This window comes from Carboxydocella thermautotrophica, assembly GCA_003054495.1.
Lineage (GTDB): Bacteria > Bacillota.
Window position 1 is genome coordinate 1,448,187 of sequence record CP028514.1, and the last position, 57,671, is coordinate 1,505,857.

The following is a 57,671-nucleotide window of genomic DNA, read 5'->3' on the forward strand; positions in this document are numbered from 1 at the left end:
GTTAAACTATTGCCTGTTTCTGCGGCTATCATCGATGCCGTAGAAGTTTTTGCCTCTTTTTTTGCTACCAATCCCGATCCTTACTTACAGGAACGGGCTTCGGATATTCGTGATGTGGGTAAAAGGTTAGTCCGGATTGTCACCGGCCAGCCTGAAACCCGTCTGGAATTAGTTGAACCCAAAATCGTTTTTGCCCATGATTTAACCCCCTCTGATACAGCCCAGTTGAACAAAGCAAATGTACTGGCTTTTGTCACTGAAGTAGGGGGTAAAACTTCTCATTCCGCCATTATGGCCCGGGCCCTGGAGATACCTGCTGTCGTCGGCGTTGGTAACGACCTTAGAAAAATAGCTAATGGTACCACTGTAATCGTGGATGGTTTCAAAGGATTGATTATTTGTAACCCTTCAGCCCGTATTCAGGAATACTATAAAAAACGGCAACGACTATATGAACAGCAATTAAGGGAGCTGGACAGATTACGGGATTTACCGGCAGAAACTCTGGATGGACATGCTATCCATTTAGTCGCCAATATTGGTACACCCAGAGATACTGAAAGTGCCAAACGTTACGGTGCCAGTGGTATTGGTCTATTTCGTACTGAATTCCTTTATATGGACAGGGATGATATGCCTGGAGAGGAAGAGCAATTTCGGGCCTATGTGGAAGTAGTTAAAGCCTTTAATAATCAACCGGTCACCATCCGTACCCTGGATATCGGTGGGGACAAGTATTTGCCCTACTTGAAACTGCCGGCAGAAGCCAATCCATTTCTGGGCTGGCGGGCCCTTCGCTTGTGTCTGGATACCCCGGAACTGTTTTTACCCCAGCTCAGGGCCATATGGCGCGCCAGCGCTTTTGGTAAAGTCCGGGTGATGTTCCCGATGGTGAGCAGTATTGATGAGCTTAGAGCTGCCAAGCAGTTTTTAGTCCAGGCCCGCGAACAAACCATTGCCGCCGGCCACCCTATTGGTGAGATTGAAGTAGGAATCATGGTAGAGACTCCTGCTGCCGCTATCCTTACGGATATCCTGGCCCCGGAAGTGGATTTTTTCAGTATAGGTACCAATGACTTAACCCAGTACACTATTGCCGTTGACCGCACCAATGCCCAGGTATCCCATTTGTATGAAAGCTTAAACCCAGCAGTGCTGCGCTTGATTAAAACTGTCGTAGACTTGGCTCACCATCACCACAAATGGGTAGCAGTTTGCGGCGAATTAGGTGGTGACCTGTTAGCTGCCCCGATATTGCTTGGGCTTGGTGTGGATGAACTCTCCATGAACCCGGCTAGTCTATTGAAAATAAAAGGCCTATTAAGACAGCTAACCTTTACTCATTGCCAGCGCCTGGCCAACAAGGCATTAGCCTGTTCTACTGCTGATGAAATTACCAATCTGGCCAAAAAAGAACTGCGTGCCATCAAAACCATGTTTCGTTAATTTGTAATCTACACCATAATAGTCTATAATGATTTAGATAGTATTAGTGGAGGAGTGACAGTAATGGATTTGCCCCTGCGCACATATCTTATAGAAACCTATGGCTGTCAAATGAATGAACGCGACACCGAAACCATGGCTGGCATTTTGGAAAGCCTTGGATATGTGCCGGTTGAAAAAGAAGAAGACGCAAGCATTATTTTACTCAATACTTGTTCAGTACGCGAATCAGCGGAAAACAAGATCTGGGCCAAAATGGGGGAGCTAAAAAAAATTAAACAGAAAAATCCCGATGTAATCCTGGGAATTTGCGGCTGCATGCCACAACAGGAAGTTACTATCCAGAAAATTAAACAAAGTTATCCCCACATGGACCTGGTCTTCGGCACCCACAATCTCCATCAATTACCGGAATTGCTGGCCAAAGCGCAAGCAGCCCGGAAAATGGTGGTGGAAGTATTGCATAATAACCCTGGTGTAATCATCGAAAACCTGCCATCCAGACGTGCTGACAATCTTAAAGCTTTTGTTACTATCATGTATGGTTGTAATAATTTTTGCACTTACTGCATCGTACCATATACCAGGGGTCGGGAAAGAAGCCGTATGCCCGAAGATATTATACGCGAAGTGGAAGATCTGGCTGCCAAAGGCTATAAGGAAATCACCTTACTGGGTCAGAACGTCAATAGCTATGGTAAAGACCTGGAGGTTGAAATTGATTTTGCCGGTTTGCTTCAGCAATTAAACAGAGTAAATGGGATTGAGCGCATTCGTTTCACCACCTCTCATCCCAAAGATTTAAGCGATCGACTAATTGAAGCCATTGCATCTCTGGAAAAAGTATGTGAACATATCCATTTACCCGTCCAATCCGGTTCAACTGCCATATTGAAGAAAATGAACCGCCGTTATAGCAAGGAAGACTATTTGCGTTTAGTCGAAAAACTGAAAAATGCTGTACCTGATATAGCAATTACTACCGATATCATAGTTGGCTTTCCCGGTGAAACAGAAGCCGATTTCGCTGAAACCATGGATTTAGTGGAAAAGGTGAGATTCAGTGCAGCCTATACTTTTATCTACAACAAGCGCTCTGGAACTCCGGCAGCAGAATATAATGATCAGGTACCTGAAGATGTAAAAAGTCAGCGTATCCAGCACTTAATTGACCGTCAGAACCAGATTACTCTGGAAGAAAATCTTAAGGATATCGGCAAAACCTTAGAAGTTCTGGTAGAAGGCCCCAGTAAAACCAATCCAGAATTCTTCTCAGGTAGAACCAGAACCAATAAAATCGTGGTATTTCGCGGAAATAGTGATCTCATTGGCAGATTGATTCCCGTTCGCATTGCCAATGCTAAAACCTGGCATCTTGAAGGGGAAATCATCTAAAATAAAGTATTTGGAGGTGGACACTAATGTCCAAAGTAATTGAAAAGGCAAGAGAGCTGGCTTTTGCTCTCAGTGAATGTCCAGAGTTAAAAGAAGTAAGAGAAGCCGAAATCGCCATGAATAAAGACCCTGAGGCTCTGGAAATAATCGCCGAATTCCAGGAAAAACAACAGGAATTTCAGGAAGCCTTTTTTGCCGGCAGAGAGCTCACACCTGAACAAGAACTGGTCAGAGCAGCCATCGAAAGCAAAATGGAAAACAATCCTTCCATTCGCAGGTATTTAGAAGCCCAGCACCAGCTGGAAAAACTCCTGCAAACCGTTAATACAGTCATAGGTCAGGCCCTCAGTGGTGACAGCGCTTGCGGCAGCGGTGGCTGTGCCTCCTGTGGCAGCACCTGTGGTTAATAACCAAATCCCCTTCAAGTTCAACACTTGAAGGGGATTATTCTGCTTTTGGAGCTTAATGACTTTCATTGCCATTGTTTGTGAAATATATTTTTAATGGAGACATCCGGCCTGTCAGGCGTTTTTCGGGGTTAGCCTGATTGGGGGGAAATTTTATGCAACAAAACAACCACTCTAATGATTTAAATGATTTGACTTTTTGTTTTACTTTTATCTTGATTGCTTTTTCAGCTTTTTTTCCTATTCTTTTGTTCTATTTTGTGGTGAACAAATTTCAAGCCATTACCATTACTAATATTTCAACTGAAACTATTTTTTTAATCTCGTATTTAATATTTGTTTTCACTTTATCTATCTTACACTTAGAGGGTATTAAACTAAACCGTAAAGTTTTTAACTGGAAAAATGCCTTATATTTTTCCAGCCTCTATTTCTACACATTTTTATTGATTAAAGCCGTTATAGTCTGTACTACAAAAATAATCATGTTATAATTTATTTAGTATACCGAGATTAAACCAGGGAGCGTGTAATGGCTTGAATAACAACTTAACCCCGATGATGAAACAATACCTGGAGATGAAAGATAAACACAAAGACTGTTTGTTGTTTTTTAGATTAGGAGATTTTTACGAACTCTTTTTTGAAGATGCTGAAATTGCTGCCAGGGAATTAGAAATTACCTTAACCGGTCGGGATGGCGGATTGGAAGAGCGGGTGCCAATGTGCGGTGTGCCCTATCATTCCGCTGATTCCTATATAGCCCGGCTGATTAACAAAGGTTACAAAGTTGCCATCTGTGAGCAAGTAGAAGATCCTAAACAGGCCAAGGGGATAGTAAGAAGAGAAGTAATTAGAATAATCACTCCGGGGACAATTATTGATACAACTGTATTAGATGAGAAAAGCAATAACTTTATCATGGCTTTACATTACGAAGATAATTTAATCGGCCTGGCTGCCAGTGATGTCTCCACCGGCCTCTTCCAGGTAACCCAGTTTAAGTGTGATCCTCACAAACAAAAATTGATAGATGAACTAGCCAGATTGAATCCAGCCGAAATTTTAATCTCAGAGTCTCTGGCTAATTTTATCGGTAACCCCCGCCCAAACTGGTTCGATAATCAGGGTAAGAGGATTGTGACCGAATATCACTCCTGGGCTTTTGCCTGGGACTTTACCAATAGGACTTTAACCAAGCACTTTCATGTCAATGATTTGAAAAGTTTGGGACTTGACCACTGGAATTCAGCCGCCAAAGCTGCTGCTGCATTGCTGGATTATCTTCTGGCAACGCAAAAAAATTGCTTGTCCCATATTAACAAACTTGAATTATATAATATTGACAAAATAATGTATTTAGATGCAATAACCCGGAGGCATCTAGAACTAACACAAAATTTAAGGGATGGTAGCAGGGAACATACCTTGCTTTCAGTTCTGGATAATACCGTTACAGCCCTTGGCGGCAGAACCTTAAAGCAGTGGATTGAAAACCCACTTCTTAATTTGCAGGAAATAAATAATCGACTTACTGCCATTGAACAAATGGTATTTGATAGTCGCTGGAGACTTAAAATTAAACAGCTTTTAGCGAATGTCTATGATCTGGAAAGATTGGCGGGAAAGATAGTATATAAAACTGTAAACCCCAGAGACCTGGTAGCCTTAGGTTCAACCTTAAAAGTGCTGCCAGAAATAAAGAAACTTCTGGAGGAGAAAAAAGCTGGTCAGCTTCGGTACATTTTTGATAATTTGTGCTTGCATGAAAGCATTGCCGCTTTAATCGAGGCAGCTATCATGCCTGAGCCACCCATTTCCAGTAAGGATGGCAATATAATTAAACCTGGCTTTAATGCGGAACTGGACAAGTTACGGACTGCAGCTACTGAAGGCAAGACCTGGCTGGCTCGTTTGGAAGCGGAGGAAAAAGAAAAAACAGGAATAAAGAGTTTAAAGATTGGTTATAACAAGGTTTTCGGTTATTATCTTGAAGTTACCAAAGCCAACTTGCATCTGGTCCCATCCCATTTCATTCGCAAACAAACTCTTTCAACAGGAGAAAGATATGTTACAGAAAGATTGAAAGAGTTAGAGGAAATTATACTGGGAGCGGAAGAGAAGGGGATTGAACTGGAATACCAGATCTTCTGCCAAATCCGCGAGACCATTGCTCAGGAAATCCCCCAGCTGCAAAAAACAGCAAAGCTCCTGGGGGAACTGGATGCTCTACTCAGTTTGGCAGTAGCAGCAGTACAAAATAATTATGTGAAGCCAGTACTCAATTTAAGTAATATAATCGACATCAAGAAAGGCCGACATCCTGTAGTAGAAAAAAGTCTCAACGGCCAATGGTTTATCCCCAATGATACTTATTTAGACAATCAGCAAAATCGCTTGTTAATCATTACCGGGCCCAATATGGGCGGCAAATCCACCTATATGCGCCAGGTAGCACTGATTGTACTCATGGCCCAGATAGGCTCCTTTGTCCCGGCAGAACAGGCTGAAATCGGACTGGTAGATCGGATTTTTACCAGAGTAGGGGCATCTGACGATTTGGCCCGGGGTCAGTCTACATTTATGGTAGAAATGCAAGAAGTGGCTAATATCCTGCATAATGCCACTGCAAAAAGCCTTATTATCATGGACGAAATTGGTCGGGGCACCAGCACTTTTGATGGTTTGTCCATTGCCTGGGCTGTTGCCGAGTACTTGAATGATCCTCAAAAAATTGGCGCCAAAACCCTTTTTGCAACCCACTATCATGAGCTGACCAAACTGGCTGAAAGGCATCCGGAAATAAAGAATTATTGTGTTGCCGTTAAGGAAGAGGGGGAAGACATAGTATTTTTGCGCCAGATTGTCCCAGGCAGCAGTGACCGCAGTTATGGTATTCATGTAGCCAAACTGGCTGGTCTACCGGCCGAAACAATCCTGCGTGCCAAAGAGATTCTGGAGCAGCTGGAAAATGAGCGGAAAGATATTAGCATCAGGCAGGAAATACCCTATTCAACCCCCGTACAGCAGCTGACCTTATTTAATGATTCCAATCCTATTCTGGATGAATTGTTAAATTTAAATCTTATTACTACAACCCCCCTGGATGCATTGAATATCCTGTTTAACTTGCAGAAAAAGGCCCAGGAATATCTCAAACGATGAGGAGGAGGTCTGATTGTCTAACAGGATAAAAATCTTAGACCCGATAACCGCCAACCAAATCGCCGCCGGAGAGGTGGTAGAAAGACCTGCCTCAGTAATCAAAGAACTGGTAGAGAACTCCATTGATGCCAGGGCCAGCAAAATAGAAATTGAAGTAGGCGAATCGGTATTATCCTATCTTCGTGTCTTTGATAATGGAATGGGGATTAGCAAAGAAGACCTTCCTCTGGCTTTTCAAAGACATGCTACAAGTAAAATAACGTCCATCAATGATCTAAATCAGCTTTTAACCCTGGGTTTTCGGGGTGAAGCCTTGCCCAGTATTGCTTCCGTATCAGAACTGGAAATCTCCAGCCGGACTGCTGATTCCATCAATGGCTGGAAATTCAGATTTTCCGGGGGCCATCTGGTAGCTGAAGAGGCGGTAGGCATGCCTGTTGGCACTGATATCATTGTACGCAACCTGTTTTTTAACACCCCCGCACGCAAAAAACATGTCAAATCAGAGTCAACCGAACTGGGTCATATTAAAGATATTCTCTTAAGATTCGCCCTGGCCTATCCGGAAATCGCTTTCAAATTTACTGCTGCCAGTAGCCGTCAGTGGCAAACCGATGGAAAGGGAGATTATTTTTATCCCCTGGTTTTGAATTTTGGTGAGGAAATCGCCAGCAAAATGCTTGAAGTCAAAGGCGAAAGTGCTGATGCCAGTATAAAAATCCATGGTTTTCTGGCTCCGCCAGCTTTTAGCCGGACAACCCGGCTGCAACAAATTATTTTTGTAAATCGCCGCCTGGTTCGCTCTCGCTTAATTTCCAGTATTGTGGAAAAAACTTTAAATACCCTGTTAGCCATAAACCGCTATCCAATATTTTGCCTGTTCATTGAAATTAAGCCTGAAATAATTGATGTAAATGTTCATCCAACTAAAATGGAAATCCGTTTTAGTGAAGAAGATCTAATAACTAAAGTAATCGAAAGTGCTGTCAAAGAGCAGTTTTTCCCACAGCAATCAGCCAAAACTATCATAAATAGTATGACTTTGGCAGATAAGAAAATCAGCAAGGAGCTTCCACAAGCACGTCCCTTGTTTGTAGAGCTATTTAGTCAACCTGCCAAACCAGATATTACACCACAAATTCAGGAAATAAAAGAATCCGCTCCTGATTATCCGCTTTCGCTCCCAGGCTGGCGGGTAATCGGGCAGATTTTTGACTCCTTTATTCTGTTGGAGGATAATCAGTGTTTCTCCCTGGTTGATCAGCATGCTGCCCATGAGCGAATACTCTATGAAAAATTGCTTAATGAAAAGGATTTCCGCACAGCAGTGCAACCCCTGTTATATCCTGAAACCATTACTTTGAACCCATTGCTTTTTCAAACCCTAATCGATAAAATCTTTCTCTTTCAGGACTTTGGTTATTTAGTTGAACATTTTGGGCAAAATACTATATTATTGAGAGCAGTTCCCCTGGGATTGGATAATGCTACTGCTACTGAACTATTCCATGATTTACTTGAACTGATGGTTGACAAACAGTATGAAAACATTCAGCGTTTACAGGAAAAATGGTTAATCTTAAGGGCCTGCAAAACAGCAATCAAAGCAAACCAGAAACTATCTCTACCAGAAATGGAAGCTCTAATAGAACAATTACATCAATGCACTTTACCAGTAACCTGCCCCCACGGGCGACCAACAAAAATTGAATGGCAACTAAAGGAGCTAGAACAGCTTTTTAAACGCACATGAGGTGAATAAATTGCAGTTTGTTGTTACCACTTCAAATAAAGCCTCGGAAGAGAGTATAAAAAAAGCCATATCCTTGGCACAGCGCTTACAGTTACCCTTTGTTCATCGTTCTAAAGTAAGGAATAATCCGGAGCAAGTATTAATTATTGTTAGTTTGGAAGATATCTTCATTAGGTATCAGAACAAAAATTTATCCTGGCATCCCAATATGGCAAAACTGAGAATATTAAATTTGATGAGAAACGGTCAGGACCCCCTGATCACGGCAGTAGACCCTCAACCAGGGGATCACATCCTGGATTGTACCATGGGCCTGGGAGCAGATAGTTTGGTTCTGGCCTATAGTGTAGGACCAACAGGAAAAATCACTGCCCTGGAATCGGAAAAGCTTGTTGCTGTTTTGGCCGAAAATGGTTTTGCGAAATTGAATGACACTATTTTAAAACCATTAACACAGCGAATTGAGATTATCAACAGTTCCTTTCACCATTTTTTAAATAGAACTCCCGGACAATCTTTTGATGTCATTTATTTTGATCCCATGTTTCAAATAACCAAAAGCAAGTCAACGGGTATTAATATACTACGATTAATTGGTAACCCGACTCCCCTTATGGCCGCCGATGTCCAGTTAGCGTTAAGCAAGTGCCGTCGGCAGGTTGTAGTTAAAGAGAACCTGAATAGTGACTTCTTTAAGAACTTCAGGCCAGACCAATTAATTAAAACCAGTTCTAATCTTGGCTTCGGTATCTATTATTCTAGTAAGCAAGAGGGATAGTGATGGATTATCAACCAGTTTTAATTATTGTAGGACCCACCGCCGTAGGTAAATCAGCAGTAGGCATTGAATTAGCCAAACTCATTGACGGGGAAATAATATCCGGAGATTCTATGCAAGTGTATAAAGACATGGATATAGGAACAGCTAAAGTACCTGTTGAACAGCGCCAGGGAATTCCCCATCATCTTCTGGATATTATCAGTCCGGAAGAGGAATTTAGTGTAGCCTTGTTTGAAACCCTGGCAGAAGCAAAGATTAAAGATATCTATGCCAGAAATAAAAAACCTATCATTGTTGGCGGTACAGGTTTATACATAAAAGCTTTAACTCATACCTATGATTTTACACCTTTCGCTGTGGACTGGCAGTGGCGCAAGAGCAAAGAAAAAGAAGCTACCTTGCGAGGGACCGAAGCACTTTGGCAGGAACTGGCAGCTATCGACCCAGTAACAGCTAACAAATTACATCCCAATGATCTCAAAAGAATAATCAGAGCTTTAGAGGTATATCATTTTACAGGAAAGCCTATCAGTTACTATCAGGAAAAATCCCGGCAAAAGGGCTTAAAAAGAAAGTATTTGATGTATGCATTAACTGCCAGCAGGGAAAAATTATATGAGCGGATAAATTTAAGAGTGGAACAAATGCTGGCAAGTGGCTGGATTGAAGAAGCCCAACATTTACTGGACAAATACAATTTAAGCAATACAGCCAGCCAGGCAATAGGCTACAAACAGATTTTCTCATATTTACGCGGAGAAATTACTTATCTGCAAATGGTGGAGGATATCAAGACAGCTACCCGCCGTTATGCCAAAAGGCAATTAACCTGGTTACGCCAGGAAGAAAATATCAACTGGCTGGATGTAACTGAACAATCAATCCATGATATCAGTAAAAAAATTGCTCAAGAGGCAGCAGGACTATGGGCAAAAATGTAGAAATATCTTTCCAGCAAAGCGTTTGCCCTTATTTATAAATTTAGATGGAGGTATAGAGAGATGACAACAACTAAATCCACTATTAATTTACAGGATGCTTTTTTAAATCAGGTCCGGAAGGAAAATATCCCGGTAACTGTTTATCTTGTTAATGGTTTTCAACTTAAGGGACTGGTAAGAGGCTTTGATAATTTTACTGTTATCTTAGAACAAGAAGGTAAACAACAAATGGTTTATAAACACGCAATTTCAACAGTAGCTCCCATTAAGCCTGTTCATTTTTCTTTTTCTGATAACCGCAATGTTAACCAAAACCAGTAAGTTAGCAAGGGGCTGGCCTGAAGGCCAAGCCTCTTTTTTCATAAGACTGGACAATCGGGCATAATTAATAAACAGTAGATGATTGAGATTGGGGGAGTAATCAATGTTAATTCAATTTAAACGTCAACAAAACCGTTTAGAGCCTCTGAATCTTACTCCTCATAAACCTCAATCAATTAATAACATCACTGAACAAACTAATAGTAGCTTCGTTGAAGAAATATTAAAAGAACTTAATGAATTGATCGGATTAGAAAAAGTTAAATATATCTTCCATGAAATCTATGCTTTTGCCAGGATTCAAAAAAAACGCCAAAAAGAAAAGCTATATAATGAACCAATGGTTTTACATATGGTATTTAAAGGTAACCCAGGCACTGGAAAAACAACGGTGGCTCGCATTGCAGGTAAACTTTTTCGCGAGCTTGGCCTTTTACAAAAAGGCCATTTGATTGAAATTGAAAGGGCTGACCTGGTCGGCGAGTATATCGGTCATACGGCTATAAAGACCAGAGAGCAAATCAAGCGCGCTCTCGGAGGTATACTGTTTATCGATGAAGCATATAGTTTGGCCCGGGGAGGAGAAAAGGATTTTGGTAAAGAAGCCATTGACACTATGGTAAAAGCCATGGAAGATCATAAAGATAATCTGGTTATAATTCTTGCTGGCTATCCAAGTGAGATGGAGTGGTTTCTGCGCACCAATCCTGGTTTGAGAAGTCGGTTTCCCATACATATATCTTTTCCGGATTACAGTATAGATGAATTAATGTTAATCGCAGAACAAATGTTAAAACAGCGCCAGTATGATTTTACTCCTCAGGCAAAAGAGCGTTTCAAGGAGCAATTAAAAAACCTCCCCCCTACAACCATTGTTAACGGTAATGCCCGGTTAGTAAGAAACTACATCGAGAAATTGATTCGCTGTCAGGCAGTTCGCCTGGTGAAGAAAGAAATTGTTACCCGGGACGATTTGATCCTGATCACTGAAGATGACATTTATTCCGCCACCGGCAACTACTTGTAAATATTTTTTTTTGCCTTTATACTGACAATGAGAATTTCATTTAGAATAAGGTGATTATTGCATGAAATTTATTTATGGTAATACAGATGGTATTCGCAAACATCTTTTAGACAAACTCTCTCAGATAAGAGGATATCAATTTGATAAACTATTACCATATGAAATGTATCAGCAACTATTATCAATATCTGAACAGCTAAACAGGGAAATTGCTATAGGTATTAATAAAAAAGGCAAAGTGGAGTTTATCAGTATAGGTAATAGCCAGCAAGTACCAGTACCTCGAAACTCTTATTTAATCATCCATACCCATCCACAAGCAACCAGTGAATTAAGTGAGCTGGATCTTTCTTTAATCCATTCCGGTCAAACCCAGGCAATCATGGCTATTGGGTCTTTTTCAGATACAATTCAAATCGCAAAAATCGATGACAGCCATGGGCTTACTGTTGAAAAATATACTTTGCAGGACTTAGCCCAGAAGAGCCTGGATATCATCGGGGTAGAAGGTTCAAGGAAAAACAAAATAGAGGATATTGACTTAACAGAAAAAGCATTATTGATAGCTTTTGATGAAGAGGGTGCCCTTGAACTGGAGGAATTATGCAAAACAGCCGGTATTCAGGTTCTGGATTGTGAAATTATAAAGCTAAGAAAGATTCATACCGGGCTCTTTGTTGGCAAAGGTAAAATCGTTGAAATAAAGAATAAGTCCCAGGTATTACAAGCAAATCTTCTGGTCTTTGATCACGAGCTCTCACCAGTTCAATTACGAAATATCGAGGAAATTACCGGGCAGAAAGTAGTAGACCGTACTACTTTGATTCTTGACATTTTTGCACAAAGGGCCCAGTCACGAGAGGGCAAACTTCAGGTTGAACTGGCACAACTTAAACATCTGTTACCTCGTCTAACCGGTCAGGGTAATAACCTTTCCCGCTTAGGCGGAGGCGTAGGTACCCGGGGCCCTGGTGAAACTAAACTGGAACAAGATAGGCGAAAAATTAAAAAGAAAATAGTATTATTAACACAGGAGCTGGCCGAAATACAAAAACACCGTCAAAATCAACACAAACAGAGGGCAACTAATAATATTCCGCACATATGCTTAACCGGTTATACCAATGCCGGAAAATCGACTTTACTTAATCTGCTAGCCAATGCCAATGTCCTGGCTGAGGACAAATTGTTTGCCACCCTTGATACAACGACGCGCCGTCTCCAACTCCCTTCGGGTAGATGGGCTGTACTAACCGACACAGTAGGTTTTATTCGCAATTTACCTCCAGGCCTGATTGCAGCTTTTCGTGCTACATTGGAAGAGCATTTGCGTTCCGATTTGATTTTACATGTAGTAGATGCCAGTAATCCATTTGCCAGACAACATATCAAGGTCGTTGAAGCTATTATTAAAGATTTAAATTTAGAAACAATTAAACAATTAATAGTTTTTAATAAAATAGACTTACTTAACGACCTGGATAGATTAAACATATTACTTCACGATCTTCCGTCAGATTATGTTTGCATTTCAGCCTTGAAAAAAACCGGTATTGATGAGTTATTAATCAAAATAGATACAATTTTAAACACAGAAAATGTTTACAAAGACACCCTTTGGTTTTTCCCTTATAACCAGGCCTCCCTTATTAGTTTAATTAGAAAGCATGGTCATATCGTTGAGGAGAAATACACAGATTCAGGTATATTAATTAAGGGCAGAGTGGAAAATAGATATAGTGCTCAACTGGAAATTTATGAGAAATAGAAAGGGAATGAGGAATTAACCATGAAGGACATCAACCGTTTACACACTCAAGCACTGGAAATGATCAAACCAATAGTGGCTGAAATAGAAAACAAAACTTTTTACCAAACGGCAAAGGTTTTGGAAGCTTTTCGACACGCTCAGGTTTACCAGCATCACTTAAACGGTACTAATGGGTATGGATATGGGGACATCGGAAGAGAAGCCCTGGAACACGTTTTTGCAACCCTCTTTGGGGCAGAAGCAGCTTTAGTACGACCACAATTTGTTTCCGGTACCCACGCTATCGCTACTGCATTATTTGCCATTTTAAGACCGGGGGATACCATCCTATTTGCTACAGGAAAACCCTACGATACCCTGGAAAAAGTAATAGGTTTTAAAAACGAGCCCGGAAGCCTTAGGGACTGGGGTATTAACTACCGCCAAATCGACCTTACCTCTGATGATAAAATTGACATATTTACCTTACAAAAACTTTTAGAAGAAGATAAGTCCATAAGAGTTGTAGCTTTTCAGCGATCCAGGGGGTATGCCTGGCGCAAATCCTTACTTCAACCAGATTTAACTGAAGCCTTTGCTCTGACAAAAAAAATTAGACCCGATGTGATTATATTTGTAGATAATTGTTACGGGGAACTGGTAGAAGGATTTGAACCAACCCAGTACGGCGCTGACCTGGTAGCTGGTTCTTTAATTAAAAATCTAGGTGGAGGTTTAGCCCCCACCGGTGGTTATATCGTAGGAAACAAGGATTTAGTAAATCTGGCAGCCGAACGTTTAACAGTTCCCGGTACCGAAGGCGAACTGGGTGCCACGGGTGATTTTTTGCGTTCCACCTTTCATGGTCTGTACCTTGCCCCCAGGATGGTTGCTGAGGCCCTGATTGGTGCAATCTATGCCGCTGCTTTATTCTCCCTGGCCGGGTTTGAAGTATCTCCTACAATAGAAGAGCCTCGCAGTGACATTATTCAGGCAATAAAACTTAACTCCGCCGAGAATATGAAAGCATTTTGCCGTGGTATACAACGTTTTTCCCCCATTGATAGTCACCTGACCCCTGAACCATGGGTAATGCCTGGCTATGATGTCCCAGTCATAATGGCGGGCGGGACCTTTATAGCCGGTTCAACTGCTGAACTCAGCGCCGATGGCCCCTTAGTTCCCCCTTACATAATCTATTTCCAGGGTGGTTTAAATCGCCATCATATTTTCCTGGCTGTTCAAAATGCTCTTGCCGAAATTATTGCCAGGAATTGATTGTATTCATATATTGAACTATGCTAAAATATTTATTGACCTTTGTATAATATAGGGGGTCTAAATTAGTGGATAAGTATGTAACCTCTAAGAGTAAAATATTAATAATTGATGATGATAAATTAATAGTAGCCATGGTGCAGGATCGCCTAACAAAAGAAGGCTTTCAGGTGACTGCTGCAATGGATAGTGTTTCTGGTCTGGCAGCGGTATATCAAGAAGCACCGGATCTGATTTTGTTAGATGTAATTCTTCCAGGCGGTAAAACAGGTGTGGAAATGTGCCGTATCCTCAGAAATGATACGCGGACAAGCCACGTTCCTATCATTATGATGACTTCCCGCAAGCAAACACAGGACGTGGTAGCTGGGTTGGAAGCTGGTGCTGATGATTATGTAACCAAACCCTTCGATCTGGATGAACTCGTAGCCAGAATAAAAACCCATTTGCGCCGGGCCAAGCAGGAAAAATCTTTTAATCCCCTAACAGGCCTGCCCGGAAATATTATGATAGAAGAAGAAATTAAACGGCGAATAAATGACAAGAGCCGGAAATTCGCGGTAATGTATTTAGATCTGGATAACTTCAAAGCTTATAATGATGTCTATGGTTTCCTTAAAGGTGATGAAGTAATCAAACTTCTAGCTCATATCTTAACCCAGTGTGTAAGAAACCTGGGTAATGTCGATGATTTTATCGGTCACATCGGGGGCGATGATTTTATCGCCATCACAACCCCTGACAAGGTAGATGAAATATGTCAGCAAATTATCACCCGTTTTGATGCTACCGTGCCTTTATTATACAATGCCGATGACCGAAAAAGAGGTTACATTGTTACAAAAGATAGACAGGGTAAAGAGTGCAAGTTTAGTCTGGTTTCCGTTTCTATTGCCGTAGTAAGCAATGAACATCGCAATATTGAAAACCACTGGCAGGTCTCCGAAATTGCTTCTGAGCTAAAAAAATACGCTAAGTCACAAGAAGGCTCTGTCTATGTAAAAGATCGCCGTACCAGATAGAGGAGGCAAATTATGGTTGATTATTACTGGGCCTATGTTTTGGTTATGATACTTGGTTTACTAGGAACATTTTTACCAGTTATTCCGGGCATACCATTGATCTTCATTGCTATTTTCATTTATGCCTGGAATACTAATTTTACTGTCATTAATATTGCCTGGCTCTTATTGTTTGCAGCTTTAACTGTCCTTAGCTGGCTAATCGAATATTTTGCCGGCATAATTGGCTCGAAACAGGCCGGCGTTTCCCGCTATGGTATGTGGGGATTGCTCATAGGAGGAATCCTGGGTTTTTTCTGGGCTCCAGTTGGTTTTTTAATAGGGCCTGTTCTGGGGTTACTAATAGGTGAGATACTAAGTGGAAAAGAACTTAAACAAATTCTCATTACTCTAAAAGGAGCCGCCCGGGGTTTTATTATTGGATTTCTGCTAAAACTGATAATTGCCTTAAGCATGATTGGAACGTTCCTCTGGCTAACATAAAAAATGTGAGTCTCAACTGGATAGTTGAGACTCACATTTTTCTATATAAACCAATGACTTTACCCAGGATAGAGACTTCATCCAAAATAATAGGCTTATACTTTTCATTCTCAGGTCTTAAAACAATTTTTTCTCCTTCAATAAAGAATCTTTTTATAGTCGCTTCTTCATCGATTAATGCCACTACGATTTCCCCGTTGTGTGCAAAAGGCTGTTGCTTTACAAAGACATAATCGTTAGGATAAATACCTGCATTGATCATGGAATCACCAATTACCCGCAACATAAATATATTTCCGCCTACCGGCAATAATCCCCGGGGAAAACGAAGCCTCTCTTCAATGTTCTCTACAGCCAGAATCGGCAAACCCGCAGTAACCTTACCTAGCAAAGGAACCTCAACCATATCCTTCTCAAAATAATAATCGTTATCCGGTTCGTTAACAACAATCGCTCTAGGCAAGGCTGGATCGCGGCGAATATAACCCAGTTTTTCCAGTTGATTCAAATAATTATGAACCGTGGAGCTGGAACTGAACCCAACTGCTTTACCAATTTCCCGAACAGATGGCGGATAACCTTTTCTTTTTATCTCCTGTTTAATAAAATCCAGGACAGCTTGCTGTTTAGCATTAAGCTTATTATCCATAATGCACCTCCATCTCTCTTTTAAACTATTATACAGCAATTTGAATAGATTGCAAACAATAGTTCGCAAAAAAGAAAAACTTTTTTAAATCTTAGAAAGGATTATGGCAACTATTGTAGAATTAAAAAGGTGGGGTGAGGAGTATGTCAGGAGTAAGAGTGGCAATAGTAGGAATGGGGCAGGGTGGAAGCGCTATTTATCAAGTGTTAAAAACCATTGAAGATTGTGTCATTGTAGGTGTCTGTGACATAAATGAAGATGCTCCGGGTCTGAAATTGGCTCGAGCAGATGGGGTTCCTATTACCAACAATTTCTATGATTTTTTGGATACCATTAATATTGATGTTTTAATCGAAGCTACTGGCAAACCATTGGTCCAGGAAACCATTCGTAAACTTAAACCACCTAGTATGGCGGTTATGGATGCTCAAGCAGCTGATCTAATGATGCTTGTAGTTAAAGCAAAACAAAAACTGCTGGAAGAAAAGAAACAATTGCTGGAAATAAAAAGAATTAAAGGGGAAATGGATGCTATTCTGGCCAGTGTTCAGGAAGCTATTGAGGTAGCAGATATCAATGGATATATCAAATATGTCAACCCTGCTTTTACTAAAATCACAGGTATTACCGCAGAAGAAAGAATCGGCCAGAACATTTTTTCCGCCTCACCCGATGGTGCCCTGGCTGAATGTTTGCGAACCAGGAAAAATATTTATGGCTGGCGTACCAAAGTAGGAGGTACCAATGTCGAGGTTGTATCCAATGCTTCGCCCATTATAATAGATGGACAAATGGTTGGTGCAGTTGTGGTATTTAACCACTTAACAGACTTCATGAAAGTGATGGAAGAATTAAAAAGAAGCACATCAATAATTGAAAACCTGTATGATCGCTTAGGTCAAATTACAGGCTCTAAATATACTTTTGATACAATTATAGGCAATAATGAGGAATTGAGAAAAGTAATAAATATAGCAAAAAAAGCTGCCCTGAGTAATTCTACAATTTTATTGTTAGGAGAAAGCGGAACTGGTAAAGAGTTATTCGCTCACGCTATCCATCAATATAGTCTTCGGAGAGACAAACCCTTTATTAAAGTCAACTGTGCTGCTATACCAGATAGCTTGCTGGAAAGTGAGTTTTTTGGCCACGAAAAAGGAGCTTTTACCGGTGCAGTTAAGACAAAACTGGGTAAATTTGAACTGGCTAATGGAGGAACAATTTTTCTAGATGAAATTGGTGATATGAATTTATATTTGCAAGCGAAACTCTTAAGAGTTATACAGGAAATGGAATTCGAAAGAGTTGGTGGCACTCAAACTATCCAGGTTGATGTTAGAATAATTGCAGCAACCAATCGAGATTTAAAGGAACTGGTTCGCAAAGGTACCTTTCGGGAAGATCTTTATTATCGCCTGAATGTAGTGGAAATAACTATTCCGCCATTACGCCAAAGAAAAGATGATATCATCCTGATTGCAAATTCATTAATAGTCAAGTTTAACCGTAAGCTGGGCAAAAAAATAAAAGGCCTTTCTAAACAGGCAGAGATAATCCTGGAATCCTATGATTGGCCTGGAAATGTACGGGAACTTGAAAACGTGATTGAACGGGCCATGGTAATAGCTGATGAAGATTTAATTACTCCCAAACATCTCGTCCAGTACTTAGAACCTGTTTCTACCACTGCAACTCTGCCAATTGTTGAAGATCTTATACCTTTTGATGAAATGGAGAAAATACTGTTAAAGAAAGCCTTAGAGCGATTTGGTAATTCAGTTGAGGGCAAAAAAATGGCGGCAAAAGCCTTAAATATTTCTTTAGCTACCTTATATAACAAATTGAAAAAATACCAGTTATAACCCGTATATGCGGGTTTTCTTCTTTTTAAAATTTAAAAAAGATCAAACCCGTAATTTTCTTTATTTTAGAACAAAATGTGTGTTGTATACGTCAACAAATTTATTTTGCAATTGGCATCATTTTTGCAATAAACAAAAAGAAAACAAAAGGAGGTAAAATCCTAAATGACAATCAGAGAAATCCATGTGGATGAAATTAGGCTTGCAGTAGCAAACCTGGTAAAAGAGGCAAATTATTTTTTGCCTGAGGATGTAGAGAATGCCATAAAAAAAGCTACAGAAACAGAACAATCTCCAAACGGAAAAGAAATCTTGAATTTATTATTACAAAATGCACAGATTGCACGAGAAGAACAAATGCCTATCTGTCAGGATACCGGATTTGCTGTTATCTTTGTAGAGTTAGGTCAGGATGTTCATATCACAGGTGGTGACCTGATTACTGCCATCAATGAAGGAGTAAGATCGGGATATGTTGAAGGTTATCTACGGAAATCTATAGTCGGTCATCCTCTTGAACGGGTTAATACTAAAGATAACACTCCGGCAGTCATCCATCTTGAGATTGTACCAGGAAGCCAGCTTAAAATAGTGGTCGCTCCTAAGGGTGGCGGTAGTGAAAACATGAGTGCCTTAAAGATGTTAAAACCAGCAGATGGTATAACTGGAGTAAAGAAATTTGTCCTGGAAACTGTAAAAAATGCAGGTCCAAATCCTTGCCCTCCGATTATTGTCGGAGTTGGAATTGGTGGCACCTTTGAAAAATGCGCCTTATTGGCCAAAAAAGCTTTATTGAGACCTGTTGGTAGCAAAAACCCCGATAAAATTGCCGCAGAATTAGAAGAACAATTATTACAGGAAATTAACTCAAGTGGCATTGGTCCACAGGGACTGGGGGGCAAAATTACTGCTCTAGCAGTTCATATCGAACTATATGCTGCCCATATTGCTAGTTTACCGGTAGCAGTTAATATTAACTGTCATGCTGCCCGCCATAAAGAAATTGTTCTATGAGACCTACGGTAATATGTCAAGACCATAAGGTCAATATTTTCTAGTTTAGTTTTTTAAAAAAGGCAACAAAAAACCACCCTGTTTCCTAATATATTTGGAAACAAGTTACAAAAATGTAAAACAGATTTTGGGTTGTCCTTAGTTTGAATCCCTCCTTTGCCCCTGGGGCATGTAAAGTTGGTTGCTGCGCAGCAGAGCATCAACCATACGCACTAACTTGCGTGCTGTGAGAACCAAGGCGCGGCGATGATGATGGGTTTTGCTTTCCCGGTACTTTCGGGCATAGAAATCCCGATATTCAGGCTCATGTTGCCGAACCAGATTGGCCGCTTGTACAAAGTAATAGCGCAAATAAGCATTACCCGTCCTGGTTAGCGGCGTTTCATCTGCTTCAAATTCACCTGATTGATGGCTACGCCAGGTTAAACCGGCGAATTTCGCCAATGCTGAATCGTTATTAAAACGGTGAATATTACCGATTTCAGCAATTAAACCTGCACACATTACAGGACCAAGACCTGGGACAGAATCAAGCGTGTGCTTAAAGTTAGCCAATTCCCTGGCAATGGCTTTATCAATGGTTTTGACCTGCTTTTCCAGGCATCTAATGGTTTCAAGGCTTGTAGCCAGGATCAAGTTAACCGGTTCCAGAAGATCTCCCCTTAACCTGTGAGCATTACGAGCAGCCTTTTTAAGCGCTTCAGCAGTAGCTTTGGGATCTGAAAAGTGCTTGTTACCTTTCTCCATCAGAAAATCAATTAAATCCTCAAGCGGTCGAGCCGCAATTTCTTCAGGAGAAAGGAACTCGGTTAAAATTGCCTCTGAAGTTGCGCCAAACAGGTTACTGAAGACCTCATTTTGTTGCAGGGTATTAAACTTGAGAAAAAGATTAGTGAGAAAATAGTTTTTCTCCCTGCTAATAGTCTGCATCAGATGATAACGGAACCTGGTTAACCGCTGTAAAGGGAGATAACGAAAATCGACCTGGCTATTTTCCGGGAGACGGCCAAAACGAATCCGGTCAGCAATTACCCAGGCATCTGTCCAGTCATTCTTGGGAAGGTCAGGATAAGCCTTTTTAAAATTAGCTACTACTTTAGGATTAAAGGAATATACCTGACAGTTATAAGGAGTTAGCCGGGTGTCAGAGGTTAACCCCATTTGCAGATGCCAGCTATACACTGAAGTTGCTTCCAACCCGACCATAACACAGCCTATATCATTAGCCTGGCAAATTTCGAGGATAAGTTGAACCAGAGATTCCATGCCCGGATTATCATTTGAGAAACGCTGGCGTTTAGTGATTGTTTCTCCCAGGTGGTCCATAAATTGAACCTTAAAATCTTTCATACTGACATCAATGCCGACAAAAAGGTTTCTCACAGTATCACCTCGCTTTCATAAAGAAAGTATAATGAAAATTGCTGCTGGGACCCAGGCATCATGGCCGGTCAGCAACCTCGCCGGGAATGAGCACTAAACCTAAAGAACCTGCTTCCGTCCGTTCTGCTGCACACGGGCGGGGAAACAATAGGTCTGTGCAACCTACGCGTAAAAAGTGCAGACCATGAGCTGGGGGTCACTCTTTTCAAAAGGTCAAGCCTCAAGGAGGACGAATACCTACCCAGAAAGCAATCTCACGATTACATTGTGCCTGGAACAGCAGCAAAATGGAAGTCTAATTTCCAGTTTTTAAAGAACAAATTTGGTACAAAAAATGAACGGTTAATATTACCGTTCAGGTTAAATCTCTAAATATATGATACGAGGAGGTAAATTATGGCTGAGATTATAATTACACCACCACTTACCGACGAAATGGTTGAAAGCCTGAAAGCAGGTCAACAAGTATTAATTACAGGTTATATCTATACCGCGCGGGACGCAGCTCACAAAAAGTTGGTTGAATTAATCGATAAAAACGAACCCCTGCCCATCGAGCTGAAAGGTCAGATTATTTATTATGTCGGTCCTACACCTGCAAAACCCGGACAGGTAATCGGATCTGCTGGGCCTACTACCAGTGGAAGAATGGACGCTTATACACCAAAACTCCTTGAAAAGGGTCTGAAAGGCATGATCGGCAAAGGACTCAGGTCCTCTGCCGTGAAAGAGTCAATTATCAAAAATAAAGCGGTATATTTTGCTGCCATTGGGGGCGCAGGAGCCTTGCTGGCAAAATGCATTAAAAAAGCGGAAGTAATAGCTTATCCTGAACTGGGGGCTGAGGCAATTTATTCTCTTTATGTAGAAAACTTTCCTGTAATCGTCGTTAATGACTGCTATGGTAGTGACCTTTATGAATTAGGAAAAGAAAAATATGCAACAAGCTAAAGGAGGCATAATTCATGAACATCTATGAAAAAGCATTAGAGTTGCACCGTAAACACATAGGAAAGATTGAAGTTATTTCTAAAGTGCCAGTCAATAATGCTGAAGAGCTGAGCCTGGCTTATTCACCCGGTGTAGCAGAACCATGTCGCGAAATCAGTAAAGAACCGGAGAAGATCTATGAATATACTGCTAAAGGCAATCTAGTTGCAGTAGTTTCCGACGGGACCGCAGTGTTAGGTTTGGGAGATATTGGGCCTCTTGGAGCAATGCCTGTAATGGAAGGAAAAGCTGTATTGTTTAAAGAATTTGCCGGCGTAGATGCTTTCCCAATTTGTTTAAATACCAAGGACCCTGATAAAATCGTGGAAACAGTAAAATTACTGGAACCTACTTTCGGTGGAGTAAATCTGGAGGATATCGCAGCTCCAAATTGCTTTATCATAGAAGAACGGCTAAAAAAGGAAACAAACATTCCTATTTTCCACGATGACCAGCATGGTACAGCCATTGTAGCAGCTGCCGCGATTATCAATGCATTAAAAGTTGTAAATAAAAAGATTGAAGAAATAAAACTAGTAGTCAATGGTGCCGGTGCCTCTGCCATCGCTTGTACTAAACTGTTAATGAGTTTAGGTGTGAAGAATATTATTATGTGCGACAGTAAAGGTCCCATTTACAAAGGTAGAAAAGAGGGGATGAATCCCTATAAAGAGGCCATAGCTGAAAAGACCAATCAGGAAATGGTGACAACGTCCCTCCGTGATGCTTTAAAAGGCGCAGATGTCTTTATGGGCCTTTCCAAAGCAAAACAGGTTGATGTAGAGATGGTAAAATCCATGGCCCCCAATCCGATTATCCTGGCAATGGCTAACCCCGAGCCTGAAATCATGCCGGAACTGGCCAAAGCCGCAGGAGCAGCAGTGATAGGAACTGGCCGTTCTGACTATCCTAACCAGGTGAACAATGTTCTGGCATTTCCTGGTATCTTCCGCGGAGCATTAGATGTGCGGGCAACAGATATTAATGAAGAAATGAAGCTAGCTGCTGCTTATGCTATAGCTAATCTGATTGCTGAAGCTGAGCTTTCACCTGAATATATTATACCTAAACCTTTTGATCCCAGAGTTGCACCTGCAGTAGCTGCTGCTGTTGCCCAAGCCGCTATGCAGTCAGGTGTTGCAAGAATAACTGTAGATCCTCAACAAGTAGCAGAAAACTGCAAAATGCTAGTTGAAAAAATAAAGAATCGAAAATAAGTAAAACAGGGGAAATACCCCTGTTCTTATTTTTTCCTGATTTTAAGTTGAGTACCAATACTAACTTTAGCAGGATTTATGATTTGATTGTCCTGCATTATCTGAACAAATTCAAATCCAGAGCCATAAAACTTCTTGCTAATTTCCCATAAGGAATCACCACTTTTTACTGTGTATAAAAAATATTCTGGTTGAATTTCAGATTGAATAGTTTTAGATTCCTGTTCCTGTTTTATTTCTGAACTGTTAGCCTTTTTTTCTATAGGAAAAGGATCCCCAATTTCTTCTTTATTAATTTCTTCTCCTGGCAATGAAACAGGCCTTTCTGTGACCGGTTGTTCTATTTTTCGCATAACTGGGTATAAAAAGGCAAAAATTATAGTAAAGAAAAGAGCAACCATTAATAAATACTTGTAATAAAAGGCAAAATTACTATCTTCAGGTGAATGGCTCAATGGAACAGGGCCTTGCCTGTGCGGTTTACTGTTAACTTGATTGATTTGTTGTGTTAGGGTATAATTTCCATCTTCTTTTAAAGAAAGTACAATCACAGTTGGAACATTTATGTATTTAGTAATATCAACAGCCTCATATTCTGAGCCAGATAATTTTACCCAGCCCAAGACTTCCACCTTATTTTCATGACTGAAGGCTAAAATTTTTTTCCATTCTTCAGCCGGAATCATGGCTTGTCCATGAATTGTCGACTTTAGCTCTGCCCACAAATAATTAGTAACACGTTTAGCATGTAAATCACCAAAAAGAATCGCAATACCTTTATTTTCCCGGTATAAATTTTTTAAATCAATATCAATAGTCCATTCAATTAAAGCCATAAAAATACCTCCAAAGGAAGGGGTTTTGATGACTCGGCAATTCTGGCCAATCAGTAATTGTATAATATCAGTGGAAGATAAACAGTTAAATTATCCCGTTGATGTGTTTCAAGCCTATTACTATAAGGCTGCCCCCAAATACATAGTAGGGATTATCGATAAATGGATTAAAGGCAAGGATCTAACAGAAAAAGACTATTATCTGTTAATAAAAAAACTCTTTAGTTTCAAGCCCAGAAAAAATACATTGTCTGCTAACAGTATAGAGAACCTATGTGGCGTTTATTGGGCTAATGGTTGGATGATAATTGAGGAAAAAAAATACGAAATTGAAAAACTCTTTATCAGATACTGTCTGGGAAAAATACTGGATGAACATACCTGTCCCTTAATAAATAAATATTTTCCCCAGCTAAACTTTAACTGGGAGCTATACCCATTACCAGAAGGCGAAGAGCGAAAACTATTATTACAGATAAAGATCGCTTTCATGTTCTCTCTTTACAATTATATCAACTATTATGAATCTAAACCAGACAGAATAGGGGGATTCCTTAACTATTTTTTACATGAGATGGAAAAAAGGCTGGTTTTTATCAACCAAATTTGGCTTAAACATGGAGAAAGTATCGAATATATACCGATTTTTGAAGATGATTTCAGGCATTTCTCATTAGAACAAGAACAATTTATATCTAATGTTATTTCTAATATCTTCATTAATGAATCAACTTCGAGCCAATTAAATAAGATCATCGAAGAAGCCCTAATACAGCAAGCCAAAATGGCGATTGAAAAGCAAGAGCCTCTAAACCTTCAACCATTAATTATAAAAGTTGTTAGCTTGCAGAAAAGTAAAGAATTTTTGCAAACAGCCTTGCTCTGCTATGAACATGGATATTATAATTCAACTGTGAACAGGTGTTATTACGCTATGTTGCGCTGCGCTAGAGCTTTATTATCAACTATAGGTCACGTCAAGCCCTGGAAAGGGAAAAGCCTGCGTTCCATGGAGTCCCATGAAGAAATAATTGAAATGATCGAGCTTAAATTAATTAAAGAAAGAAATTTACTTCCTGAAAGCAGCTTACAGGATTTTAAAAAAGTTCTTTTTTGGCGTATGCTAGCTGATTATGCTGAAGAAGAAGTGAAAAGTACCCAGGCTTTTAATATGTATAAAAAAGCCAGCAAGTTTTATAAAGATTGCCTAAATGCTATTGCAAAAATCGGAGGTATTAATTAATGTTATTATATTTTCTCATTAATAGACCCTGTGAGTTGAAGCTTGTTTTAGGGGATCATTTTTTCGAAGTCGCCCGAACTAAACCTGAATTTATAGATGAATGGGAAAGCTATTGTCAAGAATGCGGAGCTAATTTTTCCTATTGTACTGCTGGATGCTGTGGATGGATTAAAAATAGTATCGATTGTCGAAGATTAATAAAACTAGTTACGGATATGCGTAAACCTCAGCTGCTATGGGAGATTTTTAACTTTTACGAACAAGAGATTAATCCAGAACTTTTTTGGGATATAGTTTTACCCTATACAACCAGTGATAATGTTTTATCAGTTTTGGCTGATTTCTGGCAGCTAGCCAAGGAAAAAAATTTATTGCCGTTAGAATGGCATGCACTTGCCCAAGCCTTTCAAACGGCAACAGTATTAAACGAAGAGATTATTGTTTTTCGCTAAATTCACTTTCCGGGTTTGTTAATAATGGGTTTAAAGCAGCTGATTGTTTTAGTTTTTCTTTAACAACATGGGTATAAATTTGTGTTGTAGATAGATCAGCATGACCAAGAAGCTCTTGAATATCCCGTAAGGGTACCCCCATGGAATGGAGTAACGTTGCACAGGTGTGGCGCAAGGTATGAGGAGTCACTTCAGAACCAAGTCCTGCTTTTCGTGCCAGAGTTTTAATTAAATTATACATTCCTATACGTGTAAAAGGTTTGTTGTATTTCGTTAAAAAGAGGTAATTGGTGCTCTGGGGACCTCTTTCGCTAATATACTCCTGCACTAACTGCAATGCTGGCCCTATTAATGGTACAATCCGATATTTCCCGCCCTTACCATAAACCGTTATTTCTCCGGCTTCAAGGTTGACATTTTCCAGCTTTAGGTTAATTAATTCCGAAATTCGCAATCCACACGTGAGAAATACATATAAGATAGCTTTATTTCTTTTTATGTATTTAGTTTCTTCAGCACTGGCCAGTATTTTCTGGCTTTTGACTGTGGATAAAAACTTAGGCAATTCCCGGCGTCTGCGTTCCGTGTAGCCCTTGATACGCAAGGTAGGATCCAGGGGAATAAACCCTTTAAATTCTAGGTATCTAAAAAATGCTTTGAGGGAAGCGATCTTACGAGCCAAGGTACTTTCCTTAACGCAAAGATTATCAGTTAAGTAGAGGATATATTCTAGAATAAGTTCAGAATTGATTTCCTCAATTTTAGAGATTTGCTTGGTTTCAAAAACCCAGCGAAAGAACATTTGAATATCACTCATATAAGCATTTACTGTTGCTGGCGATTTTTTGCGGCTAACACCGGTTTGACCTAAACGTAAATGAACAGAAAAAGATTCCAGCAAATTATCTAGATCGGATATTGTAGCCGTTAACAAAGTAAACCCTCCATTTTCTTTATACACCTATACATAAGACACATTATGTATAGGTGTATCTATCTGTTTTTTATTTCCCCTCGATTTGACAATAATATGTATCCAGCAATGTTTCAAGCTCCTGGTTAATTTGTTCTAATTGCTGTATAGCTTGATCTAGCCGAAGTAAAAACTCCAATAAGTTCCCCAGCTCAACCATATCCAGGTTTGTCAAATGATTTTCTGCCTGTTTTATTAACTTATAGACATTAATGCCATCATTATAATCAGAAAGGTCAATTTGTGCCTGACAAAAATCATTAGCCTCAATCTCAGTGATTAATGTTTTGGCTCGAAATAATTCGCTACTCAATTTGCTAACTTTGATAATTAATAAAGATAGATTTTCTTTTTCCTGTAACAAGGAACGCAACTTCTGGTGGTTTCTTTCCAGTACAATTTCGGTAATTTCTTCACTGGATGCAACCCGTACTTCATTGTGAACTCTGATGTAGACCTTATCCCTGACTAAATGCAAGTAACCTTGACCCCGTTCGACTCTTATTACTAGAACCTCTTTATCTTTTACCTTTGCTTTATAGATATCAGGCTTTAATGGAGGTGAAATAATATCCCTGCACAAATTAATAATTCTTTGCTCCAATAGATCATTGCTCTTAAAACCTACTACCTGTCCATCATCATCGACTCCAACCAGTAAGTAACCTCCATCTGAATTGACAAAGGCTGCCAGGTCTTTCGCCAGCTCAAAATGCTGGGTAATTCTGGGCTTGTCTGCCTCTGGCAAAAATAACCCCCGTTTAAAATCCACGTGATTATTTTCACCGGCACTTATCATTGCCATTATTTGTTTAGCAGTCAAAGGTTTCATATTTTACACCTACCACAAGCCAGTTCCTCAAGCTTTTGTAACTGTTGTCTGGTTCCAATGGCAATCAAAATATCTCCTGATTGCAGTAATTCTTCAGGGCCAGGGTTCGGTTTTAGTTTGCCTTCCCGCTGGATTGCAACAACCATGGTCCCCGTTTTTTCTCTGATTCCACTATTTTTTAAATCCTTATTCACCAGAACTGAGCCATCTGCAATTAATAACTGCTCTATTTCCAATTCAACATCTTCTACACAGACCAGAGTATCTACGAAATCCACAGAAGCCGGTTTTATAATGGAAATGGCCATCCGTTGTCCGCCAATTATCGCCGGTGAAACTACCTTATCTGCACCTGCTCTATATAATTTTGCTTCCGACTCCTTTCTCTCTGCTCTGGCAACAATCGTAATGCCAGGATTGATTTCTTTTGCAGTGAGAGTAACAAAAACATTGTTTGCGTCCCCGGGTATGGCACTAACTAGTCCTTTGGCCCGCTCAATCCCTGCTTTTCGCAAAACCTCTTCCATACTGGCATCCCCAAGAATCGCCAGAACCCCTTCCTCCAGCAAACTATTGAACAGATGTTCTTCCTGTTCAATAACGACAAAAGGTGTCCTTTCTTTTTTGAGCCTTTCGATTACTTGTTTCCCTACTCTACCTGCACCGCATACGATGATATGGTCACGTAATTTGGCTATTTCTTGTTTCATTTTTCTTCTCCCCAATAAATCAAATAAATCCCCTTCAACAATAAGCGCCCCGATAAGCCCCAGGGCATAAAGGATTAGTGCCAGCCCAGCATATGAAAGAAAAATGGTAAAGTATGTACCCGGCACTGATAATGGTTTAACCAAACCATATCCCACTGTAGTTAATGTAATTGTAGTCATCCAAAGGGCATCTCGCAGGGAATAATCCTCAATTAACATATATCCGATGGTTCCTAAAAAAATACTGACAAATATCATTATTATTGCTTGTTTAAGCCTTCTTCCCGCTTCCACAGGATAACACCTTACCTCGCTAGTAAAACTGGCCCTTAAAGGGCCAGTTTACTGAAGATATTCTTTACTGCCAATACTGAAGGAGAATCTGCTGGCAATTCAACCAGTGGCTTACCTGCCAGATCATAACGGGCCACTACTTCATCATAAGGAATGGTTCCTACAACCTCTAGTCCGGTAGCCTCAATTTCCGGCTTTAATTCCTCGATTCCAGTTGGTAAAACTTTTGTAATAACCAGATAGATATTTTTTACATTAATACCTACTGTTTTAACAATATCAAATACACGGCCCGCTGAACGGATGCCCCTAGCTGATGCATCACTGACAACAAAAAGATAATCAATATCTGTAACCACTCTTCTGGCTAAATGTTCCATACCTGCTTCATTATCAATTACCACATAGTCATAATTCTGTCTCAGGTTTTCAAGATATTTACGCATTAAGTCATTGGGATAACAGTAGCACCCACTCCCCTGAGGTACCCCCATAACCACCAAATCCACATAATCGGTTTCATTCAATACCTGGCTAAGGCGATACTCTACATAGACATCTTTCGGCATTCCCTCGGGAATAGCTTTACCACCTTTTACTTCATCCAGAATATCTGCGATTGATGCATGCACTTCAATACCGAGTGCTTCATTTAAATTGGAATTAGGGTCGGCATCAACAGCCAGGATTGCACCTTTATTTGCTTCTACCAGTTGTTTAATGAGTAGGGCTGTAAAAGTAGTTTTCCCGACTCCGCCTTTTCCTGCTACAGCAATTTTCATAATTTCTCCCACTCCCTTTGTTTATATATCTCTATTTTATCTTATAGTTGGGATACAAGTCAAAGAGTAAATTTTTTATTAAATCTTTCACCTGCATATTCAATAATTTTACAGCATAAATCCTTATAAGACCACCCTATTGCTCGAGCGGAATCTGGAAATAGACTAGTTTCAGTCATACCCGGAATTGTGTTCACTTCCAGAATATAGGGCTGAAAATTATCATCTATAATGAAATCAACCCGAGAAAGTCCGCTACAACCAATAGCTAAATGAGCCTGACAGGCTAAGTCCTGCACTTTTTCAATCACTGATTTAGGTAATTCTGGCGGAATGACATGTTCACTAAGCCCGGCAGTATATTTGGCCTGGTAATCATAAACAACCCCGGTTTTAGAAATAATTTGGATCAATGGCAAAGAAGTCACCTCATTATTACCCAGCACAGGCGCTGTTACTTCCTTACCCTTAATAAATTTTTCAATTAATATCTCCCTTTCAGGGAACTTAAAAGCTTCCTCTAACGCATTTTCAAGCTCATCTTCCTGCCAGACGAAATATATGCCAATGGTGGAGCCTTGGTTAGGAGCCTTAACTACAAGCGGTAAACTAATTTCATTTTTTATTTTCCCTAAAACTTCCTGTCTATTTTTTTCCCAATGGTAACGGGACACTGAAACAAAAGGAGCTGTAGGTAACCCGGCCTGCATTAATACCTTTTTACTCATTATTTTATCCATAGCAATAGCGCTAGCCAGAACTCCTGATCCGGTATAGGGTATGCCCAGTATTTCCAGCAGCCCCTGGATTGTTCCATCTTCCCCATAAGCGCCATGTAACATAATAAAAGCTAGGTCATACCTTTTTTCAAGAAGTTTTTTGGCAACTTGCTTGTCAACGTCTATCTTATCAACTTCATAACCGGCTTCTAGCAATGCCTTATAAACTGCTTCCCCGCTTTTCAATGATATTTCCCTTTCAGACGACAACCCACCCATTAATAAAGCAATACGAATGGTCATAGACTCTGCCTCCCTTTTCAAGTTCTACATACATTATATTTTTCTGTATAGTCGGTCACAACATCATATTCAGCAGGACAAAAAAATAAAATTACTTAGAAAAAATTACCCTATAAGGAGGGGTATCTTGCGCAAACAGAGTTTACTTGGAGGGACACTAGTCTTATTTTCTTCAAATCTTGTTAATCGAATCCTGGGGTTTATCTACCAGATAATGATTGTAAGTTTAATTGGCTCACAGGGTATTGGGTTGTTTAATATGGTTTACCCAATATATATACTTGTTCTGGTTATTTCTAGTTTTGGATTGCCACTGGCGATAGCAAAATTTGTGGCCGAAAATAATCAAAAAGATCCCGCTTATTCAGTTTATATATTAAGAAAATCAATATTGATTCTGCTTATTTTTTCAACCATAATCACCGGTGCTTTGTATTTATCTCTTGATAGAATTGCACCGCTTTTCTTAACCAACCAAAACGCTTTACCAATTTTAAAAAGCCTTTTATTATCTGTCCCAGTAATTAGTGTGTGTTCTGGTTTTAGAGGTTTTTTTCAAGGTCTTCTCATGATGAATGCACCAGCGATTAGCCAGTTTGTGGAGCAAGTAGTTAGAGTTACTTGCGGTCTTGTTTTTGCATATATTTTGGTCTCCAAAAGCATAGTTTGGGGAGCTATCGGTTCCTCCATTGGAGTTATTGCCGGAGAAACCATCGGTTTTCTTGTTCTACTTTACTTTTTCTTAAAATGGTGGAAGAAAAACAAACGTTTAGCTTTATCATTAAGGAAAAACACCGTGACTACAAAAGAACTTATTCTTTTTTCCTGGCCAGTAGCTTTAAGTAAAATTGTTGCTACTGTACTATTGTCCTTTGAGGCTACTTTAATTCCGCGCCAGCTGGTTAAAGCCGGCATTAATTTAAATGAAGCAACTTCACTTTTCGGTCAATTAAGCGGTATGGCAATTCCAATTCTGGTAATTCCCAGTGTTTTAACATCCGCCTTAGCAACAACATTAGTCCCGGCAATATCTGAAGCAAATTCAGCCGGAAATATACCCTTACTAAGAGACAGGATAAAAACCTCGTTATTTTTTACACTCTTATTCGGACTCCCTGCTGTAGTAATTTTTTACTTGTTTTCTGCCCAGATTTGTTATTTACTGTTTAAACAAATAAATGCCGGTGAGGCGCTACGCATTCTTGCGTTTGGAGGAATTTTTTATTACCTACAACAAACTACAACAGGTATTTTACAAGGGTTAGGACAAACTAAACGACCATTAGAAAATATGCTTTGGGGCAGCTTAGTTGAAATAATATTATTAATAACCCTGGTGCCTATTGCTGTTGATCCTTTTAAAACGGCTTGTTGGGCTATTAATGTTAGTTTTTTTATAACTGCAATCCTTAATATAGTATTTATTACAAAAGATTTAGGTTTCTGGAGTGTTATAGAAACCAAGACTATCTATTTGATTCCGGTAATTTTATTTATGGGATTTGTTGCCATGAAAATTTATCTGCTGATTTTTGTAATAATAAATTCACCTACTTTAAGTTTAATAACTTCAGTAGGCTCAGCAATAATTACATATGCTACTTTATTAATTATTTTTAAGATTTTACCCTATGAATGGTTAAATCGACTTAATAATTATTTCTTTTTCCTTAAAAAATAAAATAATAAAACAATCGAAATTATCAAGAGAATTATTTTATTTAAAATAAGAAATCGCATCTGATCAATGAATGTAACCAACAAGGCCAATATCAAAGGTAACAAAATATTTCTTCTTTTTAATAACAAAAAAAATAGAAAAAAAAGAATAAAATTAAACACTAAATTTACAAAGAACATCCAAACTCACCATCACAATACTATTATATTTTTATTTTATGGTACAGAAAATAAGATCAGAAACTAAAAAAGGAGTGATTCTAATGCCTAAATTTGTAGAACAGTTATTGCCTAAATCCACACTAGATCAGTTCAAGTATGAAATTGCGAAAGAAATAGGTATCTTACCTAAAATTGAAAATGGTTACTGGGGTGATGTTACCGCTGAAGAATGTGGTAAAGTTGGTGGTGAAATTGGAGGAAAGATAGTAAAAGCAATGATTAAAAGAGCCGAGACCATGCTTATAAATAAATATAATATTTAATTTCTGGGCAGTTTTATTTTAAAGGTAGTACCTATTCCTCTTTCGCTGTCTACCCAAATTTCTCCTTGATGTTCTTTTATAATTTGAGCTGATATACTCAGTCCTAATCCTGTTCCAGTTTCTTTAGTCGTATAAAATGGTTTAAAAATATTTTTTATTGTTTCTCTATCTATTCCACAACCATTGTCTTTAACGGACATTAGAAGATAGTTCCCATCTTCCTGTAAAATAATTGTTATCTTGCCATTGCAATTGATTGCTTCAATGGAATTCCTTATTAAGTTAATAAACACCTGCTTAATTTTCTCGGGTTGTCCATACAATAATGAATTCTTTAACTCACTCCTTTTTTCAATTTTAATATTTTTGTCATGGACTAAACTAGACATAATAAATATTATATCATCAATAAGCTGATTAATATCAAAAAATTTTCGTGTATTTTTTTTTGTTGAAAAAGATAAAAATTCATGAATTAACTTGTTCATACGATCCAGTTCGTCTAGGATAATTCGCAAGTGTTCTTTTTCATGAAAGTCTTGTTCCCGGTTCTGTAGTAATTGAATGAAACCTCGTACAGAGGTTAATGGGTTTTTGATTTCATGGGCCAAGCTGGCAGACATCTGCTCCATTAATGCATATCTTTCCGATTTCAACCAATCCTGAGTTACTTTGTATTTATAGTTTTTTTCGCTCACTTCAAGATTTTGTTCAGCTACTTCTAATAATCCTTGTCCCTCGTTATGATCTTTAGGATAAACAGCATAACCAGCTAGAACATACAGGTTATCATGTTGTGAATACCCACTAAATTTCCATTTTCTTGTATTTACATTTTCCTGCAACTTTTTTTCAAATCTTTCTTTTATCTCGTGGGCTTGTTCCAAATCAGAATTGGTTAATAAAACTGCAAAAACATCATCTTTCAAACGCGCAACAGTATCAAAATTTCTGATGGTTTGTCTTAAAATTTCAGCAATCCTAGTTAGATTCCATTCCAGACAACCATTTCTAACACCCGATTCCAGTTTGTTTAAATTAACTATTTTATATACTGCAACAGTAAATTTTTTATTCTCTCTTTTAGCACGCGATATTTCCTCATCCAATTTCATTAAAAAATATTTCCCATTTATTAAATGCGTTAATGGATCAATAATAGCTAATCGTTTTAAACGCTCCTGTAGTTTAATCTGATTCTGTAATACCTGATTATAATTTAAGGCAGCAATACTATTAATTAAAACAACAAGGATATGTATTAATAAAATTAAACAAAGAGAGAATATATCTAAAGACTTATAATAATTAATGATTTCTATTATTATACCCGCTGTTGATAATATTATCAAATAAATAGCCAGGGTACTTTTATTTTCACACAAAAGAAAATAAACAGGTAATGCGAACATTTCCCAAATTAATATATGTAATATTGGATTAATTGTAATATAATGGCTGATAAATAATATTATAACCGGCAATAAATATACGGCAGTTTTTATTAACTTAATAATTTGATTATAGAACAAGCTAATATCACCTCCCCAAAAAACTTGTATTTTATTTTCTACAAACTCTAATTCAATCCTTTGATGAAAAAGATAAAAAAAAGACTATTTTTGTCGAAAACGACAAAAATAGTCTTTACTTATTTTTAAGCCACGGCCTTAGTTTTAAATAATAGTCAACTCCAGACCAAATTGTCATTATCACTGCCAAACCCATAAAAACCGAAGCAAAAGGGAAATTAATCAAATAGGCACTAATCGCAACTATTTGCATGATAGTTTTTAACTTACCTAATATGCTTGCGCTTACAACAACACCTTCTGCAGCAACAATAGACCGTAACCCTGTAATGGCAAACTCACGTCCTATAATAATTATTGCAACCCAGGCTGGAATTTCCCGTAGCTCAACAAGTGAAACAAGAGCCGCTGAAATCAGTAATTTATCAGCTAAAGGATCCAGAAATTTACCTAGTCGTGTAATCTGTTTTCGAGAACGGGCAATATAACCATCAAGTCCATCAGTTGATGCTGCCAGAAGAAAAACTGCAAAGGCAATCCACTTTCCGTAAGGCAATTTGCTTACGAGTATTATCATAAATATTGGTACTAAAAAGATCCGGATCAATGTTAATTTATTAGCTAGATTCATGCACAATCTCCCCTAACAAATCATACTCGTAAGCTTCAGTAATCCTTATATTAACAAAATTACCTGAGGCTAAACTCTGATTTGATGAGAAAAAGATTTTGCCATCCACTTCGGGAGCCTCATACTGGCTCCGACCAAAATATAATCCTTCAGAAGTTGTCCCTTCAACTAAAACTAAAAAGGTTTTCCCTACTCGTTGCTGGTTTTTGGCATAGGATATTTCTTGTTGTACCTGCATAGCTCTTTCCCAACGTTGTTTTTTAAGGTTTTCAGGCACTTGGTTCTCCATATTGTAAGCAACGGTTCCGTCTTCCCGGGAATAAGTAAAAATTCCAACCCGGTCAAATTGCATTTCTTGCATGAACTCCAATAACTCATTAAAGTCATCTTCGGTTTCGCCAGGCAAACCTACTATAAAACTGGTACGCAAAACTATATCTGGTATCTCAGTCCGCAGCTTATAAACTAAATCTTTTATGAACTGTTTATTACCTTTTCGGTTCATAGTGGTTAAAATTTTATCACTACAATGTTGTAAAGGAATATCAAGGTAATGACAGACTTTCGGCAAATTCTTAATGGTTTTGATTAATTCATCGGAAAAAAATATAGGATAGCTGTATAATACTCTAATCCAATTTATATTGTTATTATTATTGATTTCTTGTAATAAATCAACTAACTCTGGCTTACCATACAGGTCAAGACCATAACTGGTAGTATCTTGCGCTATTAATAGGATTTCCTTTACTCCCCGTTCTCCTAATAAATTAATTTCATTTAAAATATCTTCTTTCTTACGACTGCGAAACGCTCCTCTGATTACCGGGATTGTACAATAATGGCAGCGGTTATTACAACCCTCTGCTACTTTTACATACGCATAAAAATTAGGGGTTGTTAAGATACGTGGTTTAGACGAGTCATAAAGGTAATCATCTTTTTTATTAACTTCGGCGATTTTTTTACCAGCCAGTATCTGTTCAACTACATCACCGATTTTATCGATTTCATTAGTACCCAGAAAACCATCTACTTCAGGAAGTTCTTTTTCTAATTCATCATGATATTTCTTACTCAAACACCCAGTAACCACAAGAGCCTGACATTTACCCTTTTCTTTATATTGTGCCATTTCAAGAATAGTTTCTATAGATTCCTCTTTTGCAGACTGAATAAAGCCACAGGTGTTTATAATCAACACATCAGCTTCCTCGGCATTATCGGTTATAGTATATCCTTTATTAAACAAATGTCCCAACATTACTTCTGAATCAACCCGGTTTTTTGCGCATCCCAATGATACAAGTCCTACTCTAACCATTTTTCTACTCCTTCCGTGAGCAAAAAAAGAAATGTCATTACTGACATTTCTTGCAGTAACCATAAAACTTAAGCTGATGATCTGTTATTTTGAACTGAGTTGCCTCAGCTATTGCTTTCTCCAGGGAATCCAGTAAATCATCAGCAAACTCCAATACTTCTCCACAGGATAAACAAATTAAATGATGATGATGATGTTCATCTTGTTCACTAAATTCATATCTACTTCTCCCATCACCAAAATTCATTTTTTGTAAAACACCTAAATCCGCCAGTAAATCTAGTGTACGATATACAGTTGCCATTCCAATTTCAGGATGTTTGGATTTGACCAAACTGTAGATATCCTCGGCCGATAAATGTCTTTCACCATGCTCAAGAAAGGTTTCCATGATAATCCTACGCTGGGGTGTTAATTTATAATCTTTCTCTGCTAAAAGCTGGCAAATCTCTTCAATAGTTTTAGACACAATCCCACCACCATCATGTCTATCTTAATAAATTATATTAACTTCGCTGTTGAATGTCAATCTTCGGAGGCTTAGCGGGAATCAAACAGCCTGGGCCGTTGCCAATCAATTCACTATGCCCTGTCTTAATCAAAGCCTCTTTTACCAGATGATAATTTTGTGGTAACCAGTACTGAATTAAAGCTCTTTGTAAAGCTTTATCATGCATACTTTTCGGAACATACACCTTTTTGCCTGTTAGAGGGTTAATGCCGGAATAATACATAGTCGTAGATAAACTGCCAGGGGTAGGAATAAAATCCTGCACCTGTTCTACCTTCATTTTATTTTTCTTTAAATATACCGCTAATTTTACCGCATCTTCCAGTGTACTACCCGGATGGGAAGACATTAAGTAGGGTACCAGATACTGTTTAAGTCCTAACCTTCTATTAGTTAGCTCATAAAGCTGTTTAAACTCTTCGAATTGTTCTATTGCTGGTTTCCCCATACAGTAAAGGACAACCTTTGAAATGTGCTCAGGTGCCACTTTCAACTGCCCACTAATGTGATGTTTACATAATTCCTCAACTATTTTCTCCTTTTCTCTATCTGCCAGTAAATAATCATATCTAATACCAGATCGAACAAAGACTTTTTTTATCCCTTTTAGGTTACGTACACTTCGTAATATTTCCAGAAATTTATCATGTCTGGGTTTTAAATGTTCACAGGGTTCAGGAAATAAACACTGTCTGTTTTTACACGCTCCGGCCACTGCCTGTTTAGAACAGGCAGGTCCTAAAAAATTAGCAGTTGGTCCACCAATATCATGAATATAGCCTTTAAACTCTGGCTGGTTAACTAATTTTTTTGCTTCCTCTACAATTGATTCTTTGCTTCTGCTTTGAACGATTCGCCCTTGATGCATTGTTAAAGCGCAAAAGTTGCAACCGCCATAGCAACCACGATTAGCAGTTATGGAAAATATCACCTCGGAAAGAGCCGGCACTCCTCCATCCTTGTCATAGATTGGATGCCATTTTCTTTGAAAAGGCAATTCATAAATCTGATCAAATTCAGTTTCCTTAAGGGGAAAAGCTGGCGGATTTTGAACTAGAAATCCCTTGTCTCGATAAGGTTGAATTAAAATTTTACCCCAAAAAGGATCCTGTTCAAGATATTGTTTTCGAAATGCTTCAGCATATACCAGCTTATCCCGACAAATACTCTCATAATCAGGCAAAAATATCACATTCTTTGGATCTAAAGTACCAATTTCTTCTTTTGAAGCAACATAACATAAACCACGAATATTTTTATAATTACCCTTACTACCTTTCTTTAATTCTAATGCTAGCTCTACAATACTTTTTTCCGCCATCCCGTATAACAACAGATCAGCTCCTGAAAGGATTAAAAAAGAAGGTAAAATTTTGTCCTGCCAGAAGTCATAGTGGGCAAAACGCCGCAGACTTGCTTCAATGCCGCCAAGAATCACCTTTTTATCCGGAAAAATTTCTTTAATAACCTGGGTATAAACTAGAGTCGGATAATCAGGTCTTAATCCCATTTTCCCGCCAGGGGAATAGGCATCTCTTTTTCTTCTTTTTTTGGCCGCTGTATAATGATTTACCATGGAGTCCAAATTACCGGCTGTTACCAGGAAGCCAAAACGAGGTGCTCCTAACTTTTTAAAATCATCCTTTTTCTTCCAGTTGGGTTGGGCGATAATCCCTACTTTAAAGCCATTTTCAATTAATACTCTGCTAATAATAGCAGAGCCAAAACTGGGATGGTCAACATAGGCATCACCTGTGATCAGAATAAAGTCAAGATAATGCCAGCCTAAATTCCTCATTTCCTCTTTTGACATCGGTACAAACTCTGGTTGTTGCATCTTTTTCACAAACTCCTCTACAACTGACGATAGTTTTTATCATTAGCTATTATATCACAAACAAGGGACCCTTAATGGGGTCCCTTGCCGAGAATTTTTCGGTTATTTTATCCGGAGTAAATTCTAATACCTGGTCAATATTTCCATTAACAATTACACCGGGCTTAAAGAACAAATTCTTTTTCTCGACATCATCATGGAAACCACCATAAGCCATGAAGTTACCATAACCGCCTCCAATACCAGCCTGTGCCAGCGGCAGTAGAGGCCCTGTACCAAAGATCAGCACATCCTTCAGATAGACATTTTCCAGGAAATCAATTTGTTCCAGTAACAAGCTACGATAATTGTTCAGTGTTTCTACTGATGGGAAATTGGTAAATCCACCTACTACCATGGCAGAGTTGTGAGGAATCTTTCCGCCCAGTAAAGCTGCCATACGCTTGGCCTTAGCCTGCATATCCAGAGCAAATAGATAGTGATAAACAGCAGTTGTTACCAGCTCAGGATCCTTTACAGAAAACTCATCAGGCTGATATCTGGGTACCAGCGGATGAGCATCACCAGCCTGCACCAGGGCAACAATTTTGTCTTTCACAGCGTTAAGCTTGGGATCATTTCCTTTATACTGGGCAACAGCAGTAACATCAATGTAATCCAAAGCACTTAAGTGATAGAAATGCAGCGGATGGTCGTGCAACCAGATTGCCCCCATCATCAGGTTACGCATCAAAACTCCTGCTTCGGGAACAGTGGCGCCAAAGGCCTCATCTAATGCCAATGCAGAAGCCCAACCATGAGAACCAGTACAGACACCGCAAACCCTGTCTGTTACATATACTGCATCCCGTGGGTCTTTACCCTGCAACAGCACTTCAAAGCCACGGAACATTGTACCAGCAGACCAGGCATCTTTAACAACACCATTTTCAACTTCTACTGTTATACTCAAATGACCTTCTATTCTAGTAACGGGATCAATCACAATTTTTTCAGCCATGGATTATTACCCCCTTATTCTTCTTTCTTGGTAAGTTTGCTTCCTGCAAAATGGACAGCTGCAGCAACAGCAGCAGCACCACCGATTACTTTTCCGATGGTATCAACATTAGTTGCTCCAATACCAGGCAGTTCCTTCTGAATAATTTCCTGTTTGTCATATAAGGGAGTAAATTTATGATAAAACTCTGGTTGTGAACAACCAGCGCAGGGAGAACCTGCATTAATACAGAAGTTGGCACCATCATTCCACCAGACCTGAGCACAGTTGGTATAGGTTTTTGGTCCCTTGCACCCCATCAGTAACAAACAATAATCCTTTTGTTTCGGATCATTCCAGTCGGTAACAAACTCGCCATTTTCAAAATGACCACGGCGCGGACAATTGTCATGTAAGAGGTTACTGTAGAATAGTTTTGGGCGTCTGTAGGCATCCAGTTCCGGAGCAGACTTGTAAGTAAGGTAATAAATAATCGTTGCCAGCAGTACTGATGGTTTCACTGGGCAATGTGGCAAGTTGATCACCTTTTGCTTGGTTTGTTCATCAACCACATCTGCCACACCTTTTGCTCCCGTTGGTCCAGCAGCTGGAATACCACCGTAGGCAGAACAAGCTCCAGCAGCCAGAACAACACTAGCATTTTGCGCTGCTTTAATCAGTGTTTCACGCCATGGTTTTCCAGCAACATAACAAAACTTATCATTTTCAGTTGGTACAGAGCCTTCAACAACTAATACATAGCCACCCTCTTTAATGGTTTCTTCCAGAACTTCTTCGGCAATGGTCCCGGAAGATCCCATTACCGTTTCGTGGTAGCGCAAAGAAATCATATCCAGTACAACTTCAGCTGCACTGGGTTTAATGGTAGCCAAAAAAGATTCACTGCATCCAGCACAATCCTGCCCTTCCAGCCAGATTACTGCTGGTTTTTTGGCAGCGCTCTCAACTGCAGCTGCCACCTGTGGTGCAGCCCCCTCCCCCAGGCCGATGGCCGCCGCAGTGGTAGCGCATAGTTTTACAAAGTCTCTTCGAGAGATCCCTCGGGAAATCAATCTTTCCATCAAATCCATATACTTGCACCTCCTGGTTGATTTTATTGAGCTAGTAATGACTGGGCCTCAGAACTTAGCAACACCTTGCTGTCAATAACCTCAACTGGGATATTACCGATCTCCTGCCAGGCCGTATTTTCCCAGGACCAGCTTTTCTGGCATAAAGGACAAAAAAATTCCTGGTACTCCCGCCGCAGCATTAGTGGAAACCGGTCATGTGGACAAATTGAGTAAGTCAGAGCAAAACTATGGTTCCAAGCCCATAAAAAATAAGTATTATTTCGATAAAAGATTTTTTTAGGTGTTGATGATACATCTTCTAGACCGCAGAGAACTACCCCCTCGTTAACCTCTAGCCCTAACGTAGAAGCTTTTTTTATCAACTCGTCACCAACTTCCACAGCTTTTTCCATTGATTTTTTGATGAACCAGTTGAAGAATTCTGCTCTGGTTAACTTTTTCTCTGCCGTCATAGAAACATCACCCCAGTCATTTGCCCATAATTTCGACAATAATAAGAAAATTCCTTCTAAACCTTAATAATCCCCATAAGTACTTATGTAAAAAAAATAGACACAACTATGAGTTGTGCCTAATTTTCTTTCAGTTTTTTTTACTGTGGATATAATGTTTTTTTAATAACTTCACCTTTCTTGCCCATTGTACCAAGATCCTGGCCGTTAACTTTTAATTTAACTGCTGCAGCATTACCCACCCATAATTTAATCATTTTATCACTTTCAAATGATAATTTCTGCCCTTTACCTGCTATTCCCTGCCAGACAATCCCTTTTTCCGTTTCAATCTGCAACCAGGATGTCTCTTGAACAATCTCTACTGTTATCGCAATTTTTTTCTTTTCAACGGTCGGTGGAGGCTGCGTTGTTTCTGACGGTTTTTCTTGCGGTTGCTGGGGTTGTTGTACTGGTAATTGCTGTTTAGGGCTTTCTGACTTTTTTTCAGCTATTTGAGGATGTTTTTGACTAATATTTATGTTTTGCGGTTTGTTAAAAATATAAAAGACTAAAATTACCGCCAGGACTCCTACAGCTACTACAAATAACTTGCTAAAAATTTTTTTCTCTTTTTTCCTCTCCGCTTTGATATTGGCTCTGTGAACTTTTATTACCTCTTCTTCCCCTATTTTAACATTCTGAAAACGCTGGGTTTTGTAACGCAAAAGAATCTCATCGGGGTCTAAACCAAGATAAGTTGCATAATTACGTAAAAATCCTTTAACATAAGCCTCACCAGGAATCTTGTCCCATTCTTCTTTTTCAAGAGCCTCTAAATAACGCCAGCGCATATTAGTTTCTTCTTCTACTTTTTGTAAGGTTAAATTCATACGCTCCCGAGCTTGTCTGAGTTCTTCACCAATTCCGCCCAACACTTATCCCTCCGTTAACTTAAATCAAAGGCATTAATACTAAGTGCGATATCTTCATAATTTATTTCTTCCGTAGGAGTTGCTCTTAGTTCTACTAAATAAGCAAAATCTGACCATGTTAAAAGTCCATGATTGACTAAAAAATCAGGATGTTCAACTACACAAGTGTAATTTCTCACTAATTCTAAAACTAATTCTTTATGCTTATAGCCACCTCTTGTATAGGTGATAATACCATCAATTAAGTAAATATGCTCATTATCAATATTTCCCAGCGATTCCCGGATAGTTTGCCGTAACAGTGAAGACGATACCAGCGTCCAGCGTTTATTGGCATAAACACAAGCAGCAATAGCCGATTCTGTTTTCCCGACTCTGGGTTTTCCCCGTAAACCAATTAATATTGGTGATTGTTTTTCGATTATCTCGCCAAGAAAATCTATCATTACTCCAATATCATTACGAGTAAATTGATAAGTGGCCGGTTCAGATTTTACAGGCTGGATTTTTTGACCATGCTTCACAGCAAGATAATCCAAAAACAGTGGCTTTCTCCAGGCCAGCACTTGAATTGAAGGAATGCGTGCAGCCGCTTGAAAAAAAGCTTCCAGAGCCTGGTCCTCTCCTTCCAGGAGAAAACATCTCCAGTTACCACTGACACCACTAACTTGTAATATATTTATTTTATATAAACCTATTAAAGTAGCAATATCTCCTAACAGTCCTGGGCGATTATCTAAATTCAAATACTCAAAATACTTTTTAGACATGAGCTATTCTCCTAAAGTATTTCTCTAATTCCTCTACACACTCATTGATATTGTCACTGGATATACATACATCAAATTCAGGATCAGGATGATTGGGGAATCCATAGACCTGATCATAATATTCTTCAATTAATATTCTTGCGAATTCATCTAAGTTACCTTCAAATAACATTTCCAAAAGAGTTTTTACTTTTTCATTGCCAAGGCGTTGTCTTAATCTATTTACAGCTGCAGATAATTCCATTCTCTGTTCAGGGTCATTCCAGTAATTTTTTAAGTATGTTTCTACAATTCTTTTGGTTCTGGTTTCTATGCTAGCGTAAATTAACACTTTGTGTCCAGTCTGCATAGTGGTGAAAAATTTTTCCGGTAATAATAAACGGCCAATCCGTTTGCTCTCCCCTTCTACAATAAAGAAGTTATGGGATTGTTCCACTTTCATTAAGTGTTGAAACAATAGGCCTTCAAAGTTTTTCTGGGTTGGTTGTTCTCCTAGACCAATGGCACCAAATACCGAGCCCCGGTTATTGGCTAGTTTTTCCAAATCAATAGCCGGCAGATTTCTTTCTATTAATAATTTATTAATTATTTCAGTTTTGCCTGTGCCCGTATTTCCATAAAGCACAATTGCCCCAGGTAAATCTGCACTGCTAAAATATCTGTGGACTAAGCGACGGAATGCTTTATATCCACCAATCAAACGCAAACAATTTATGTCCATAAAATTCAAGATATAAGCAAAGAACTTTGACCTATGACCTCCACGCCAGCAAAAAATTACAGGAATTTTATCGCCTGCTTTTTCCTTTACCTCTTTTACCAGCGAATAAATTTTGGGTCCAGCGATTTCCAAACCCCGCAATTTAGCTTGTTCAGGGGAAATTTGTTTGTAAATAGTACCAATTTCAGCTCTTTCTTCATCATTAAAAAGTGGTATATTGATAGCACCAGGTATGGTTGCTTCTTGAAACTCTTTCGGTGCCCTTATATCTACAAAAATAGCATTAGTTAGTTTAAGTGCCTCTGCTATTTCTATTTCCTTAACCATTTACAGTTCTCCTTCTATATACTTTTCCAAATTAAGTGTATCATGCAAATACGCTATCTGCAAGTAAAAAGGGAGCAGGATTAAAATTCTCCCCTCCCATCAGCAAAATAGTCATCCGTAACATAATAATTTTCATCAATTTCCCTTCTGACGAAGTTTTGCTTTCTTACGGCACGTATTCTAATCCGTTTAATGTTTTTATGCATCGCGATCCCTCCCGGAATATTGTCTCCTGATTTTTTTCACTCTATAACGGGAGGGATAATTATGAAAACCCATAAAACTGTATATTTGCTGGGCTCAGGATTTTCTAAAGCAGCCGGAGCCCCACTGGGTCGTGAGTTAATGGAGAAGATCTTTGACCAACACGATAAACCTAACATTAATAAAATGAAACACTGGATCTATAAACACATTTTCCCCACGAAAAAAGATTGGATTAGCAATTGTGAAATAGATGAATTAATTAGCCGACTTACTCTCCACTGTTATTATAACAATCAATGCCAACATACTTCGGAATTATTAAATGTAATCATCAAGGAACTGGCCAACTCCGTGAATTGTCAACTGGATAAAGCTGATTTTGCAATCTACCGGAATTTCATTGAGCGTCTCAAACCGCGAGACACAGTGATCACATTAAATTATGATACCATTTTGGAACGAAGCGGAATCAAAGGCAAGACAAGAAATTTGCTAAAGTTACATGGGAGTATCAGCTGGTCGTGGTGTAGCAGATGTAAGTATTATACTTTTCATAGCTCTTGGCAAACAGGAATGATTTGCCCTAAATGCCACTATCCCTTATTGCCTTTGATAGTCCCTCCACAAATTACAATCGCTGAACATTATAGCCCCTTAATTCCCTTTTATAATTATGCCATAAATGCTATTAAAAAATCAGACCGCATTGTTATCATAGGCTATTCCCTTCCTGCAACCGACTATGATATAAAAATGTTGTTGTTGCTTGGGATAAAGCAAAATCCCCGCAAAATTCCCATTTATATTATTAACGGACCTCACTGTGATATAAAAAATTATGAAATCCTCCGCAGGCACCTCATAAAAATAAAAATGACTGCAGAGGATTGGTTAAAATTACAATGAGGACAATAATAATGCTATAATTGTCTTGCCATCGATAATTTCTTTTCGCTTAATCATGTTTAAAGCTTCTTCAGGCGTAAAATAAAGTACATCTATTTCCTCACCTTCATCTAACTCCTGATCTGCTTGATCTTTCAGCTTACATGAAAAAACATACATTTTCTCATCAGTAATTCCGGGACTGGGGAAATAAGAGGTTAATAACATCCAGTCACTACCAGTCCAGCCCGTTTCCTCCTTCAATTCTCGCTGAGCAGCCAGGAGAGGGTCTTCGCCTTTTTCGATTCCACCAGCAGGCAGTTCTAACAAAATTTTATCAATAGCCGGCCTTCTTTGCTGAACAAATGCGATTTTATTATCCGCTCGTTTAGCCAGTATCACTACGGCATCTTTACTGTGCAACCAGGAGAAGATTATCTTCTTCCCTCTTACAACCTCTTCCCTGGACCAAATTTCTTTAGCCACAAACAACACTCCTAAGCACTTTTTTCGATCTTTTTCAGGCTTCCATCCTGCTCAATCCCAAATGCTACAATTTTACCGCTTTTTTCTACTAACTCACAAAAACACGCACGGCAAAACCACAGATTCTGTCGAAGTATACCAATATCTCTGCTCTGGCAGATAGGACAGATAATTAATGTTTCCTTTTTATTTTTATTCATCTCGATTTATCCCTCCAAAAATCAAAATCAAACGCAATAGCTCCAGAACAGCCGTTACAGCTGCAGCCACATAAGTTAGGGCAGCAGCTCGCAAAACAGCACTTACTGCCGGCGATTCACTGCGAGTTATTAGACCAGTACTGCTTAGCAGATTTACAGCTCTTGAACTAGCATTAAACTCTACTGGTAAAGTAATGACCTGGAAAAGCACAGTAAAGGAAAACACAAGTATACCCAACTCAATCAGGTTGGCAGCGTGGAAGAAGAAGCCCAGGAGCAACAGGGGCCAGGACAGAAATGACCCGATATTTACGAGGGGAAAAATCCTGTGTCTGGCAACTAAGGCCCAGTATCCCTCACTATGCTGCACGGCATGCCCTACTTCATGAGCTGCAACAGCCAGACTTGCTATCGAGTTACCGTAATATATGTCAGGTGACAATCTTACAACTTTATGGATTGGATCGTAATGGTCCCCTAGAAAACCTTCCGTGATCTGAACAGGTATATGGGATAAACCCATTTTGTCCAGTAAAATACGAGCCACCACAGCTCCTGTTAAACCTTGCGAGTTTAGTTTGTTCTTATACTGTGAAAAAGTCGTTGTAACTTTCAATTGTGCATACAATGCCAGCAGAATTGCAGGTAATAACAGCCAATCATAGGGTGTCCAAAAAAACATATAACAAATCACTCCTTTTAAATTTATTTATTATGAATAATAACAGAAAAAGACCAACATTATCCAGTAATCACCGGATTAATGCAGGTCTTGCTTGACATACGTCTTACAAGGCCGGGCTCGCGCCGTATTGACGACCTTGTAAAGCTAACGCTTTGCGTTAGCCAGCTACTCCCCTGTTAATATTATGGTTTTTTACCTAATATATTTATAGCAAAGTATCGAATTTTTGTCAATATCAGATTTTGGTTTTTTCTATTGGAATAACTTTATAACCTTTAATAGCTATTTGATTTAACAGTTCGTCCAGCCCTTGATCTACATCCGCCGAGACCCCATGCAAAAGAATGATAGCACCTGGATGTATCTGCGCCATAACCTGTTTGATTACGGCCTGACTACCACCTGGCATTGGTTTCCAATCAGGAATGGCGACACTCCACAATACCGTCGTATAGCCCATTTTTTGTAATTGATCCAGCACTTGTTCACTATATTCTCCCTTTGGAGGTCGTAAATAGCGATAAATGGCTTTCTGTCCTGTGACCCGTTCAATTTCCAGTTGTAAAGGTTCAACTTCTTCTTTTAACTTTTTTCGATTCAGTTGGGGTAAACTTGGGTGGTTAATGGTATGGTTGCCAACAATGTGGCCATTGGCCACCATCTTTTGGGCCAAATCATGATTGTTCTTTAACCAATGCCCTGTAACAAAAAATGTAGCTTTAACTCCATGACGATTTAGAACCTCGATGATGTGGTCGGTATAACCATTCTCATAACCCAAATCAAAGGTTAATACTACTTCTTTTTTTCCCGTGGGAATCCGATATAATACACCATATTTTCTTAAAGTTTCCTCTTGTTCCAGCGTAATCCCTGGCCCTTGCTCATTCTGTGATTTTTTAAAACCCCAGGCTAAAGGTTTGTTAGAAAGATTTACTGCCGGCAGAGACATCTTCTCAGCTGAATTCGATTTAGTTATGGGTTTAGTTTTTGCAATAGGAGTTGCTTTCTGGCTTAGAAACCAAATTATCCCGGTAAAGCCTATAACAAATGCAATTATATACGCTATCTTTTTCATTTATATCACCTCATAACTAATTATTCCCCCTTTTGCAGCTACCATACATAAAAAAGGCCGCCAGGCGGCCTTAAAATCATTTTTTCCTCATATCCTCAATTAATTCTTTATATACGCGATCGATATTTTCGAGAAACTTCTCCTTACAATCGGCACAAACACACCAGCAAGCCCTGTCCTCTTTGTTTTCCTCAGTCAGCGTCAAGGTACACATTAACTCCGCATCTACCTCTCTCCCACAAAGTTCGCAGGACGAACACTTAAACATATTCTTCCCCCCATAATTGTATTTTTTTATATTCTACCAGAGTTTGCCGTCTAAAAACAAGTGATAATTTTCGAAAAACCTATTGACATTTACATTGTCATGTAGTATCTTATCAAGTGTCCTCGCCACGCGGTGAACTCAAATGGCGTCTTGACAACATAAAAGATTGATGCTAAGATATTTTCCAGTGAAATGGAGCCGTGGTCTAGTCTGGTCTAGGATGCCTGCCTGTCACGCAGGAGGTCGCGGGTTCGAATCCCGTCGGCTCCGCCAGGTTCAAATCATGCCACGGTAGCTCAGTTGGTAGAGCAGAGGACTGAAAATCCTCGTGTCGGCGGTTCGATTCCGTCCCGTGGCACCAGCATGCGGAAGTGGCTCAGTGGTAGAGCATCGCCTTGCCAAGGCGAGGGTCGCGGGTTCGAATCCCGTCTTCCGCTCCAGTCTTTGCGGAGAGATGGCCGAGTAGGTCGAAGGCGGTCGCCTGCTAAGCGACTATACGGGCTAAAACCCGTATCGAGGGTTCGAATCCCTCTCTCTCCGCCACTAGCGCCCGTAGCTCAGTGGATAGAGCGCAGGTCTCCGGAACCTGGCGCGTAGGTTCGATTCCTACCGGGCGCACCATAGTATGGGTGTAAAACATGCCACTATAGCTCAGTAGGTAGAGCGCATCCTTGGTAAGGATGAGGTCACCGGTTCAATCCCGGTTAGTGGCTCCACTCTATCACCTGCCGAAGTGGCGGAATTGGCAGACGCACCAGACTCAAAATCTGGCGTGGTTACCCCACGTGCGAGTTCGAGTCTCGCCTTCGGCACCAGTTTTAATATGGCAGTGTAGCTCAGGGGCTAGAGCAATCGGTTCATACCCGATGTGTCGTAGGTTCGAATCCTACCACTGCTACCAGCATGCGGAAGTGGCGGAACCGGCAGACGCGCACGTTTGAGGGGCGTGTGGGGAAACCCGTGAGGGTTCAAGTCCCTCCTTCCGCACCAACATGGTGACCGTCGCCAAGTGGTTAAGGCACAGGGTTGTGGCCCCTGCATGCGTGGGTTCGACTCCCATCGGTCACCCCATCTTATGCCGGAGTGGCGGAACAGGCAGACGCACGGGACTTAAAATCCCGCGGGCCAAAAGCCCGTACCGGTTCAAGTCCGGTCTCCGGCACCACCCCTTCCCTCTTACCTAAACTGCGAAACCCCTGCCGGATAAGCAGGGGCTTTTAATATATTGCTTAATGAAAGAAAGCGGCTACAAGGCCGCTTTTTCTAATTAAGGGCAACAGTCACAGGGCTGGCTAAAGCCCGCACAGCCACCGGGCTGAGTGGGCTCTGGTAGTTCAATGCACTGTTCAGTACATACTGGCAGGCAAACGATAGCATTTGCATCGGCTTCAGCAAAGATCTTCTTTTGAACTTCGACATGAATAGCATTGACAGGAGCATTATTAATTTGAATTACTGTAAATACAGCTTTACAACAACGTATATCTTCGATTATGCCACATACATTAAATTCTGGTGGGGTACAAACAATACAGCCGCCTGGCACAACATTGGCTGGTATGCAGACAGTAACGTTAAATGTACCAGTTGCCATTCCAATTCCACCAGAATAAGTAAACACGACTGTAACCGTATACTGTACTTTTAAACAAAACTCTAACCCATCATAAGTCGCTTCAGTAACGCTGACATTGGCAACTCCACAGTGAATTGGACAGGCATCATCAGGAATTGGCTGTCCTTCATTAAATGTTGTCAAATCATGTTCATTACACTCACATCCCCGGGCCCAGGCACATACTTTCCGCATAATGACCGGGATACACTGAGTAGCTGGAACCTGACGTTCGCTCATTATATATACCTCCTTTTGCCTAATCACTCGTTCCTATACCAAAATATGCTGGAAAAAAAGAAAAGTGCCGCCTAACAGCAGCACTGTTAAAAATGCACCCCGTTCCCATTTATTCCTGGGCAAAATGCTCGGTAAACATCATGCCATAGGGACCGCCTTTAATGATCCCTACACCATAGTGAGTATATTTAGGATTGAGAATATTGGCCCTGTGGCCAGCACTATTCATAAAATTATTATGGGCTCTCTCCGTAGCCCAGGTACCTGCTATGTTCTCCCCTGCTGCCAGATATTTCACGCCAACGGCCCCCATCATGGCCCATGGAGCGCCATATACAGGTGAGATATGGCCAAAATAGTTGTTTTTAATTAAATCGAGACTTTTTAGCCGGGCGGTAATCGTCAGACGATAATCGAATTTTAGCGGGGCAATCCCTACTTTCACCCGTTCTTGATTAATTAACTCCAGGAGTTTTTGTTCATCCTGGGTTAGGGGATAAAGTACCCTGGATACATCCAGCTTACTCCCTGCTGGTGCAAGAAAACCGTTATTTGCTTGTGTTACTGCTGGACTAGGAACAGTATTTTGCACAATCGAAGGTGCAGGAACAGCAGCGTTATTCTGATTAATTAAGTACGAAATAACCCTGCTATCAGCAACCCCATTAGGATAAACTCCCATTTGTTTTTGAACTGCTTTTACAGCAAGATAGGTAGTAAAGTCAAAATATTCATCAGGGGTTTTGGTGAAAAAGCCTTTGTCCACTAATAATTGTTCCAGAACTTTTATTTCCGGTGCATTTTGATAGATGCGATAAGGTGCATTGGCCGTTAAAATTTCCAAATCATTAGCCCAGGCTACTGAGGAAAACATAAGCAGGCTTATCAAGATTGCTACGATTAATTTACTAATTTTTTTCATAAAATACCCCTCCTTAATGTATGTTTTATATATTCTTCATCAAGGAGGGGATTCCTTTCAGTAATTTTTAGCAGCAAAGGTATTGAATTGCCAGTTGAATCTCGGGCTGCTCAGAAAGGGATTGAATTTTTTCCCACTGGTCTTCACCCTCCACCCAGGGCACAAGGAAAACGGGTATATTGCTTAAATGTTCTTTAATATATTGTTTGTTCATTTCAGCTAGTTCTTGATTGCTAGGCGTGGCTCCTGAAAGTATGATCGCTGCTACTTCTAGCTGTCTATTTTGTATCGCCTCCACTGTTAAGAGAGTATGGTTAATCGTCCCAAGGGCTGCTCTTCCGACAACAATCACTGGAGCTTTCAACTCACTGGCCCAATCAGCGACCAGTTGCCCGGGAAAATAAGGTACCAGCCATCCCCCTGCCCCTTCCACAAATAATATATCAAACTTACCTCGTAATTTGTCGATTTCGTTGATTATTTCCATTTTATCTATGAATGCTTCATGCTTATTGATAGCAAAAGCAGGAGCAATTGCTTCCAAAAAACTGTAAGTTAGGACTTCTTGCCCTTCCAAACCGGAAATTCTAGTGAGTATGCCGGCATCACTTGCTGACCACTCATCAACCCCGGATTGCAATGGTTTATATCCTCCTGCTTCCATCCCCCTTTTTCGCATTGCCCTAATCAGGCTAGCGGTAATTAAAGTTTTGCCGACTTCGGTATCTGTCCCGGTTACAAAAAACATTTTCCCCATTATATCACCCCTATCTGTTTCCCCGACTCATAAAGGGCTTGCAACAGCATCTCTATATCGCTGTCACTATGAGTCGCCATCAAAGTCACGCGCAACCGACTGCTGCCATCTGGTACAGTTGGTGGTCTCACTCCTGGAGCAATAATACCTCTCTTAAACAGTTCCCGGGCCAACTGCATGGTCTTGGCTGAGGAACCGATAATAATAGGTATAATCGGTGTAATGCCATCTGGGACATCGTAACCCAGCTTCCTTATCTGGGCTCTGACTTCTATCGCCAGATACCGTAATCGATTGCGGCGCCAGGCCTCGACTTTAATTAGTTTCACAGCCTGCAAAGCCGCCCCTACAACGGCTGGAGGTAAGGCAGTGGAAAAAATGAAAGAGCGACATTTATTGATTAGATATTCCTTTACAATGTTTCTTGTAGCCACAAATCCTCCCTCAGCAGCCAGGGCCTTGCTTAAAGTACCCATATGTAACAAAACCTCTTCCGGTGAAAGGGAATATTCTGCCACCGTTCCAGAACCATCAGGCCCCAAGACCCCGGTACCGTGGGCGTCATCTACCATTAACATGGCTCCATATCGCTGACAGCTCTTGACAATCTCAGGCAAAGGGGCTAAATCACCGTCCATACTAAAAACTCCATCAGTAACAACCAGTATCCGTCTGTACAGCTTATAGTTCTCTTTTAGCAGCTGCTCCAGGTGTTTATAGTCATTGTGTTTATAAATAACTACCTTAGCCTTACTCAACCGGCAGCCATCAATTATACTGGCATGATTGAGTTCATCACTTATAATCAAGTCTTCTTTTCCTACCATGGTAGAAATAATCCCTATATTGGCCATATAACCTGTACCAAAAAGCAAAGCATTCTCCTGCTTTTTTAACTCAGCCAGAGCCTGTTCTAGTTGTCCCTGCAAAGCATTGGCTCCATAAAGCAGCCGGGATCCACCTGTACCAGTACCATACTGGCGTACAGCCTCCTGACAGGCATTGACTACTTTCTCCTCTGTTGTCAAACCCAGATAGTTATTAGAACAAAAGAGCAGTTTTTCGCCATCAGCAGTCTGCACATGCGGTTGGGCAGCACTATAAAGGGGTTTAATCTCTCTGTATAATTCCCTCTCTCTAAGTAAGGCTAGTTCTTGCTCTATCCATTCCATTCACATCATCTCCTAGCCTTCAGTAACCTGAATGATACTGGCCTTTATTATTTCTAACATCTCCTGCAGCTGTTCATCATTGGAGACCAGTGGCGGCATAAAAACGATATTGTTGCCTAAAGGTCTAGTAATCAGACCCTTTTTTCGTGCTGCCAAACAGGTTTTAATTCCCATCTTCTCCTGCCAATCATAGGGTTCTTTCGTCAGTTTATCCCGAACCAGTTCAATCCCAACCATCAGACCCGCCTGTCGGATATCCCCGACATGGGGCAGTTCATTGAATTCGGCCAAGACCTTTTTAACTACTCCAGCTTTTCTTGCTGCTTCAGTTACCAAATTATGCTTTTTCAGTAATTCCAGGCTGGCCAGGGCCACAGCACACCCCAACTGATTTCCTGTATAGGAATGGCCATGGAAGAAGGTTTTCATTTCAGCATAGTCACCATAAAAAGCGTCATAGACTTTTTGGGTAGCCAGGGTTACAGCTAAAGGCATATACCCACCTGTCAGGCCTTTGGAAATGGCCATCAAGTCAGGGGACACACCATCATGATTAACTGCCCACAGTGCCCCGGTACGCCCAAATCCGGTGGCAACTTCATCGCAAATCATTAAAACATCATATCGATCACATAATTCCCTTACTTTTTTCACATAACCGGGCGGCTGAGTGATCATACCAGCAGCTCCCTGAATTACGGGTTCAATTACACAACCTGCCAGTTCATGGGCATGTTCGGCAAAAGCTTTTTCCAGAGCCTGTTCACATTCCTTCTCGCATTGACCAGCCTTTGCTCCAAAGGGGCAACGGTAACAATAAGGAGCAGCCACCTTTATCGTAGGAAATAACAGGTCCCTGTACGTGCCATGGTATAGATCAATTCCCCCCACACTAACAGCTCCAATGGTATCACCATGATAAGCATTCATCAGGGTTAGAAATTTGTTTTTCTCCGGTCTTGGATTTGGACACTGCCGCCAGTAATGAAAGGCCATTTTCACCGCAACTTCGACAGCAGTAGAACCATTATCGGAGTAAAAAACCTTGACTAAACCTGGAGGAGCAATTTCCACCAGTTCGCGAGCCAGCAGGGTTGCTGGAATATTACCATAACCCAGGTAACTACTATGGGCGATCTTCCCTAATTGATCAATAATAGCATCATTCAGCTCTTTTACATTATGTCCATGAATATTAACCCAGATAGAGGAAAAAGCATCATAATACTCCCGACCTTCGGTATCGTACAGCTTTACTCCTTCCCCTCTGGCAACTATTATAATCTCTTCTTCCAGCCAGTCCTTCATTTGGGTAAAAGGATGCCAGACATACTGTTTATCCCACTGAGCCAGTTGATCATAGGAATAGGTCATTGCACTACTCCTCCTTTTGCAAAATCGGTACGCCTCCAATCAAGCAGGGTACTTCTCGAAGCCAGTGTAGCACTGACTCTATCTGCTCCTCTTTCTCGATCCAGAATACCCTGCCTCCTCCTTTTCCTATGGGCTTAAAGTTAGGCAAACGACAATATCCCAATCTGGATGAAGCTACATAGCCGGTGGTATATTCAGGGTTATCAGACCAGCACAGTTCCGCCACTATCCCCGGACAGGCATTTACTTTACTGGCCAGAGCCAGGGCCTCGCTTAACCGCGTGTTAATCAGGCCAGCGCAGGTGAGCATTTCCCGTAACTGCTGATAAGTTGTCTGGTTCCAGCCAAATTTGGTCGCCCTGACATTTTCCCTTACAACCCGGTTAGAGTCCAGTGCTACCACCCAGGCTCCCCGTATATCCTGAGGAGGATTTTCCAGCAGCTGAAAGGCGGAGTTAATCTGTCGCTGTGTAATTCCGTTTCGGCCCAGCAATTCAGTTGCGAGTTTTCGAGCATCAACCGTAGTTGCAGGGTAAAATAACTTAACTGGCAGTAGCGAAACTTCTTGTACTCTTTCATCAATTTTTTCAACAGTGATCTGAAGAAAGTCCCATTTCCCTTTTTCATGGTTACTGGCTTTTTGCCAGAAGTAAAAAAGGCGGTCTTCAATTTCTGTTTCTGGCACCAGATCTTCAGCTCCGGATATGTGCCTTCCGCCCTTTTCATGAGGCCCTCCAGCAGCTGCCCGCATACGAATTGAATACCAGTTCATCAGAGGTTCACCTCAGATTTTCAGGCCTAAATCCTTGATCATCTGCAAATCTGTTTCTACTTCTCTGCCCTGGGTTGTCAGATAGTGACCAATCAGCATGCCGTTCAAGCCCGCCATCAGCCCCAATGCTTGCATGTCCCGCAAATTCACTTCCCTGCCACCGGCATATCTAATGTTTTTGGTCGGTAAGATAAAGCGGAAAATGGCAAAAGTTTTAATTACCTCTAAGGGTGACATAAGGGGTCGTCCTTCCAGTTTGGTGCCTTTAATAGGATTGAGAACATTAATGGGTATAGCGTCTACATCCAGTTCTTTTAATGTAAAAGCAAATTCAATTCTCTGGGCCATCGATTCCCCCATACCGATAATGCCTCCACAACAAACTTCCATCCCCGCCTTTTTTACATTTTTAATGGTAGCGATTCTCTCTTCATAAGTATGAGTAGTGACAATTTGGGGGAAGAAACTGCGAGCTGTTTCCAGATTATGATTATAACGGGTAACCCCAGCTTCCCTGAGCATCTGGGCCGCCTTTTCGCTTAATGTACCCAGGCAGGCACAAAGTTGTAAACTGATTTCTTGACGCAACCGTCTATAAATATCCAGTATCTTTAAGAAAAGCGGATCATTTTCATCCATTCCCAATCCAGCTGTAACCAAGTCGAAGTGGTGAGCACCAGCTGCTTCCATTGCTTTAGCTTTGGCAATTATCTCTTCTTCATTGAGCATCTCTACCGGAGTAATGTTGGTATGATGATGGGCAGACTGAGCACAAAAAGCACAGTCCTCTGAACATCTTCCGGTTTTTACGCTGATGATAGAACAGAGATCCACCTTATCCCCGGCGAACTTTTCCCTGATTTTGGCTGCCATGGCAGCCAGTACTTGAATGTCTGCCCCTTCTGCCCGGGCAAGTTCCATCGCTTCCTCAAAAGAAATTTCCTGACCATCTAATACCTTTTTGGCTAATTCAATAATCCGGTTAAACATCCAAGAACCCTCCCTTTCTCTTTACTGTTATATTAAAGGGTGAAACCGGATATGTCAACCTGTTTTCAAAATATAGTTAACAAAAAAACCACCCGCCGAACTGCGGGTGGTAAAAGCTTATCTTCCTTTTCTTTCGAAAGGCTCCCCTAGAGCTGCAGGCGGGGTGGCCCGGCCGATAACTCCAGCTAGAGCAATCATAGTGATGATATAAGGTGTAATCTGGACCAATTCGGTCGGGATAGAATAACCTTGCAAGCGTTGCTGCAAAGTATCAGTAAAGCCAAACAATAAACTGGCCCCAAAAGCACCAAAGGGTGTCCATTTACCGAAGATCAGGGCTGCCAGAGCTATAAAGCCACGACCAGCAGTCATGTTCTTAACAAAAACATTCAGCTCCCCGATGGAAAGGCTGGCTCCTGCCAATCCAGCCAGAGCACCACTGATAATAACAGCGATATAGCGAATTTTAGGAACACTAATACCCAGTGTATCAGCAGCTTTGGGATATTCCCCTACCGAACGCAATCTTAAACCGAAAGGAGTATAGTACAGCAAATAATGAGTAACTACAAGTACAATTAAACCGAAGTAAACGACAGGGTTAAAAGGTCCCCAACTGGGCAGCTTATTAACCTGCGGAGTTGTCCCTGCTACATTGAAAATTACCTGGAGCAGAAATAGAGTCGCCCCAACCGCAAGCAAATTTATAGCTGTACCGCTAACAACCTGGTTTGCCCTATATTTAATAGAAACAACAGCATGAATCAGGCCCATGATGGCCCCTACCAGAACAGCGCCGAACAGACCAATCCAGGCACTACCGGTAAAATAAGAGAACACTACTGCTGCAAAGGCACCTGAGAGCATCATACCTTCCAGGGCGATATTTACAACCCCGGAGCGCTCAGAGTAAAGGCCTCCTAAAGCTGCAATCAACAAAGGGGTCGCCGCTATTAATGTCGCTCTAATGATATCCCAAATGGTAGTCAAGTCCATTAGGCTTCGCCTCCCTTCAGCTTCGGCAGGAAGCTTCTTACAATCTGATCAGCAGCAACAAAGAAGATTATAATGGCTTGAATTACAACGATCAGGTCAGCAGGTACTCGTGTTGCCATATTCATGTATTGGCCACCATTCGCCAGAGCTCCGAAAAGCAGGGCAGAAAACAATACTCCTACCGGGTGATTCTTGCCCAGCAATGCTACTGCAATCCCCTCGAAACCATAGCCAGGCGAGAAATTGGAAATATAGGCCCGGTGGAAACCGAGTACCCGTTCAGCTCCGGCTAAACCAGCCAGCACGCCAGAAATAGTCATGGCAAGGATAATCATTTTCTTAACATTGATACCACCATATTCAGCAGCCAGGGGGTTCAAGCCTACCGCTCTAATTTCATAACCGGTTACAGTCTTCCAGAGCAAATACCATACCACCACCAGAGCCACCAGAGCTAAAAAGAAACCCACATTCATCTTAGAACGAGTCCAGTTGTTGGTCAGCTCCTGGATTGTAGCTAACGCTGCCGAAGGGGCAACATCAGGAGTACGGGGGACCTGTCCGGGGGCCTGAAAGATTTTTACATAATAGGCAGCAATACCGTAAGCAATATAGTTCATCATAATGGTATTAATAACTTCATGCACACCCAGTTTCGCTTTCAAATAACCGGGAATCGCCGCCCAGATACCGGCAGCAGCCATCGCTGCTAGAATTGCAACAATGGCATGAATAGGGCCCGGAAGAGAAATGGCAAAACCAGCATAGGCCGCCGCTGCAGCAGCTATATACATCTGTCCTTCTACACCTATATTAAACAAACCGGTACGAAACGCAAATGCTACAGCTAAACCGGTAAAAATCAGCGGAGTAGAACGGGCCAGAGTGTTAAAGAAACGGTGTTTATCCCCAAACGCTCCCTGAATCAAAGCTCCATAGGCCTCCAGCGGGTCTACTCCAATTGCCAGCATAATTACTGCGCCCACCAGTCCAGCTAGCAGGATTGCCCCAACTGGTACCAGCCACTCTAGAAACCGCTTCATTGTAGCCCCTCCTTTACGCCTGCCATCAAGAGACCAAGTTTTTCTTCGCTGGCATCTTTGGCATCAAGTATATCCATGATTTCACCCTCAAACATTACTGCAATTCGGTCACTCAAGGCCAGAATCTCCTGCAGTTCAGCAGAAACCAGCAAAACGGCAGCACCATTATCCCTTGCTTCGATAATCCTCTTATGAATGAATTCAATCGCACCGATATCCACACCACGGGTAGGTTGGGCAGCAATCAACAATTCGGGATTTTGATAAAACTCCCGCGCAATAATTACTTTTTGCTGGTTTCCTCCGGAAAGAGACCTGGCCATAGCCTGTGGCAGACGGGGCCGCACATCAAAGGCTGGAATAAGGTTTTCGGCATGGGCCTGAACAGCTTTTTCATTTATACCATACCAGGCAGAAAAAGGAGCCCGGTGCTGATAGCCCAGGATCAAGTTATCGGCAATAGTATAGTCCAATTCCAAGCCTCTTTTATGCCTATCTTCAGGTATGTGGGATATACCTGCATCTTTCACTGCCCGGGGAGATTGATTGGTAATCTCCTGCTCCTTAAAGAATACTTTACCATTGGTAGCCTTTCTTAAACCGGTAATAACTTCGATAAGTTCAGTCTGGCCATTACCGGCAACACCAGCAATACCCAGTACTTCGCCTTTTTTCAGCTCGAAAGAAATTCCTTTT

Annotated in this window: 56 protein-coding genes, 11 tRNA genes and 1 pseudogene (2 of these 68 cut by a window edge); 34 read left to right on the top strand and 34 right to left on the bottom strand. The window is 40.4% G+C overall.

All coding sequences use genetic code 11. The features are described from left to right. The 14 genes from ptsP to CTH_RS07365 form a co-directional block, all read left to right on the top strand. A protein-coding gene (gene ptsP, locus CTH_RS07300) for a phosphoenolpyruvate--protein phosphotransferase (RefSeq protein WP_078664476.1) crosses the window boundary here: on the top strand, positions 1–1,446 show its 3' portion. Its footprint begins 282 nt before the window's first position; 1,446 of the gene's 1,728 nt are visible here — the last part of the coding sequence; the start codon falls outside the window, past its left edge; the stop codon is at positions 1,444–1,446. 63 nt (positions 1,447–1,509) lie between these two features. After that, positions 1,510–2,841, top strand: a complete 1,332-nt coding sequence (miaB, locus tag CTH_RS07305) for a tRNA (N6-isopentenyl adenosine(37)-C2)-methylthiotransferase MiaB (protein WP_078664477.1) — start codon at positions 1,510–1,512, stop codon at positions 2,839–2,841. A 26-nt stretch (positions 2,842–2,867) separates the two neighbouring features. Continuing rightward, complete coding sequence (locus CTH_RS07310; RefSeq protein WP_078664478.1) at positions 2,868–3,248, top strand: YlbF/YmcA family competence regulator; 381 nt, start codon at positions 2,868–2,870, stop codon at positions 3,246–3,248. A 155-nt stretch (positions 3,249–3,403) separates the two neighbouring features. Further along, positions 3,404–3,742, top strand: coding sequence for a hypothetical protein (locus tag CTH_RS07315; RefSeq protein WP_079906910.1), 339 nt, complete (start codon positions 3,404–3,406; stop codon positions 3,740–3,742). A 64-nt stretch (positions 3,743–3,806) separates the two neighbouring features. After that, positions 3,807–6,413 carry a DNA mismatch repair protein MutS gene (mutS, locus tag CTH_RS07320; protein ID WP_107753432.1) on the top strand — a complete coding sequence of 869 codons (2,607 nt, stop codon included), beginning with the start codon at positions 3,807–3,809 and terminating at the stop codon, positions 6,411–6,413. A gap of 13 nt (positions 6,414–6,426) precedes the next feature. Beyond that, positions 6,427–8,166: a DNA mismatch repair endonuclease MutL gene (gene mutL / locus CTH_RS07325; protein ID WP_078664481.1), complete on the top strand. Its 1,740-nt coding sequence runs from the start codon at positions 6,427–6,429 to the stop codon at positions 8,164–8,166. 10 nt (positions 8,167–8,176) lie between these two features. Next, the gene (locus CTH_RS07330; RefSeq protein ID WP_079906915.1) at positions 8,177–8,944 is read left to right on the top strand and encodes a class I SAM-dependent methyltransferase; all 768 of its coding nucleotides are present in this window, start codon (positions 8,177–8,179) and stop codon (positions 8,942–8,944) included. A gap of 2 nt (positions 8,945–8,946) precedes the next feature. Then, entirely contained in the window at positions 8,947–9,888 is a 942-nt protein-coding gene (miaA, locus tag CTH_RS07335; RefSeq protein WP_078664483.1) for a tRNA (adenosine(37)-N6)-dimethylallyltransferase MiaA, read from the top strand. A 60-nt stretch (positions 9,889–9,948) separates the two neighbouring features. Next, complete coding sequence (gene hfq, locus CTH_RS07340; protein WP_078664484.1) at positions 9,949–10,209, top strand: RNA chaperone Hfq; 261 nt, start codon at positions 9,949–9,951, stop codon at positions 10,207–10,209. Between the two features lie 103 nt (positions 10,210–10,312). Then, a complete protein-coding gene (locus CTH_RS07345; RefSeq protein WP_078664485.1) occupies positions 10,313–11,236 on the top strand; it encodes an AAA family ATPase in 924 nt (307 codons plus the stop codon). Positions 11,237–11,297: 61 nt separating this feature from the next. Continuing rightward, positions 11,298–13,004 carry a GTPase HflX gene (gene hflX, locus CTH_RS07350; RefSeq protein ID WP_078664486.1) on the top strand — a complete coding sequence of 569 codons (1,707 nt, stop codon included), beginning with the start codon at positions 11,298–11,300 and terminating at the stop codon, positions 13,002–13,004. Positions 13,005–13,025: 21 nt separating this feature from the next. Further along, the gene (locus tag CTH_RS07355; protein WP_078664487.1) at positions 13,026–14,264 is read left to right on the top strand and encodes a methionine gamma-lyase family protein; all 1,239 of its coding nucleotides are present in this window, start codon (positions 13,026–13,028) and stop codon (positions 14,262–14,264) included. 68 nt (positions 14,265–14,332) lie between these two features. Next, positions 14,333–15,286 carry a GGDEF domain-containing response regulator gene (locus tag CTH_RS07360; protein WP_242946671.1) on the top strand — a complete coding sequence of 318 codons (954 nt, stop codon included), beginning with the start codon at positions 14,333–14,335 and terminating at the stop codon, positions 15,284–15,286. 12 nt (positions 15,287–15,298) lie between these two features. Continuing rightward, positions 15,299–15,769: a DUF456 domain-containing protein gene (locus CTH_RS07365; protein WP_078664488.1), complete on the top strand. Its 471-nt coding sequence runs from the start codon at positions 15,299–15,301 to the stop codon at positions 15,767–15,769. Positions 15,770–15,800: 31 nt separating this feature from the next. On the opposite strand, the gene lexA is transcribed toward CTH_RS07365, so the two are convergent. Then, positions 15,801–16,418: a transcriptional repressor LexA gene (gene lexA / locus CTH_RS07370; protein ID WP_159073836.1), complete on the bottom strand. Its 618-nt coding sequence runs from the start codon at positions 16,416–16,418 to the stop codon at positions 15,801–15,803. Positions 16,419–16,561: 143 nt separating this feature from the next. On the opposite strand from lexA, the gene CTH_RS07375 reads away from it, so the two are divergent. Next, positions 16,562–18,280 (top strand): sigma 54-interacting transcriptional regulator, encoded by a 1,719-nt coding sequence (locus tag CTH_RS07375; RefSeq protein WP_078664490.1) that lies wholly within the window; start codon positions 16,562–16,564, stop codon positions 18,278–18,280. 165 nt (positions 18,281–18,445) lie between these two features. Then, a complete protein-coding gene (locus tag CTH_RS07380; protein WP_078664491.1) occupies positions 18,446–19,294 on the top strand; it encodes a fumarate hydratase in 849 nt (282 codons plus the stop codon). A 138-nt stretch (positions 19,295–19,432) separates the two neighbouring features. On the opposite strand, the gene CTH_RS07385 is transcribed toward CTH_RS07380, so the two are convergent. Next, the gene (locus CTH_RS07385) at positions 19,433–20,677 is read right to left on the bottom strand and encodes an IS110 family RNA-guided transposase (protein WP_107753296.1); all 1,245 of its coding nucleotides are present in this window, start codon (positions 20,675–20,677) and stop codon (positions 19,433–19,435) included. Between the two features lie 396 nt (positions 20,678–21,073). Between CTH_RS07385 and CTH_RS07390 the strand changes: the two genes are divergently transcribed. Then, on the top strand, positions 21,074–21,628 hold the full coding sequence (locus CTH_RS07390; protein WP_078664492.1) for a Fe-S-containing hydro-lyase: 555 nt from the start codon (positions 21,074–21,076) through the stop codon (positions 21,626–21,628). A gap of 14 nt (positions 21,629–21,642) precedes the next feature. After that, a complete protein-coding gene (locus CTH_RS07395) occupies positions 21,643–22,884 on the top strand; it encodes an NAD(P)-dependent malic enzyme (RefSeq protein WP_078664493.1) in 1,242 nt (413 codons plus the stop codon). Positions 22,885–22,910: 26 nt separating this feature from the next. Here the strand turns inward: CTH_RS07395 and CTH_RS07400 are convergent, their stop codons facing one another. Further along, positions 22,911–23,720: a LysM peptidoglycan-binding domain-containing protein gene (locus CTH_RS07400; RefSeq protein WP_078664494.1), complete on the bottom strand. Its 810-nt coding sequence runs from the start codon at positions 23,718–23,720 to the stop codon at positions 22,911–22,913. Positions 23,721–23,748: 28 nt separating this feature from the next. On the opposite strand from CTH_RS07400, the gene CTH_RS07405 reads away from it, so the two are divergent. Continuing rightward, positions 23,749–24,963: a HEPN domain-containing protein gene (locus tag CTH_RS07405; RefSeq protein WP_078664495.1), complete on the top strand. Its 1,215-nt coding sequence runs from the start codon at positions 23,749–23,751 to the stop codon at positions 24,961–24,963. Then, complete coding sequence (locus tag CTH_RS07410; protein ID WP_078664496.1) at positions 24,963–25,415, top strand: hypothetical protein; 453 nt, start codon at positions 24,963–24,965, stop codon at positions 25,413–25,415. The genes CTH_RS07405 and CTH_RS07410 overlap by 1 nt, the downstream gene beginning before the upstream one ends. Here CTH_RS07410 and CTH_RS07415 read toward each other — a convergent pair. From CTH_RS07415 to CTH_RS07435, 5 genes are all read right to left on the bottom strand, one after another. Then, the gene (locus CTH_RS07415; protein ID WP_159071875.1) at positions 25,399–26,349 is read right to left on the bottom strand and encodes a tyrosine-type recombinase/integrase; all 951 of its coding nucleotides are present in this window, start codon (positions 26,347–26,349) and stop codon (positions 25,399–25,401) included. The genes CTH_RS07410 and CTH_RS07415 overlap by 17 nt on opposite strands. Before the next feature lie 70 nt (positions 26,350–26,419). After that, entirely contained in the window at positions 26,420–27,220 is an 801-nt protein-coding gene (locus CTH_RS07420; protein WP_107753436.1) for an AlbA family DNA-binding domain-containing protein, read from the bottom strand. After that, positions 27,217–28,188 (bottom strand): potassium channel protein, encoded by a 972-nt coding sequence (locus tag CTH_RS07425; protein WP_107753439.1) that lies wholly within the window; start codon positions 28,186–28,188, stop codon positions 27,217–27,219. The genes CTH_RS07420 and CTH_RS07425 overlap by 4 nt, the downstream gene beginning before the upstream one ends. A gap of 71 nt (positions 28,189–28,259) precedes the next feature. Beyond that, positions 28,260–29,006, bottom strand: coding sequence for an ATP-binding protein (locus CTH_RS07430; protein ID WP_107753442.1), 747 nt, complete (start codon positions 29,004–29,006; stop codon positions 28,260–28,262). A gap of 59 nt (positions 29,007–29,065) precedes the next feature. Further along, complete coding sequence (locus CTH_RS07435) at positions 29,066–30,028, bottom strand: D-alanine--D-alanine ligase (RefSeq protein ID WP_078666403.1); 963 nt, start codon at positions 30,026–30,028, stop codon at positions 29,066–29,068. A gap of 127 nt (positions 30,029–30,155) precedes the next feature. Between CTH_RS07435 and CTH_RS07440 the strand changes: the two genes are divergently transcribed. Both CTH_RS07440 and CTH_RS07450 read left to right on the top strand, forming a co-directional pair. Continuing rightward, positions 30,156–31,709, top strand: coding sequence for a putative polysaccharide biosynthesis protein (locus CTH_RS07440; RefSeq protein ID WP_159071876.1), 1,554 nt, complete (start codon positions 30,156–30,158; stop codon positions 31,707–31,709). Positions 31,710–31,971: 262 nt separating this feature from the next. After that, complete coding sequence (locus tag CTH_RS07450; RefSeq protein WP_107753444.1) at positions 31,972–32,193, top strand: alpha/beta-type small acid-soluble spore protein; 222 nt, start codon at positions 31,972–31,974, stop codon at positions 32,191–32,193. On the opposite strand, the gene CTH_RS07455 is transcribed toward CTH_RS07450, so the two are convergent. The 12 genes and pseudogenes from CTH_RS07455 to CTH_RS14365 all read right to left on the bottom strand — a co-directional run bounded on the left by CTH_RS07455 (position 32,190) and on the right by CTH_RS14365 (position 43,491). Next, on the bottom strand, positions 32,190–33,725 hold the full coding sequence (locus tag CTH_RS07455; RefSeq protein WP_078666399.1) for an ATP-binding protein: 1,536 nt from the start codon (positions 33,723–33,725) through the stop codon (positions 32,190–32,192). The two genes, CTH_RS07450 and CTH_RS07455, sit on opposite strands and share 4 nt — an antisense overlap. 115 nt (positions 33,726–33,840) lie before the next feature. Further along, positions 33,841–34,356: a CDP-diacylglycerol--glycerol-3-phosphate 3-phosphatidyltransferase gene (gene pgsA / locus CTH_RS07460; RefSeq protein ID WP_078666398.1), complete on the bottom strand. Its 516-nt coding sequence runs from the start codon at positions 34,354–34,356 to the stop codon at positions 33,841–33,843. After that, complete coding sequence (rimO, locus tag CTH_RS07465; RefSeq protein ID WP_078666397.1) at positions 34,343–35,680, bottom strand: 30S ribosomal protein S12 methylthiotransferase RimO; 1,338 nt, start codon at positions 35,678–35,680, stop codon at positions 34,343–34,345. Before rimO ends, pgsA begins: the two co-directional genes overlap by 14 nt. A gap of 37 nt (positions 35,681–35,717) precedes the next feature. Beyond that, positions 35,718–36,149: a Fur family transcriptional regulator gene (locus tag CTH_RS07470; RefSeq protein ID WP_078666396.1), complete on the bottom strand. Its 432-nt coding sequence runs from the start codon at positions 36,147–36,149 to the stop codon at positions 35,718–35,720. Between the two features lie 37 nt (positions 36,150–36,186). Beyond that, positions 36,187–38,028 carry a YgiQ family radical SAM protein gene (locus CTH_RS07475; protein WP_107753446.1) on the bottom strand — a complete coding sequence of 614 codons (1,842 nt, stop codon included), beginning with the start codon at positions 38,026–38,028 and terminating at the stop codon, positions 36,187–36,189. 97 nt (positions 38,029–38,125) lie between these two features. Further along, a pseudogene (locus CTH_RS07480) lies at positions 38,126–39,028 on the bottom strand (nickel-dependent hydrogenase large subunit); the annotation flags it as partial. Positions 39,029–39,042: 14 nt separating this feature from the next. Next, the gene (locus CTH_RS07485) at positions 39,043–40,098 is read right to left on the bottom strand and encodes a hydrogenase small subunit (RefSeq protein WP_078666391.1); all 1,056 of its coding nucleotides are present in this window, start codon (positions 40,096–40,098) and stop codon (positions 39,043–39,045) included. A gap of 23 nt (positions 40,099–40,121) precedes the next feature. Continuing rightward, the gene (locus tag CTH_RS07490; protein WP_143311860.1) at positions 40,122–40,592 is read right to left on the bottom strand and encodes a hypothetical protein; all 471 of its coding nucleotides are present in this window, start codon (positions 40,590–40,592) and stop codon (positions 40,122–40,124) included. Positions 40,593–40,693: 101 nt separating this feature from the next. After that, complete coding sequence (locus CTH_RS07495; RefSeq protein WP_078666389.1) at positions 40,694–41,467, bottom strand: helix-turn-helix domain-containing protein; 774 nt, start codon at positions 41,465–41,467, stop codon at positions 40,694–40,696. A gap of 14 nt (positions 41,468–41,481) precedes the next feature. Next, the gene (locus CTH_RS07500) at positions 41,482–42,237 is read right to left on the bottom strand and encodes a DUF3388 domain-containing protein (RefSeq protein WP_078666388.1); all 756 of its coding nucleotides are present in this window, start codon (positions 42,235–42,237) and stop codon (positions 41,482–41,484) included. Then, on the bottom strand, positions 42,230–43,285 hold the full coding sequence (gene mnmH / locus CTH_RS07505; protein WP_078666387.1) for a tRNA 2-selenouridine(34) synthase MnmH: 1,056 nt from the start codon (positions 43,283–43,285) through the stop codon (positions 42,230–42,232). Before mnmH ends, CTH_RS07500 begins: the two co-directional genes overlap by 8 nt. An 80-nt stretch (positions 43,286–43,365) precedes the next feature. Beyond that, positions 43,366–43,491 (bottom strand): hypothetical protein, encoded by a 126-nt coding sequence (locus CTH_RS14365; RefSeq protein ID WP_278308207.1) that lies wholly within the window; start codon positions 43,489–43,491, stop codon positions 43,366–43,368. A gap of 61 nt (positions 43,492–43,552) precedes the next feature. Here CTH_RS14365 and CTH_RS07510 point away from each other — a divergent pair, with 61 nt between their 5' ends. After that, positions 43,553–44,398, top strand: coding sequence for an SIR2 family NAD-dependent protein deacylase (locus CTH_RS07510; protein WP_159073837.1), 846 nt, complete (start codon positions 43,553–43,555; stop codon positions 44,396–44,398). On the opposite strand, the gene CTH_RS07515 is transcribed toward CTH_RS07510, so the two are convergent. The 4 genes from CTH_RS07515 to CTH_RS07530 form a co-directional block, all read right to left on the bottom strand. After that, positions 44,390–44,863: an NUDIX hydrolase gene (locus tag CTH_RS07515; protein WP_159071878.1), complete on the bottom strand. Its 474-nt coding sequence runs from the start codon at positions 44,861–44,863 to the stop codon at positions 44,390–44,392. The two genes, CTH_RS07510 and CTH_RS07515, sit on opposite strands and share 9 nt — an antisense overlap. A gap of 11 nt (positions 44,864–44,874) precedes the next feature. Beyond that, entirely contained in the window at positions 44,875–45,063 is a 189-nt protein-coding gene (locus tag CTH_RS07520) for a hypothetical protein (protein WP_078666384.1), read from the bottom strand. Further along, the gene (locus CTH_RS07525; protein WP_078666383.1) at positions 45,056–45,745 is read right to left on the bottom strand and encodes a zinc metallopeptidase; all 690 of its coding nucleotides are present in this window, start codon (positions 45,743–45,745) and stop codon (positions 45,056–45,058) included. Before CTH_RS07525 ends, CTH_RS07520 begins: the two co-directional genes overlap by 8 nt. A gap of 238 nt (positions 45,746–45,983) precedes the next feature. Further along, on the bottom strand, positions 45,984–46,826 hold the full coding sequence (locus CTH_RS07530) for a polysaccharide deacetylase family protein (RefSeq protein ID WP_078666382.1): 843 nt from the start codon (positions 46,824–46,826) through the stop codon (positions 45,984–45,986). Positions 46,827–47,288: 462 nt separating this feature from the next. On the opposite strand from CTH_RS07530, the gene CTH_RS07540 reads away from it, so the two are divergent. The 11 genes from CTH_RS07540 (at position 47,289) to CTH_RS07590 (ending at position 48,259) form a co-directional block, all read left to right on the top strand. Further along, positions 47,289–47,367, top strand: a tRNA-Asp gene (locus CTH_RS07540). 12 nt (positions 47,368–47,379) lie between these two features. Continuing rightward, positions 47,380–47,455 (top strand) — tRNA-Phe (locus CTH_RS07545). A gap of 4 nt (positions 47,456–47,459) precedes the next feature. Beyond that, positions 47,460–47,534: transfer RNA gene (locus tag CTH_RS07550), tRNA-Gly, on the top strand. A gap of 8 nt (positions 47,535–47,542) precedes the next feature. Continuing rightward, positions 47,543–47,637, top strand: a tRNA-Ser gene (locus CTH_RS07555). 3 nt (positions 47,638–47,640) lie between these two features. Further along, positions 47,641–47,715 (top strand) — tRNA-Arg (locus CTH_RS07560). A gap of 19 nt (positions 47,716–47,734) precedes the next feature. Next, positions 47,735–47,810 (top strand) — tRNA-Thr (locus tag CTH_RS07565). 11 nt (positions 47,811–47,821) lie between these two features. After that, a tRNA-Leu gene (locus CTH_RS07570) sits at positions 47,822–47,909 on the top strand. Between the two features lie 10 nt (positions 47,910–47,919). Continuing rightward, positions 47,920–47,995: transfer RNA gene (locus CTH_RS07575), tRNA-Met, on the top strand. Positions 47,996–47,999: 4 nt separating this feature from the next. Next, positions 48,000–48,084: transfer RNA gene (locus tag CTH_RS07580), tRNA-Leu, on the top strand. A 5-nt stretch (positions 48,085–48,089) separates the two neighbouring features. Beyond that, positions 48,090–48,165 (top strand) — tRNA-His (locus tag CTH_RS07585). A gap of 6 nt (positions 48,166–48,171) precedes the next feature. Further along, positions 48,172–48,259 (top strand) — tRNA-Leu (locus CTH_RS07590). A gap of 102 nt (positions 48,260–48,361) precedes the next feature. On the opposite strand, the gene CTH_RS07595 is transcribed toward CTH_RS07590, so the two are convergent. The 10 genes from CTH_RS07595 to CTH_RS07640 form a co-directional block, all read right to left on the bottom strand. Beyond that, a complete protein-coding gene (locus CTH_RS07595; protein ID WP_078666457.1) occupies positions 48,362–48,949 on the bottom strand; it encodes a hypothetical protein in 588 nt (195 codons plus the stop codon). 109 nt (positions 48,950–49,058) lie between these two features. Next, complete coding sequence (locus CTH_RS07600; protein ID WP_078666458.1) at positions 49,059–49,871, bottom strand: CAP domain-containing protein; 813 nt, start codon at positions 49,869–49,871, stop codon at positions 49,059–49,061. A gap of 67 nt (positions 49,872–49,938) precedes the next feature. Beyond that, positions 49,939–50,628 (bottom strand): dethiobiotin synthase, encoded by a 690-nt coding sequence (bioD, locus tag CTH_RS07605; protein ID WP_078666459.1) that lies wholly within the window; start codon positions 50,626–50,628, stop codon positions 49,939–49,941. Then, positions 50,628–51,800 carry an 8-amino-7-oxononanoate synthase gene (gene bioF, locus CTH_RS07610; RefSeq protein ID WP_078666460.1) on the bottom strand — a complete coding sequence of 391 codons (1,173 nt, stop codon included), beginning with the start codon at positions 51,798–51,800 and terminating at the stop codon, positions 50,628–50,630. Before bioF ends, bioD begins: the two co-directional genes overlap by 1 nt. A 12-nt stretch (positions 51,801–51,812) precedes the next feature. After that, complete coding sequence (gene bioA, locus CTH_RS07615; protein WP_078666461.1) at positions 51,813–53,174, bottom strand: adenosylmethionine--8-amino-7-oxononanoate transaminase; 1,362 nt, start codon at positions 53,172–53,174, stop codon at positions 51,813–51,815. A 4-nt stretch (positions 53,175–53,178) separates the two neighbouring features. Beyond that, positions 53,179–53,946: a 6-carboxyhexanoate--CoA ligase gene (locus CTH_RS07620; protein WP_078666462.1), complete on the bottom strand. Its 768-nt coding sequence runs from the start codon at positions 53,944–53,946 to the stop codon at positions 53,179–53,181. Positions 53,947–53,958: 12 nt separating this feature from the next. Further along, positions 53,959–54,936 carry a biotin synthase BioB gene (gene bioB, locus CTH_RS07625; protein WP_078666463.1) on the bottom strand — a complete coding sequence of 326 codons (978 nt, stop codon included), beginning with the start codon at positions 54,934–54,936 and terminating at the stop codon, positions 53,959–53,961. Positions 54,937–55,053: 117 nt separating this feature from the next. After that, entirely contained in the window at positions 55,054–55,932 is an 879-nt protein-coding gene (locus CTH_RS07630) for an ABC transporter permease (protein WP_078666464.1), read from the bottom strand. Further along, the gene (locus CTH_RS07635) at positions 55,932–56,975 is read right to left on the bottom strand and encodes an ABC transporter permease (protein ID WP_107753452.1); all 1,044 of its coding nucleotides are present in this window, start codon (positions 56,973–56,975) and stop codon (positions 55,932–55,934) included. The genes CTH_RS07630 and CTH_RS07635 overlap by 1 nt, the downstream gene beginning before the upstream one ends. Next, on the bottom strand, positions 56,972–57,671 hold the 3' portion of the coding sequence (locus CTH_RS07640) for an ABC transporter ATP-binding protein (protein ID WP_078666466.1). 818 nt of this gene lie beyond the right edge of the window; 700 of the gene's 1,518 nt are visible here — the last part of the coding sequence; its start codon lies beyond the right edge, outside the window; its stop codon occupies positions 56,972–56,974. The genes CTH_RS07635 and CTH_RS07640 overlap by 4 nt, the downstream gene beginning before the upstream one ends.

What these genes read in the sequence shown, in the direction of transcription:
- CTH_RS07365 (WP_078664488.1), top strand. Translation starts at nt 15,299, where the DNA reads ATGGTTGATTATTACTGGGCCTATGTTTTGGTTATGATACTTGGTTTA.
- CTH_RS07485 (WP_078666391.1), bottom strand. Translation starts at nt 40,098, where the DNA reads ATGGATTTGATGGAAAGATTGATTTCCCGAGGGATCTCTCGAAGAGAC.
- CTH_RS07450 (WP_107753444.1), top strand. Translation starts at nt 31,972, where the DNA reads ATGCCTAAATTTGTAGAACAGTTATTGCCTAAATCCACACTAGATCAG.
- CTH_RS07395 (WP_078664493.1), top strand. Translation starts at nt 21,643, where the DNA reads ATGAACATCTATGAAAAAGCATTAGAGTTGCACCGTAAACACATAGGA.
- miaA (WP_078664483.1), top strand. Translation starts at nt 8,947, where the DNA reads ATGGATTATCAACCAGTTTTAATTATTGTAGGACCCACCGCCGTAGGT.
- hflX (WP_078664486.1), top strand. Translation starts at nt 11,298, where the DNA reads ATGAAATTTATTTATGGTAATACAGATGGTATTCGCAAACATCTTTTA.
- CTH_RS07530 (WP_078666382.1), bottom strand. Translation starts at nt 46,826, where the DNA reads ATGAAAAAGATAGCGTATATAATTGCATTTGTTATAGGCTTTACCGGG.
- CTH_RS07520 (WP_078666384.1), bottom strand. Translation starts at nt 45,063, where the DNA reads ATGAATAAAAATAAAAAGGAAACATTAATTATCTGTCCTATCTGCCAG.
- CTH_RS07510 (WP_159073837.1), top strand. Translation starts at nt 43,553, where the DNA reads ATGAAAACCCATAAAACTGTATATTTGCTGGGCTCAGGATTTTCTAAA.
- CTH_RS07425 (WP_107753439.1), bottom strand. Translation starts at nt 28,188, where the DNA reads ATGATATTTGTCAGTATTTTTTTAGGAACCATCGGATATATGTTAATT.
- CTH_RS07310 (WP_078664478.1), top strand. Translation starts at nt 2,868, where the DNA reads ATGTCCAAAGTAATTGAAAAGGCAAGAGAGCTGGCTTTTGCTCTCAGT.
- bioD (WP_078666459.1), bottom strand. Translation starts at nt 50,628, where the DNA reads ATGGGGAAAATGTTTTTTGTAACCGGGACAGATACCGAAGTCGGCAAA.
- hfq (WP_078664484.1), top strand. Translation starts at nt 9,949, where the DNA reads ATGACAACAACTAAATCCACTATTAATTTACAGGATGCTTTTTTAAAT.
- CTH_RS07345 (WP_078664485.1), top strand. Translation starts at nt 10,313, where the DNA reads ATGTTAATTCAATTTAAACGTCAACAAAACCGTTTAGAGCCTCTGAAT.
- CTH_RS07405 (WP_078664495.1), top strand. Translation starts at nt 23,749, where the DNA reads ATGACTCGGCAATTCTGGCCAATCAGTAATTGTATAATATCAGTGGAA.
- CTH_RS07435 (WP_078666403.1), bottom strand. Translation starts at nt 30,028, where the DNA reads ATGACCATTCGTATTGCTTTATTAATGGGTGGGTTGTCGTCTGAAAGG.
- bioF (WP_078666460.1), bottom strand. Translation starts at nt 51,800, where the DNA reads ATGGAATGGATAGAGCAAGAACTAGCCTTACTTAGAGAGAGGGAATTA.
- CTH_RS07475 (WP_107753446.1), bottom strand. Translation starts at nt 38,028, where the DNA reads ATGCAACAACCAGAGTTTGTACCGATGTCAAAAGAGGAAATGAGGAAT.
- pgsA (WP_078666398.1), bottom strand. Translation starts at nt 34,356, where the DNA reads ATGAATCTAGCTAATAAATTAACATTGATCCGGATCTTTTTAGTACCA.
- CTH_RS07595 (WP_078666457.1), bottom strand. Translation starts at nt 48,949, where the DNA reads ATGAGCGAACGTCAGGTTCCAGCTACTCAGTGTATCCCGGTCATTATG.
- CTH_RS07635 (WP_107753452.1), bottom strand. Translation starts at nt 56,975, where the DNA reads ATGAAGCGGTTTCTAGAGTGGCTGGTACCAGTTGGGGCAATCCTGCTA.
- CTH_RS07375 (WP_078664490.1), top strand. Translation starts at nt 16,562, where the DNA reads ATGTCAGGAGTAAGAGTGGCAATAGTAGGAATGGGGCAGGGTGGAAGC.
- mnmH (WP_078666387.1), bottom strand. Translation starts at nt 43,285, where the DNA reads ATGGTTAAGGAAATAGAAATAGCAGAGGCACTTAAACTAACTAATGCT.
- rimO (WP_078666397.1), bottom strand. Translation starts at nt 35,680, where the DNA reads ATGGTTAGAGTAGGACTTGTATCATTGGGATGCGCAAAAAACCGGGTT.
- miaB (WP_078664477.1), top strand. Translation starts at nt 1,510, where the DNA reads ATGGATTTGCCCCTGCGCACATATCTTATAGAAACCTATGGCTGTCAA.
- lexA (WP_159073836.1), bottom strand. Translation starts at nt 16,418, where the DNA reads ATGGATAATAAGCTTAATGCTAAACAGCAAGCTGTCCTGGATTTTATT.
- CTH_RS07400 (WP_078664494.1), bottom strand. Translation starts at nt 23,720, where the DNA reads ATGGCTTTAATTGAATGGACTATTGATATTGATTTAAAAAATTTATAC.
- CTH_RS07525 (WP_078666383.1), bottom strand. Translation starts at nt 45,745, where the DNA reads ATGTTTTTTTGGACACCCTATGATTGGCTGTTATTACCTGCAATTCTG.
- mutS (WP_107753432.1), top strand. Translation starts at nt 3,807, where the DNA reads ATGATGAAACAATACCTGGAGATGAAAGATAAACACAAAGACTGTTTG.
- bioB (WP_078666463.1), bottom strand. Translation starts at nt 54,936, where the DNA reads ATGTTTAACCGGATTATTGAATTAGCCAAAAAGGTATTAGATGGTCAG.
- CTH_RS07600 (WP_078666458.1), bottom strand. Translation starts at nt 49,871, where the DNA reads ATGAAAAAAATTAGTAAATTAATCGTAGCAATCTTGATAAGCCTGCTT.
- CTH_RS07500 (WP_078666388.1), bottom strand. Translation starts at nt 42,237, where the DNA reads ATGTCTAAAAAGTATTTTGAGTATTTGAATTTAGATAATCGCCCAGGA.
- CTH_RS14365 (WP_278308207.1), bottom strand. Translation starts at nt 43,491, where the DNA reads ATGCATAAAAACATTAAACGGATTAGAATACGTGCCGTAAGAAAGCAA.
- CTH_RS07630 (WP_078666464.1), bottom strand. Translation starts at nt 55,932, where the DNA reads ATGGACTTGACTACCATTTGGGATATCATTAGAGCGACATTAATAGCG.
- CTH_RS07355 (WP_078664487.1), top strand. Translation starts at nt 13,026, where the DNA reads ATGAAGGACATCAACCGTTTACACACTCAAGCACTGGAAATGATCAAA.
- CTH_RS07410 (WP_078664496.1), top strand. Translation starts at nt 24,963, where the DNA reads ATGTTATTATATTTTCTCATTAATAGACCCTGTGAGTTGAAGCTTGTT.
- CTH_RS07380 (WP_078664491.1), top strand. Translation starts at nt 18,446, where the DNA reads ATGACAATCAGAGAAATCCATGTGGATGAAATTAGGCTTGCAGTAGCA.
- CTH_RS07315 (WP_079906910.1), top strand. Translation starts at nt 3,404, where the DNA reads ATGCAACAAAACAACCACTCTAATGATTTAAATGATTTGACTTTTTGT.
- CTH_RS07390 (WP_078664492.1), top strand. Translation starts at nt 21,074, where the DNA reads ATGGCTGAGATTATAATTACACCACCACTTACCGACGAAATGGTTGAA.
- CTH_RS07420 (WP_107753436.1), bottom strand. Translation starts at nt 27,220, where the DNA reads ATGAAACCTTTGACTGCTAAACAAATAATGGCAATGATAAGTGCCGGT.
- bioA (WP_078666461.1), bottom strand. Translation starts at nt 53,174, where the DNA reads ATGACCTATTCCTATGATCAACTGGCTCAGTGGGATAAACAGTATGTC.
- CTH_RS07430 (WP_107753442.1), bottom strand. Translation starts at nt 29,006, where the DNA reads ATGAAAATTGCTGTAGCAGGAAAAGGCGGAGTCGGGAAAACTACTTTT.
- CTH_RS07620 (WP_078666462.1), bottom strand. Translation starts at nt 53,946, where the DNA reads ATGAACTGGTATTCAATTCGTATGCGGGCAGCTGCTGGAGGGCCTCAT.